The organism is Streptomyces sp. NPDC057697, from assembly GCF_042799335.1.
In the GTDB taxonomy this organism is placed as follows: domain Bacteria; phylum Actinomycetota; class Actinomycetes; order Streptomycetales; family Streptomycetaceae; genus Streptomyces.
In genome coordinates this window covers 57,672-114,928 of record NZ_JBHVJA010000011.1, presented here as the reverse complement: position 1 = coordinate 114,928, position 57,257 = coordinate 57,672, and the positions used below count along the sequence as shown (strand labels likewise).

The following is a 57,257-nucleotide window of genomic DNA, read 5'->3' as shown; positions in this document are numbered from 1 at the left end:
CCTTATCCGGTCGCTGAAGTCGCGCGGGAACATGATCTCGATACGCCCGATGCGCTGAATCACTCTGCCTTCATCCAGTGTCACCAAGAGTTTCCCGCTTACGTACTGAGCCGGGACGTCCTCGCTGTGCACCGTGACCCGCAAGCCAGAGGCGCGCAGTTCCTTGCTCTTGCCTTCGGCAGTGGTGAGCTGGGACCAGCGCTCACCGTAGGTCTCGCCGGTGGGTATCTCTTCCCACGTGTCCGGCCGCGTCGGCAGCGCGATCAGTTGTTCCCGCTTCCTGTCCATCCGGCTGTACTCCTCGCGGTACTCCAGCTTTCCGGTCTCGGATGAGTAGATCCCTGCCTCGCGATCCTCTCGGAGTTCCTGCATGGCGCGGGTCACTTCGTTGATGTCGTTGGTGTGGTCGATGCCGGGGCGGAACACCTTGCGGACGATCTCGATGTGTCCGGCTACGCGGAGGAACTCCTCCTCGATCGTGCTCTCCAGCTTCGGAGCACCTATGGACTTGCTATCTGCGCAGAGCAGACCAGTGATCGCCTTGTTCGCGCACCGGTAGTAGCTCCAGCTCCGCCCGGGGTACCGGTACAGGGGCTTGCCGCAGGTGCAGAAAGCGACGCGAAGCAGAGGGGAACCGCCCGTGCGGTTGCCTGCCCTCTTGTTGCTGTTCTCTTCCAGCTTGGCGCTGACCCGCTCCCAGTCCTCTTTGGAGATCAGCGGCTGCGCCCGCTGGAGAGGCAAGCCGTCCTTGTCTCGTACGAGACGGGTGCGCTTCTCCTTACGGCCGTCAGACAGGGTGACTTCCTCTGTCATCTCCACCTGGCCGAGCAAGGTGTGAGAACGCAGCATCTTGATCAGGTTGCCTACTCGCCAAAGCGCACCTTTGGGTTCCTTCCCGCCACGGATTCGCTGCGCATCCAGCGGGGGCGGTGTCTTGTCTCGGTTCTCGTTGAGCCACCGACAGACGCTGTTGGCGGACTGCCCATCGATGATCTTGCGGACGATCTCACGCAGGGTCTCGGCAGTGTTCAAGCCGTACTCATCGGGTACCAGCTTCCATCCGTCGCCGGTCTCCTGCTTCTCCGGCCGGTAGCCGTACGGCACGAAGCCGCCGCGCCAGCGGCCCTCTTTCATCAGGTGGGTGTAAGAGGATTTGGCCCGTGCCTTGATGGCTTCGAGCTCTCCCTCTGCAAAGGAAGCGATGAGCTGAAAGAGGATGCGTCCCATGGGGGACGACAGGTCGATGTCCCCTTCGGCGGTGGCGAGCTGCTTTTCGTTTCGGTCGCACCACTCGGCCAGGACGTTGACGTGGATCACCCGACGAGAGATTCGGTCGAGCTTCCACGCGGCCAGGATGTCGAACTCCGAAGCGCGGGATTCCTCCCATGCGAGACGGTGCTCGATGTCGCTTGCATCCTTACCGATGGTGGACGGCAGCCACTTGCCGAACTCCGGACGCTTCCACGGTTCGATACCGCCGGACACGTCAACATCCTCGACCCAACCGATGACGACGTGACCCTTACTGTCCGCCCATCCTTGTATGGAGGCCCGCTGTCGGACGACCGATGTGCTTTCGTCGCTTGCCCTAGACAGGCGGAGTACTCCGAGGACCCTTGCCACTGTTGCTCGCTTTCTTTCCGCCCGCCCACACATCGGGGGGCGACAGTCGTTCGATTATGACTGGTGTCAAAGTGGCTCCTTCGATGAAGCGCCCGAATTCTCCGTGCGGGCGCTGGACGCGCTGCGCCAGCCGCTGGAGTCGGGCCATGTGGTGGTGGCCCGCAGCGCCGGGGTGGTGCGGCTGCCCGCCAGATTCCTGATGGTGCTGGCCGCCAATCCCTGCCCGTGCGGGAGGCACAGCCTCAGCGGGGCCGGCTGCGAATGCCCGCCCTCCGCGGTCAGGCGCTATCAGGCCCGGCTCTCCGGACCGCTGCTCGACCGGGTGGACCTGAGGGTGCTCGTCGATCCGGTCAGACGTGAGGACCTGATGGGCCGGGGCGGCAGGGGCGAGTCCACCGCCACCGTCGCCGCCCGGGTCCTGGCCGCCAGGGCGCGGGCCGCCGAACGGCTGGCGGGCACCGGCTGGACGACCAACAGCGAGATCCCCGGCCATGAGCTGCGGACCAGACTGGCCGCGGCACCCGGCGCGCTCATGGAGGCCGAACGGGACATGGAACGGGGCATGCTCACCGCACGCGGCCTGGACCGGGTGCTCAGGGTGGCGTGGACGGTCGCCGATCTGCGCGGCGCCGAGCGCCCCGACGCCTCCGACATCGCGGTGGCGCTGGAACTGCGGACCGGGATTCCGCGGGGCGCCCTCACACAGGTGGGCGCCTCGTGAAGCCGGGGGCGGACGACCCGCGGCGCGTGGAAGAGGACCGGCCGGGAGGCGCGGGGCAGCGGGGCGCGGAGCGCGGCGCCGACGAGGCGCCGGGGAGCGCGGTGAGCGGTCAGGAGCGACTGGCGCGCGCCGCCCTGACCCGCATCGTCGAGCCGGGGGACGAGCGCGGTGGCCGCTGGCTGCGCGAGTTGGGTGCCGTCGAGCTGTTGCGGCGGATCACCAGCCGGGACGGTGCCGCGGAGCGGATGGGCGCAATGACCCCGAGGCGGCTCGCCGGATACCGGCTGCGGGCCGAGGGCGTCGACCCCGGGCGGGACCTCTCGGCGGTCGCCGCGCTCGGCGGGCGGTTCGTCTGCCCCGGGGACCGGGAGTGGCCCAGCCAGCTCGACGACCTGGCGGACGCCCGGCCGACCGGACTGTGGGTGCGGGGGCCCCGCGATCTGCGGCTCTGGGCGCTGCGCTCGGTCGCCGTGGTCGGCGCGCGGGCCTGCACACCCTACGGATCGCACATGGCGGCGAGCCTGGGCGCGGGACTCGCCGAGCTGGGGTGGGTGGTCGTGTCGGGAGCCGCCTTCGGGGTCGACGGGGCGGCACACCGCGGCGCGCTCGCCGTCGGCGGGGCGACGATGGCGGTCCTGGCCTGCGGGGTGGACGTGCCCTACCCCCGGGGACACGCCGAGCTGATCGGAAGAATCGCGGAACAGGGGCTCGTCATCGGTGAATTGCCGCCGTCCGACCACCCCAACCGCAGTAGATTCGTCCTCCGGAACCGGGTCATCGCCGCGTTGACGCGCGGGACGGTCGTGGTCGAGGCCGAGTACCGCAGCGGTTCGCTGGTCACCGCGCGGTGCGCCCAGCGCCTGGGCCGCTTCACCATGGGCGTGCCGGGCCCCGCCACCAGCGGGCTGTCCGCAGGGGTCCATGAACTCCTGCGCGGTGAGGGCATCCTGGTGACCGATGCCTCGGAGGTCGCCGAACTGGTGGGGGACATCGGCGAACTCGCCCCGGTCAGACGCGGACCCGTGCACCCCAGGGACCTGCTGGACGCCGCCTCCGCCAGAGTCCTCGACGCGCTGCCGTACCGGGGCTCCGTGGGCGGACGTGAGGTGGCCCGCACCGCCGGAACCAGCGCCGACGAGGCGCTCGGCAGGCTGTACGAACTGCACTCACTGGGGTTCGTCGAACGGGATGGCGAGGGCTGGAGGTTGACGTCGAGACCGCTCCGCAATGGCGACGCGCGGCGAGGCGGTGCTTGACCTGGAGCATTCGGGTGAAAAGGTGATGCCGATGACCTCGGCGGATCCTTCAGTCACGCCTCCGGGGCCGACGCGCACGGCGGCGGCCCCGGTCCTCAGTCATGCAGGATCGGCCGGATGTGCAGAGCGCCGATCCCCTATCCTGCGCGGACCGCGACATCACAGTCACGCTACGCTCACGAGGATTCCGACTCAGACATACGTCCCAGTACTTCACAGCAGAACGGCTCAAGGCACCACATGCCCCAGCACACCTCCGGGTCTGATCGCGCGGCAGTACCACCGGCTGCGCGTGGCACTGTGCGCCCCCCTGCGCCCTCCTCGCTCGACGAGTTGTGGCGCTCGTACAAGTCCACGGGCGACGAGCGGCTGCGGGAGCAGCTGATCCTGCACTACTCGCCGCTGGTGAAGTACGTGGCGGGCCGGGTGAGCGTGGGACTGCCGTCCAACGTCGAGCAGGCGGACTTCGTCTCCTCCGGGGTCTTCGGGCTGATCGACGCGATCGAGAAGTTCGACATCGAGCGCGCGATCAAGTTCGAGACGTACGCGATCACCCGCATCCGGGGCGCGATGATCGACGAACTGCGGGCGCTGGACTGGATCCCGCGCTCGGTGCGCCAGAAGGCACGGGCGGTGGAACGCGCCTACGCCACGCTGGAGGCGCAGCTGCGGCGCACCCCCTCCGAGGCGGAGGTCGCCGCGGAGATGGACATCGCGCTGGAGGAACTGCATGCGATTTTCAGCCAGTTGTCGCTGGCCAACGTGGTCGCCCTGGAGGAGCTGCTGCACGTCGGCGGCGAGGGCGGCGACCGGCTGAGCCTCATGGACACACTGGAGGACACCGCCGCCGACAATCCGGTGGAAGTGGCCGAGGACCGCGAGCTCAGACGGTTGCTCGCCCGTGCCATCAACACGCTCCCGGAGCGTGAGAAGACCGTCGTGACGCTCTACTACTACGAGGGCCTCACGCTCGCCGAGATCGGCAACGTCCTCGGGGTCACCGAGAGCCGGGTCAGCCAGATCCACACCAAATCGGTGCTGCAACTGCGCGCGAAACTGGCCGACGCCGGCCGTTGAGCCCCGCTCGCGCCCGCCGCGGTACATGGCTGCCCCGGCCACGGAATCGGGGCCGTACCCGCCCCCTCGCGCACCGGTCGCCGTAGAGTGGACGCGTGCCCAGGATTCGAGCGGCCTCGGTGGCCGAGCACCGGACCATGCAGCGCGGCGCCCTCCTGGACGCCGCACGCTCCCTGCTGTCCGAGGGCGGTACGGAGGCGTTGACCTTCCCCGCCCTCGCCGAACGCACGGGCCTCGCCCGGTCCTCCGTGTACGAGTACTTCCGCTCCCGCGCGGCCGTCGTCGAAGAGCTCTGCGCCGTCGACTTCCCGGTCTGGGCGGCCGAGGTCGAGAACGCGATGGAGCAGGCCACGACGCCCGAGGGCAAGATCGAGGCCTACGTGCGCAGGCAGCTCGACCTGGTCGGGGACCGCCGCCACCGGGCGGTCGTCGCCATCTCGGCGAGTGAGCTGGACGCCGGGGCGCGCGAGAAGATCAGGGCCGCGCACGGCGGGCTGATCGCCATGATCGTCGAGGCGCTCGGCGACCTCGGCCATGCCCAGCCGAGGCTGGCGGCGATGCTGCTCCAGGGTTCGGTCGACGCCGCCGTGCGACGTATCGAACTGGCCGTGGCCGAGGAGCCGTCCGTGATCGCGGACACCGCTGTCACCATGATCCTCCGAGGCGTGCAGGGCGCACGGGACTGACGCGGGCGCCGCACCGCGGCGGCCGTCAGCAGAACGCCGGGGGCGGCGAGCCCGTCCGCGGTTCCCGAGGAGGCGAGCCCGTCCCCGGTCCCCGAGGAGGCGAGCCCGTCCCCGGCCCCCGAAGAGGCGAGCTCGTCCCCGGTCCCCGAGGAAGCGGGCCCGGATGCCGCTTCCGGCTCGGGTACGCCGAACACCGGAAGCAGCCTGGACGGGCCCCGGCGCAGCAGCGACGGCGGCAGCAGCGACAGCGGATCCAGATAGGTGTCACCGCGCCGCAGCCCCCAGTGCAGACAGCCCGACGCGCAGTGGAAGGGCCCCGTCTCCACGACCGCCACCACCTGCCCGGCCGTCACCTCCTCGCCCTTGGCGACCAGCGCGCGCACCGGTTCGTACGTGGTCCGTAGCGGGGGATCGCCACTGTCGGCCACCTCGATCGCGAGCACCCCGCGCCCCGCGACCCGTCCGGCGAACGAGACCTGTCCCGGGGCGGCGGCGAGCACCGTCGCATCCGGCCCGGCGGCGAGGTCGACGCCGCGGTGGCCCCGGGCGTAGGGGCCGGCCGGGGGCTCCCAACCCCGCAGGACCGAGGGCCGCCCGGCGAGCGGCCAGGACCGGTCCTCCGCCGCCGAGCCCACCGCAGGTACGGAACCGGGCCCGGGTGCCGGTGCCGGCGCTCCGGCCGTGGCGGCCGACGGGCCGCAGATCATCGCCGGCAGGGCGACCCCGGCCGCCAGGAGCAGCGCCAGGAGCACCCTCCGTCCGCGCGGCGCCAGCCGCCCGCGCGGCAAGGCCCCGCGGAGCCCGTTCCGTAAACGGGAAACGGCCGGAGCAACCCGAGCAACCCGAGCAACCCGAGCAACCGGAGAGGCGGGAGCGACCAGGGAGGCGGCAGTGGCCGCGGCCGCGGGAGCGGACGGGGCGGATGGGGCGGACGGGTCGAAGGGGTCGGTCGGGCCGGTCGGTTCAGTGGTGCGTCGCATGCCGGAACCGTCCCGCAACCGGCCGCTCCGCGGGGATCATGGACCGCATCTGTGGACAACCGACCGGTTGTGGACAGCGCCGTCACCCGGCACCCGGGCCGTCCCGTACACTTCCTATGGCGATCCGGGTCACCGGGTCGACTTCGCACGCCCCGCCACCTCCCTCTCCGCGGACGGTGGCCGCGCTCCTCGGTCCCTTGTGGCACGGCGCGTCGGGGCGTCAGGCGCGACAGCAATCCTGCGGTCGCGACAACCGAGCACCTCAAGGAGTACGGCCATGGCCGTCGTCACGATGCGGGAGCTGCTGGAAAGCGGCGTCCACTTCGGTCACCAGACCCGTCGCTGGAACCCGAAGATGAAGCGCTTCATCTTCACCGAGCGCAACGGCATCTACATCATTGACCTGCTCCAGTCGCTGTCGTACATCGACCGCGCCTACGAGTTCGTCAAGGAGACCGTCGCCCACGGCGGCTCCATCATGTTCGTGGGTACGAAGAAGCAGGCCCAGGAGGCCATCGCCGAGCAGGCGACGCGCGTCGGCATGCCGTACGTCAACCAGCGTTGGCTCGGTGGCATGCTCACCAACTTCTCCACCGTCTACAAGCGCCTTCAGCGTCTGAAGGAGCTTGAGCTCATCGACTTCGAGGACGTGGCCGCCTCCGGCCTCACCAAGAAGGAGCTCCTGGTCCTCTCCCGCGAGAAGGCCAAGCTGGAGAAGACCCTCGGTGGTATCCGCGAGATGCAGAAGGTGCCGAGCGCCGTCTGGATCGTCGACACCAAGAAGGAGCACATCGCCGTCGGTGAGGCGCGCAAGCTCCACATCCCGGTCGTCGCGATCCTCGACACCAACTGCGACCCCGACGAGGTCGACTACAAGATTCCGGGCAACGACGACGCGATCCGCTCCGTCACCCTGCTCACCCGCGTGATCGCCGACGCCGTCGCCGAGGGCCTCATCGCCCGTTCCGGTGCCGCCACCGGTGACTCGAAGCCGGGCGAGAAGGCCGCCGGTGAGCCGCTCGCCGAGTGGGAGCGCGACCTCCTCGAGGGCGACAAGAAGGCCGACGCCGAGGTGCAGACCTCCGCCGAGACCGAGAAGGTCGCGGACGCCGAGGCCGCCGAGGCCCCCGCCGCCGAGGCCGCTGCCGAGGCCCCGGCCGCGGACGCCGAGCAGGCCTGACACCCGTCACGGCTGAAGACGGCGGGGGCCGGTGCCACAAGCACCGCCCCCGCCGTTCACCCGTAGATCTTTCAGACTTCGAGAGAGAAACCCAGACTCATGGCGAACTACACCGCCGCTGACGTCAAGAAGCTCCGCGAGCTGACCGGCGCCGGCATGATGGACTGCAAGAAGGCGCTCGACGAGGCCGACGGCAACGTCGACAAGGCCGTCGAGGCGCTCCGTATCAAGGGCCAGAAGGGCGTCGCCAAGCGCGAGGGCCGTTCTGCCGAGAACGGCGCCGTCGTCTCCCTCATCTCCGAGGACCAGACGTCCGGTGTTCTGCTGGAGCTGAAGTGCGAGACGGACTTCGTCGCCAAGGGCGAGAAGTTCCAGAACGTCGCGAACACCCTCGCCGCGCACGTCGCCGCCACCTCCCCGGCCGACATCCAGGCGCTGCTCGCCTCCGAGATCGAGGCCGGCAAGACCGTCCAGGCGTACGTCGACGAGGCCAACGCCAACCTCGGCGAGAAGATCGTCCTGGACCGCTTCGCGCAGTTCTCCGGCGCGTTCGTCTCCGCGTACATGCACCGCACCATGCCCGACCTGCCGCCGCAGATCGGTGTTCTGGTCGAGCTGGACAAGGCCGACGCCGAGCTGGCCAAGGGCATCGCGCAGCACATTGCCGCGTTCGCCCCGAAGTACCTGTCCCGCGAGGACGTCCCGGCCGAGGTCGTCGAGGCCGAGCGCCGCGTCGCCGAGGAGACCACGCGCGCCGAGGGCAAGCCCGAGGCCGCGCTCCCGAAGATCGTCGAGGGTCGCGTCAACGGCTTCTTCAAGGAGGCCACCCTCCTCGGCCAGCCGTACGCGCTGGACAACAAGAAGTCCGTCCAGAAGGTCCTGGACGAGGCCGGCGTCACCCTGAAGCGCTTCTCGCGCATCAAGGTCGGCATCTGAGTCCGTCCGCGAACAACGGTGGACCCCGATAGGGTCTAGTGCAGTCGTCGGCAGCACTCACGCCGTACGACCGCAGATCTGACGAGGAGGCCATTGCCGCTGAGGGACACCAGACCCACCGGCAATGGCCTTCTTCGTATGTGCACGAGGAGAATCTCCATGAACAAGGGCGCGGACGCCGCACAGGGTGACCACAAGCGCGACGACGGCAAGGTGGCAGGACGCTTCATGCTGAAGCTGTCCGGAGAGGCGTTCGCCGGCGGCGGGGGTCTCGGTGTCGACCCCGACGTCGTACACGCCATCGCCCGGGAAATCGCGGCGGTCGTCCGGGACGGCGCGGAAATCGCCGTCGTCATCGGCGGCGGCAACTTCTTCCGCGGCGCCGAGCTCCAGCAGCGCGGCATGGACCGGGCCCGGTCCGACTACATGGGCATGCTCGGCACGGTCATGAACTGCCTGGCACTCCAGGACTTCCTGGAGAAGGAGGGCATCGACTCCCGCGTCCAGACCGCCATCACCATGGGCCAGGTCGCGGAGCCGTACATTCCGCTGCGCGCCGTGCGCCACCTGGAGAAGGGCCGCGTCGTCATCTTCGGCGCCGGTATGGGGATGCCGTACTTCTCCACCGACACCACTGCCGCCCAGCGCGCTCTGGAGATCGACGCAGAGGCCCTCCTGATGGGCAAGAACGGGGTGGACGGGGTCTACGACTCCGACCCGAAGACCAACCCCGACGCGGTGAAGTTCGACGCGCTCGAGTACAGCGAGGTTCTCGCCCGCGATCTCAAAGTCGCCGACGCCACCGCCATCACGCTCTGCCGCGACAACGACCTGCCGATCCTCGTCTTCGAGCTGACCGCCACCGGCAATATCGCCCGCGCGGTCAAGGGTGAGAAGATCGGCACGCTCGTGAGTGACCGGAGCACCCGGGCCTGAGGACCGGGGGACCTTCCCGGATCCGACGGGAGGTCCGGGCCCCCGGGGGAGACCCCGGGCCGGCCCGAAGGATGGACAACGGCCTGCCGGTCGGACACCGTGCAGGTGAGGACGCGACGCAGGACCCGCCGGGCCCCGGCACGCCGGGCCCGCTCAAGACACGCAGGAGCACGTGGTGATCGAAGAAACCCTCCTCGAGGCCGAGGAGAAGATGGAGAAGGCCGTCGTCGTCGCGAAAGAGGACTTCGCCGCGATCCGTACCGGCCGTGCGCACCCGGCGATGTTCAACAAGATCGTCGCCGACTACTACGGCGCGCTGACCCCGATCAACCAGCTCGCCTCGTTCTCGGTGCCCGAGCCGCGCATGGCCGTCGTGACGCCGTTCGACAAGACCGCGCTGCGCAACATCGAGCAGGCCATCCGCGACTCGGACCTCGGCGTCAACCCGAGCAACGACGGCAATATCATCCGGGTGACCTTCCCTGAGCTCACCGAGGAGCGCCGCCGCGACTACATCAAGGTCGCCAAGGGCAAGGCCGAGGACTCCAAGATCTCCATCCGCGCCGTGCGCCGCAAGGCCAAGGAGACCCTCGACAAGCTGGTCAAGGACAAGGAGTCGGGCGAGGACGAGGTGCGTCGCGCGGAGAAGGAGCTCGACGACACCACCGCGAAGTACGTCGCGCAGGTCGACGAGCTGCTCAAGCACAAGGAAGCCGAGCTGCTCGAAGTCTGATGAGCGACTCCTCCTGGGGCGCCCCGCAGGGAGTCGGCCGCTGGGGTGCGCCCGAGATGCGGGCTGCTCCGGCGGGTCCTGCATACGATGTGCATGACGCCCAGCAGACTCGGCCCATGCCCATCGTGCCGGACGTTCCCGACGCAGGTAGAGACGCTGACGACCGTGATGACCGGGACCAGGGGACCGCGCGCCCGAGCGGCGGCCCCCCGATCCGTGACGAGAAGCCGCAGGAGCCCATGTCCACCGCGCCACCGTCCCCGCAGAAGAAGCGTGCGGGCCGTGATCTGCGAGCCGCCATAGGGGTCGGTGTGGGGCTCGGCGCCGTCATCGTCGCCTCGCTCTTCATCGTGAAGGCCGTCTTCGTCGGTGTGATCGTCGTCGCCGTCGTCGTGGGCCTGTGGGAGCTGACCTCCCGGCTTCAGGAGCGCAAGGGCATCAGGGCGCCGCTCGTCCCGCTGGCGGTGGGCGGCGCGGCGATGGTCGTCGCCGGTTACGTGTGGGGTGCCGAGGGCGCCTGGGTGGCGACGGCGCTGACCGCGCTGGCGGTGCTCGTCCAGCGGATGACCGAGCCGCCCGAGGGCTACCTCAAGGACGTCACGGCCGGTGTCTTCGCGACGTTCTACGTGCCGTTCCTCGCCACGTTCGTCGTCATGCTCCTGGCCGCCGACGACGGGCCGTGGCGGGTGCTCACCTTCCTGCTGCTCACCGTGGTGAGCGACACGGGCGCGTACGCCGTCGGCTGGCGCTTCGGGAAGCACAAGCTCGCGCCGCGCATCAGCCCCGGAAAGACCCGGGAGGGCCTGTTCGGGGCCGTCGCCTTCGCGATGGTGGCGGGTGCGCTGTGCATGCAGTTCCTGATCGACGGCGGTTCCTGGTGGCAGGGGCTGCTGCTCGGCCTCGCGGTCGCGGCCAGCGCCACCCTCGGCGACCTGGGCGAATCGATGATCAAGCGGGACCTCGGCATCAAGGACATGGGCACGCTGCTGCCGGGGCACGGCGGCATCATGGACCGGCTGGACTCGCTCCTGCCGACCGCCCCGGTGGTCTGGCTGCTGCTGGTGCTGTTCGTCGGCTCCGGCTGAGACCACGTCCCTGAGCTGGGATTTTACGAGTGAGGGCCCGCTGTCCACAGGACGGCGGGCCCTCACCGTTCCGTCTGCGACACTGGATGAACCATGCCTAAGCCCGGAGAACTCACTTTCGTCGCGCCCCGCGGAGCCAAGAAGCCGCCGCGGCACCTCGCCGACCTCACGCCCGCCGAGCGCAAGGAAGCCGTCGCCGCGATCGGCGAGAAGCCCTTCCGCGCCCAGCAGCTCTCGCAGCACTACTTCGCGCGGTACGCGCACGACCCGGCCGAGTGGACCAACATCCCGGCCGGATCGCGGGACAAGCTCGCCGAGGCGATGTTCCCCGACCTGATGTCCGTGGTCCGCCACATCAGCTGCGACGACGACACCACCCGCAAGACGCTCTGGAAGCTGCACGACGGCACGCTCGTCGAGTCCGTCCTGATGCGTTACCCGGAGCGGGTGACGATGTGCATCTCCTCGCAGGCCGGATGCGGGATGAACTGCCCGTTCTGCGCGACGGGGCAGGCCGGTCTCGACCGCAATCTGTCGACCGCCGAGATCGTCCACCAGATCGTGGACGGGATGCGGGCGCTGCGTGACGGGGAGGTCCCCGGGGGTCCGGCGCGGCTCTCCAACATCGTCTTCATGGGCATGGGCGAGCCGCTCGCCAACTACAACCGCGTGGTCGGCGCGATCCGGCGGCTGACCGACCCGGAGCCGGACGGGCTGGGGCTCTCGCAGCGCGGGATCACCGTCTCCACCGTGGGCCTGGTGCCCGCGATGCTCCGTTTCGCGGACGAGGGCTTCAAGTGCCGCCTCGCCGTCTCGCTGCACGCCCCGGACGACGAGCTGCGTGACACCCTCGTTCCGGTGAACACACGCTGGAAGGTGGCGGAGGTGCTGGACGCCGCGTGGGAGTACGCGGAGAAGTCCGGCCGCCGCATCTCGATCGAGTACGCGCTGATCCGCGACATCAACGACCAGGCGTGGCGCGGCGACCGGCTCGGCCGGCTCCTCAAGGGCAAGCGGGTGCACGTCAACCTGATCCCGCTGAACCCCACGCCCGGTTCCAAGTGGACCGCCTCCCGCCCGGAGGACGAGAAGGCGTTCGTCGAGGCGATCGCGGCCCATGGGGTGCCGGTCACCGTGCGGGACACCCGTGGCCAGGAGATCGACGGAGCCTGCGGGCAGCTGGCGGCGGCCGAGCGCTGAGGCCGCCCCCGGGCGGGCCCCCGTGCCCGTGTAATCTGGGCCTGAAATCAACTTCATATTCCGACAGGGGAGCGCCACAGCGCTGAGAGTGCGGCACCGAGGACAGGTCGGCCGCAGACCCTCTGAACCTCGCCCGGGTCATTCCGGGTAGGAAGTTCGGTCATCAACTCATGCTGTTGCGCCCTGCCCGCTTCCCGCGGGCGGGGCCGCGTCTCTTCCTGGCCAAAACCCAGGAGGAATCCACAATGAGCACCACGCGCAGGACCAGGCAGCTCGCGGCATCGGCCGTCGCCGCCGCGCTCGGCGTCACCGCACTCGCCGGATGCGGGAGCTCCGACGACTCGGCCACCGGCGGTACGAAGGGCTCGGGCTCCAAGACCGTGACCCTCGTCAGCCACGACTCCTTCAACGCCTCCAAGGACGTGCTGAAGGAGTTCACCGAGGAGACCGGCTACACCGTCAAGGTGCTGAAGAGCGGCGACGCGGGTGTCGCGCTCAACCAGGAGATCCTCACCAAGGGCTCGCCGCGCGGCGACGTGTTCTTCGGCGTCGACAACACGCTGCTCTCCCGCGCCCTCGACAGCGGGCTCTTCACGCCGTACGAGGCGAAGGGCCTCGGCCGGGTCGCGGCGGACACCCGGCTCGACGCGGACCAGCACCGGGTCACCCCGGTCGACACCGGCGACATCTGCGTCAACTACGACAAGAAGTACTTCGCCGACAAGAAGCTCGCGCCGCCGCAGTCCTTCGACGACCTGGCGAAGCCCGCGTACAAGAACCTCCTCGTCACGGAGAACGCCGGGACCTCCTCGCCCGGCCTCGGCTTCCTCCTCGGCACCGTCGCCACCTACGGGGAGAAGGGCTACCAGGACTACTGGAAGAAGCTGAAGGACAACGGCGTCAAGGTCGTCGACGGCTGGGAGCAGGCGTACAACGAGGAGTTCTCCGGCTCCGCGGGCGGCAGGAAGGCCAAGGCGGACCGGCCGCTCGTCGTCTCGTACGCCTCCAGCCCGCCCGTCGAGGTGCTGTACGCGAAGCCGCAGCCGAAGACCGCGCCGACCGGGGTGGCCACCGGGACCTGCTTCCGCCAGATCGAGTTCGCGGGCCTGCTCAAGGGCGCGAAGAACGAGGCGGGCGGCAAGGCGCTGCTGGACTTCCTGATCGGCAAGAGCTTCCAGGAGGACATGCCGCTCAACATGTTCGTGAACCCGGTCGCCAAGGACGCGAAGCTGCCGGAGCTCTTCACGAAGTTCGGCGCGACGGTGGACCGGCCGACGACCGTGGCCCCGGACCTCATCGCCAAGAACCGTGAGCAGTGGGTCCAGTCGTGGTCCTCGCTCGTAGTGAAGTAGCGAAGACGCCCGCACGTCGGCCGGACGCGGGCGGGAACGCTCCCCGCGGCCGGTCGGCGCGCTCGGCGCGCGCCGGATCCGCCCGCGCGCGGGCCCGGCGCGGCGCCGCCGTGCGGCTGGGGCTGATGGCCGTGCCCGTCGCGTTCTTCGGGCTGTTCTTCGCCTACCCGGTCGTCGCGATCGTCGGCCGGGGCCTGAAGGTGGACGGCGTCTGGCAGTTCGGCCGGATCGGCGAGGTGCTGGCCCGGCCGGACATCCGCGAGGTCCTCTGGTTCACCTGCTGGCAGGCGCTCGCCTCGACCGCGCTGACCCTGCTGGTCGCGCTGCCCGGCGCCTATGTCTTCGCCCGCTTCGACTTCCCCGGCAAACAACTGCTGCGGGCGGTCGTCACGGTGCCGTTCGTCCTGCCGACCGTGGTCGTCGGGACCGCCTTCCTGGCGCTGCTGGGACGCGGCGGATTCCTCGACGAACTCTGGGGCGTACGGCTCGACACCACCGTCTGGGCGATTCTGCTCGCTCATGTCTTCTTCAACTACGCCGTGGTCGTCCGGACGGTCGGCGGGCTGTGGGCCCAGCTCGACCCCCGGCAGGAGGAGGCCGCCAGGGTGCTCGGCGCCGGACGGTTCGCCGCCTGGCGACGGGTCACCCTGCCGGCCCTGGCACCCGCGCTGGCCGCCGCCGCGCTGATGGTCTTCCTCTTCACCTTCACCTCCTTCGGCGTCGTGCAGATCCTCGGCGGACCCGGGTACTCCACGCTGGAGGTGGAGATCTACCGGCAGACCGCGCAACTGCTCGCCCTGCCGACGGCCGCCGTGCTGACGCTGGTGCAGTTCGCCGCGGTCGGCGCGATCCTCGCCGTGCACGCGTGGACCGTACGGCGCAGGGAGACCGCGCTGAAGCTGGTCGATCCGGAGCGGACCGCCCGCAGGCCGCGCGGCGCCGGTCAGTGGGCGCTGCTGTGCGGGGTGCTGCTGACCGTGCTGCTGTTGATCCTGCTGCCGCTCGGGGTGCTGGTCGAGCGCTCCTTCGACACCGGCGACGGACATGGTCCCGACTTCTACCGCGCGCTGGCGTCCGTGGACGCGGGCGGCGGTACGTTCCTGGTCGCGCCGCTCGAAGCGATCGGGAACTCCCTGCGGTACGCGCTGGTCGCGACGGTCATCGCGCTCGTGATCGGCGCTCTCGCCGCCGCGGCCCTGACCCGGCGGGCGGGCCGGCTGGTGCGCGGCTTCGACGCGCTGCTGATGCTGCCGCTCGGGGTGTCCGCGGTCACCGTCGGCTTCGGCTTCCTGATCACGCTGGACAAGCCCCCGCTGGACCTGCGGACCTCCTGGATCCTGGTGCCGCTCGCCCAGGCGCTGGTCGGGGTGCCCTTCGTCGTACGGACCATGCTGCCCGTGCTGCGCGCGGTGGACGGGCGGCTGCGGGAGGCGGCGGCGGTGCTCGGGGCGTCGCCGCTGCGCGCCTGGCGGGAGGTCGACCTGCCGCTGGTGCGGCGGGCGTTGCTGGTCGCGGCCGGTTTCGCGTTCGCCGTCTCGCTCGGTGAGTTCGGCGCGACGGTGTTCATCGCGCGGCCCGACCGCCCGACGCTGCCGGTCGCCGTGGCCCGGCTGCTGGGGCGGGCCGGGGAGCTCAACTACGGGCAGGCGATGGCCCTCAGCACCATCCTGATGGTGGTCTGCGCCGTCTCGCTGCTGCTGCTCGAACGTATCCGCACGGACCGGTCCGGGGAGTTCTAGAGATGCTGACACTGGAATCGGCCACCGTGCGCTTCGGCGAGCGGGCGGCGCTCGACGCGGTGGACCTGGAGGTCGCCGAGCACGAGACCGTCTGTGTGCTCGGGCCGAGCGGAAGCGGCAAGTCCACCCTGCTGCGGGTGGTCGCCGGGCTGCATCCGCCGGACGGCGGCCGGGTGCTGCTGGACGGCGTGGACCAGGCCGGGGTGCCGGTGCACCGGCGCGGGCTCGGTCTGATGTTCCAGGACCACCAGCTGTTCCCGCACCGGGACGTCGGCGCCAATGTCGCCTTCGGGCTGCGGATGCGCGGGGTGCCGCGCCGCGACCAGGAGCACAGGGTCGGCGAACTCCTCGACCTGGTGGGGCTGCCCGGTGCCGAACGGCGCGCCGTCGCCGCGCTGTCCGGCGGCGAGCAGCAGCGCGTGGCCCTGGCGCGGGCCCTCGCCCCGAGCCCCAAGCTGCTGATGCTGGACGAGCCGCTCGGCCAGCTCGACCGGGGGCTGCGTGAGCGGCTGGTCGTCGAACTGCGCACGCTCTTCGGGCGGTTGGGCACGACGGTGCTCGCCGTCACGCACGACCAGGGCGAGGCGTTCGCCCTGGCCGACCGGGTGGTGGTGATGCGCGACGGGCGGATCGCCCAGGCGGGCACCCCGCTGGAGGTCTGGCGGCGGCCCGCCTCGGCCTTCGTCGCCCGGTTCCTCGGCTTCGACAACGTGGTCGGGGCGACGGTGGCCGGTACGGTCGCCGACACGGCGTGGGGCCGGGTGCCGGTGCCCGAGGGCTCGCCGCAGGGGGCGTGCGACCTGCTGGTGCGGCCGGCCGGGGTCCGGATCGGCGCCCCGGAGGAGGGGCTGCGCTGTGTGGTCGGGACGCGTACGTTCCGGGGCAACCACGTCGCCGTGCGGCTGACGCCGGAGCGCGGTCCGGTCCTGGAGGCGGAGTGCGCGCTGCGCGACGCCCCCGAGGAGGGTGCGGTGGTCGGGGCGGAATTCGACGCGGCGGAGACCGTGGTCCTGCCCGCCCGGCCCTGACCGGGCGACGCGCTTTGCGCCGGGCGCAGGACCGCGGCGGGGGCGTCCGGTGCGGTGGCCCGTGGTGCCGCCGGGGCGTCCGGGCGGGTCCCGCCCCGGGGTGGGCGCCGCGCCCTGTCCGGTTCCTGTGGGGGACGGGTCGAGGGTGGCACGGGTCGCGGGATCGGGGCGGTGGTCGGACGATGGCCTGATGCCCCCCACGTCCACGCGGGCGGCCCGGGGGGCCTGGCAGCGGATCCGGAAGGACGGCGACCATGACCGAGTCAGCACGCGAGGGCATCGACATCACCCGCGTCCTCGACGCCCCGAGGGAGCGGGTCTTCGAGGCCTGGACGACGCCCGAGCACTTCGCGGCCTGGTACGGCGGTGACGCCGAGGTGCCGCTCGACCGGGTGTCGATGGACGTCAGGCCGGGCGGCGCCTGGAGCCTGGTCATCGTGGTGCCGGGCACCGAGATGCCGTTCCACGGGGTCTACCGGGAGGTGGTGGCTCCCGAGCGGCTGGTGTTCACGCTGAAGGACTCCTCCGCGCCCGCCGACATCGAGGGCGAGACCGTCACCGCCACCTTCACCGACCGCGGCGACGGGACCACCGAGCTGGTCTTCCGGCAGCGCGGCGGCAACCTCACGGCCGAACAGTACGCGGCGGCCGAGGACGGCTGGGAGGCGTTCTTCGACGCGCTCGTGGCCCGGCTCGCGTCCTTCTGAACCGGCCCCGCGCCCTACGGTCCCGCCCACAGCCGGGCGAGCGCTCCGGGGGCCTCGTCCACCGTGTCCACCAGCGCGATCCGGGAGTCCATCGCCCGGCCCGCGGCCAGCGCCCGCAGCAACGGCCAGGCGGGCAGCGTACGCGTCCAGTGGGCGCGGCCGACCAGCACCATCGGCGTCGGACCGCCGAGGGAGCCGTAGTAGTTCGGCGTCGTGCTGTCGAAGATCTCCTGTACGGTTCCGGCCGCGCCGGGCAGGAAGATCACGCCCGCCGTGGAGCGGGTCAGGAGCCCGTCCTCGCGCAGCGCGTTGGCGAAGTACTTGGCGATCCGGTCCGCGAACGGGTTCGGCGGCTCGTGCCCGTAGAACCAGGTGGGGATCGAGACCGAGCCGCCACCGCCCGGCCAGCGCCTGCGTACCTCGAAGGCGGCCAGCGCCCAGTCCGTGACCGAGGGGGCGAAGGCGGGGGCCGTGGCCAGCAGCGCGCAGGCCTCGTCCAGCACGGGGCCCGGGTACGGCGCCGTGTACGCCCCGAGGTTGGCCGCCTCCATCGCGCCCGGCCCGCCGCCCGTGGCCACCGTCAGGCCGTCCCGGGCCAGGGTCCGCCCCAGCCGGGCGGCGGCCGTGTACGGGGCGCTGCCCCGGGCGGTCGAGTGGCCGCCCATCACGCCGACCACGCGGGCCCCGGCCAGGAAGTCGCCCAGCGCGTCCGAGACCGCGTCGTCGTGGAGCGCCCGCAGCATCGACGCGAAGGTGTCGCCGCTCGCCCGGGTCCGCTGGAACCAGCGGTACGCGCGGGCGTCGGGCGTCGCCGCGTAGCCGCCCTCGGACAGCCCCGCGTAGAGCGCGTCGGGGGAGTAGAGCAGACCGCGGTACGGGTCGAAGGGCAGTCCGGGAACCGGCGGGAAGACGAACGCTCCGTCCGCCCGCACCTTCGCCGCCGCCCCGGGCCCCATCCGGCAGCCGAGGAAGACGGCGCCGGCCGTGTCGGCGGACCGCAGGGCGGCGCCCCGGCCCGTCAGGTCGAGGGACTGGATCCGGTGCCCCGCCAGCGACCCCGAGGCGACCGCCTCGTCGAACGCGGCGAGCGAGTCGATCTCGGGGCCGGGCGGAGGACCTGTTTCGTCCGGATTGTCCACGCTGTCATGCTACGCAGCGGCCGCCGGGCGGGCCCGGGGCCGCCCGGCGGGCCGTCTCAGGCCGTCAGCGGCAGCGCGGCCAGCTCCGCGATCAGCCAGGTCAGCGGGGCGAAGACGAGCAGCAGTGCGGCGGCGCGCAGGGCCGTCGCGGCGCGCAGGGCCGATGCCGGGGCGCCGAGCCGCAGCAGCGCCTGCGCCGTCTGCGCGCGGGCCTGCCTCGCCTCCAGCGCCGTCGTCAGCAGCGTCGCCGTCGTGCAGCCGAGGACGAGCACCGCGCCCAGCGCCGTGAGCGGACCGAGGGGGTGGGCCCCCGCCCCGTACAGCGCGTAGCCGCCGACCGCCGCGGCGAGCACCGCGCATACCACGCCGAGGGGGCGGCCGATCCGGCGCGACTCGTCCATCAGCACCCGGCCCGCCAGCAGCCGCACGGCGCCGGGCCGCGCCGCCTGGAGCAGCCGCCCGCACAGGTGGGCCAGGCCGGGCCCCGCCAGGGCGAGGCCGACCACCGTCAGCGTCCACCCCGCCAGCACCCCGGCCGGGGTGGCTTCGAGCCGGCCGGGCAGCGGGAGCAGGCTGTGGCCGCCGGGCCGGCTCATGTACGCCTCGACGGCGAGCCCGACCGCTGCCAGCGCCACGCCCCACGGCAGTCCCGCCGGGGCCGCTGCCGGAGGGGGAGCCTCCGGTTCTGTCAGCACCTTCGAGGCGGCGTTGTCCGGGGCCGCGGTCGAGGCCGGCTCGGCGCGCAGCGCGAGGGCGCTCGCGCCCGCCGCGACCACCGGGACCACGGCCAGCAGCACCAGCGCGGCGGCGAGCGGCAGCGGGGCCTCGGCGTCGAGCGGCCCGGCGGCCGCGCCGTCGAACGGCAGCCCGGTCAGATCACCGCGCAGATGCAGGAAGAGCAGCAGCGCCACCGTCGAACCCAGGGTGCAGGAGAGGGCGGTGGAGACCGCGGCGAGCACGGCGAGCCGGACCGGACCGAGGCCGACGGCGGACAGCCCGGAGCGCGGCCGGGTGCTCGGGTCGGTACGGGCCACCGCGACCGCGAACTGCACGGTGGCGGCGAGCGGCACCAGGCACCAGAGCAGACGCAGCACGGCCCCGGTGGAGTGCGCCGGGTGCGCCGACGCGTAGCTCAGGGTGCAGAGCAGCAGGAAACCGACGCCGGCCGAGGCGGCGGCGACCAGCAGCCGCCGCAGCAGCACCAGCGGGTGGGAACCACGGGCTAGACGGAGAGCGAGCACGCCGCGCGGCCCTCCGTGTCGGACCCGGCGGGCAGGGCGACGGTGGCGACGCGGCGGCCGTCCAGCAGCGGGACCGTGCGGTCGGCGAGGGCGGCGATCTCCGCGTCGTGCGTGGCGAACACGATCGTGATGCCGTGCGAACGGGCCGCGCTGGTGAGGGTGCGCAGCACATGCGTCCGGTCGCCGCGGTGCAGGGTCGCGGTCGGCTCGTCGGCGAAGATCACCGTGGGGGAGCCGGCCAGGGCGCGGGCCACGGCGATCCGCTGGCGCTGCCCCTGGAGGAGGGTGTGCGGCCGCTGCCGGGCGCAGGTGCCGATGTCGAGCCGTTCCAGCCACTCCAGGGCGGCCTGCTTCGCCTCCCGGCGCGGGGTGCCGCGCAGCAGGAGCGGGAGGGCCGTGTTCTCCCAGGTGTTCAGCTCGGGCACGAGCTGGGGCTCGGGGGCGATCCAGCCGAACCGGTCGCGGCGCAGCCGCTCGCGCAGCCGCGGGCCCATGGTGTGGACGGGGATGCTGTTGAACCACACCTCGCCCTGCTCGGGCACCAGCTGGCCGGACAGGCAGTGCAGCAGGGTGGTCTTGCCGCAGCCCCGGGGGCCGGTCACGGCGAGGATCTCGCCGTCGCGGACGCCCAGGGAGACGCCGCCGAGCGCGGGTGAGCCGTTGTGGGAGTGGTGCAGGGAACGCGCCCAGATCACGTCGTTGTCCGGCGGGGCCACCATGGCGTACACCTCGGTTCAGATCGTAATTCCCGTCCCCCGTACGGGGGAACGAAGTGGGGGCCGATCGGTCACTCGGCACCGTAGGGATTCGAACCGTGGTGAGCGCACAGCACACGGCCCGGGTGCGCCCCTTCCCACTCGAATGGGCGCATCCGGGCCGTGTGGACCGTATGAGGATGACGGCTGGAAGCCGGTCAAGCCGTGGTCAAGCGATGGTCAAGCCGCCGGGGTCTCCCGGCCGGTCGACCGGCGGCCGGTCCGTGGTCGGCCGGCCGGTCGTCGTACCGGTCAGAGCTTGGTCCACGCCTCCGTGAGGACGGTGCGCAGGATGCCCTCGATCTCGTCGAACGTCGACTGGTCGGAGACCAGCGGCGGCGCGAGCTGGACGACCGGGTCGCCGCGGTCGTCGGCCCGGCAGTACAGGCCGTTGTCGTACAGCGCCTTGGAGAGGAAGCCGTACAGGACGCGCTCGGTCTCCTCGTCGGTGAAGGTCTCCTTGGTGGCCTTGTCCTTCACCAGCTCGATGCCGTAGAAGAAGCCGTTGCCGCGGACGTCGCCGACGATCGGCAGGTCGAGGAGCTTCTGCAGCGTGGTGAAGAAGGCGTTCTCGTTGTCCAGGACGTGCTGGTTGAGGCCCTCGCGCTCGAAGATGTCGAGGTTGGCGAGGCCGACCGCCGCGGAGACCGGGTGGCCACCGAAGGTGTAGCCGTGCAGGAAGGTGTTGTCACCCTCGTAGAACGGCGCGGCGATGCGGTCCGAGACGATGCAGGCACCGATCGGGGAGTAGCCCGAGGTCATGCCCTTGGCGCAGGTGATCATGTCCGGCACGTAGCCGAACTTGTCGCAGGCGAACATCGTGCCGAGGCGGCCGAAGGCGCAGATGACCTCGTCGGAGACGAGCAGCACGTCGTACTTGTCGCAGATCTCGCGGACGCGCTGGAAGTATCCGGGCGGCGGCGGGAAGCAGCCACCGGCGTTCTGCACCGGCTCCAGGAAGACCGCGGCGACGGTCTCCGGGCCCTCGAAGAGGATCTCCTGCTCGATCTGGTCGGCGGCCCAGCGGCCGAAGGCCTCGGGGTCGTCGCCGTGGATCGGGGCGCGGTAGATGTTGGTGTTCGGCACCTTGTGCGCGCCGGGGACCAGCGGCTCGAAGGGGGCCTTCAGGGCCGGCAGGCCGGTGATGGACAGGGCGCCCTGCGGGGTGCCGTGGTAGGCGACCGCGCGCGAGATGACCTTGTACTTGGTCGGCTTGCCCTGGAGCTTGAAGTACTGCTTGGCCAGCTTCCAGGCGGTCTCCACGGCCTCGCCGCCACCGGTGGTGAAGAAGACCTTGTTGAGGTCGCCCGGGGCGTAGTCGGCCAGGCGCTCGGCCAGCTCGACGGCCTTCGGGTGGGCGTAGGACCAGACCGGGAAGAAGCCCAGTTCCTGGCCCTGCTTGTACGCCGCCTCGGCGAGCTCGTGACGGCCGTGGCCGGCGTTGACCACGAACAGGCCGGAGAGGCCGTCCAGGTAACGCTTGCCCTGGTCGTCGAAGATGTAGGTGCCCTCGCCACGCACGATGGTGGGAACGGGCGCGTTCTCGTAGTCCGACATGCGGGTGAAGTGCATCCACAGGTGGTCGTACGCGGTTCGGCTGAGGTCCTTGCTCACGGCTATCGGGTTCCCCACATATAGGTCTGCTTCTTGAGCTTCAGGTACACGAAGCTCTCGGTGGAGCGCACGCCGGGGAGGGCCCGGATGCGTTTGTTGATCGTTTCCAGCAGGTGGTCGTCGTCCTCGCAGACGATCTCCACCATCAGGTCGAAGGAGCCCGCGGTCATCACCACGTACTCGCACTCGGCCATGGCCGACAGCGCCTCGGCGACGGGGTCGAGGTCTCCCTCGACGTTGATGCCGACCATCGCCTGCCGCCGGAACCCCACGGTGAGGGGATCGGTGACGGCGACGATCTGCATCACGCCCTGATCGAGCAGCTTCTGGACGCGCTGCCGCACGGCCGCCTCGGAGAGGCCCACGGCCTTGCCGATCGCGGCGTACGGACGGCGTCCGTCCTCCTGGAGCTGCTCGATGATTGCGAGGGAGACGGCATCGACCGCTGGTGACGATCCGTTCCCGGTCCTGGAGTCTGCGCTGCGACTGGCCACGCATCCACTGTGCACCGGGACTCGACTGTCTGGCAACCCCAGATCGATGAAATTCGTTGTTTGAGGGTCCAGATCTCACCGAATCCGAAGTTCACGGCGCTCAGGCATGTCGAAAGCGACACCCGAACGACTACTCTGGGCATCTCATCCATTGGACGTGTCGACAGGAGGGGTGGTTGTGACCACCGAGGTGCGCCGTCTGCGCAACTACATCAACGGAGAGTTCCGGGACGCCGCTGACGGGCGGACCATCGACGTGGTCAACCCGGTGACGGAAGAGGTCTACGCGACCTCGCCGCTCTCCGGACAGGCCGATGTCGATGCCGCGATGGACGCCGCCGCGGCCGCTTTCCCCGCCTGGCGCGACGCCACGCCCGCCGAGCGCCAGAGGGCCCTGCTGAAGATCGCGGACGCCTTCGAGGAGCGCGCCGAGGACCTCATCGCCGCCGAGTCGGAGAACACCGGCAAGCCGCTCGAAATGACCCGCACCGAAGAGGTCCCCCCGATGGTGGACCAGATCCGCTTCTTCGCGGGTGCGGCGCGGCTGCTCGAAGGCCGTTCCGCCGGTGAGTACATGGAGGGCCTCACCTCCATCGTCCGGCGCGAGCCGGTCGGCGTCTGCGCGCAGGTCGCGCCGTGGAACTACCCGATGATGATGGCCGTCTGGAAGTTCGCCCCGGCGCTGGCCGCGGGCAACACCGTCGTCATCAAGCCGTCCGACACCACCCCGGCGTCGACCGTGCTGATCGCCGAGATCATCGGCCGGATCCTGCCCAAGGGCGTCTTCAACGTCATCTGCGGCGACCGGGACACCGGCCGCGCGATGGTCGAGCACCCGACCCCGGCGATGGCCTCCATCACCGGCTCGGTGCGGGCCGGCATGCAGGTCGCCGAGTCCGCCGCCAAGGACGTCAAGCGGGTCCACCTGGAGCTCGGCGGCAAGGCGCCGGTCGTCGTGTTCGAGGACACCGACATCGCCAAGGCCGTCGAGGGCATCTCCGTCGCGGGCTACTTCAACGCCGGCCAGGACTGCACGGCCGCGACCCGTGTCCTGGTCCACGAGTCCATCCACGACGAGTTCGTCACCGCGCTCGCCAAGGCCGCCGCCGACACCAAGACGGGGCAGCCGGACGACGAGGACGTGCTGTACGGGCCGCTCAACAACGCCAACCAGCTCAAGCAGGTCAGCGGCTTCATCGAGCGGCTCCCCGCCCACGCCAAGGTCGAGGCGGGCGGTCACCGGGTCGGTGACAAGGGCTACTTCTACGCCCCGACCGTCGTCTCCGGCCTCAAGCAGGACGACGAGATCATCCAGAACGAGGTCTTCGGCCCGGTCATCACCGTCCAGAAGTTCACCGACGAGGCCCAGGCCGTGGAGTACGCCAACGGCGTCGAGTACGCCCTGGCCTCCTCGGTGTGGACCAAGGACCACGCCCGCGCCATGCGGATGTCCAAGAACCTCGACTTCGGCTGCGTGTGGATCAACACCCACATCCCGCTGGTCGCCGAGATGCCGCACGGCGGCTTCAAGAAGTCCGGCTACGGCAAGGACCTCTCCGCCTACGGCTTCGAGGACTACACCCGCATCAAGCACGTCATGACCTCGCTCGACGACTGATCCTCCCGTCGGCAGACAGGCAGACAGGCAGACAGGCAGACAGGCAGACAGGCAGACAGGCAGATAGGTCACGGCCCCGGGCCCCCGCCCGGGGCCGTTCCCCGTCCCGGAGCCGTCTCCCTTCCCCGCTCCGTTCCCCTTCCGCGGGCCGTCCGGCCGCCGTTCCCCCGGCGCCGTCCCGTTCCCGGGCATCGACAGGGTGTGCGGAGGGAGCACGTGCCGCTGGACGGTTGGTCCATTGCCCGCGCCGTCGGCCGACCGGCATCCTGCGCAGGTGCGAGCAACCCCGAAGAACCCCATGTCCCGCCGGTCCCTGCTGCGCGCCCTCGGAGCCACCACGGCCGGTGCCGCGCTGGCCGGCTGCGGAGTGCCCGCCGCCTATGTGAAGCCCGGTGACCGCGCCGGACGCGACACCTCGGCGAGCGACCACAGCCTGCACTTCGCGAACTGGCCCCTCTACATCGACACCGACGACAAGAACGCGTCGAAGCGGCCCACCCTCGACGGGTTCAGCAGGCGGACCGGGATCTCCGTGACGTACACCGAGGAGATCAACGACAACGACGAGTTCTTCGGGAAGATCAGCCCGGCGCTGATGAACCACCAGCAGACCGGCCGCGATCTGATCGTCATCAGCGACTGGATGGCCGCCCGGTTCGTACGGCTGGGCTGGGTGCAGGAGATGGACCGGGCGAAGCAGCCGAACGTCGCCAAGTACCTGGACCCGCAACTGCGTTCGCCCGCCTTCGACAAGGGCCGCATGCACAGCGTCCCCTGGCAGTCCGGGATCACCGGCATCGCGTACAACCGCAAGAAGCTCGGCCGCGAGATCAAGCACCTGAGCGACCTGTGGGCGGACGACCTGCGGGGCAAGGTCACGCTGTTGTCCGGGCTCGACGAGTCCTTCGCCCTGCTGATGCAGGGGAACGGCGTCGACATCACCCGCTGGCGGCGGGACGACTTCTACCAGGTGTGCGATCAGGTCGAGAAGCTGGTCAGGAAGCGGCACATCCGCCGCTTCACCGGCAACGACTACATCAAGGACCTGTCGACCGGCGATGTGCTCGCCTGCCAGGCCTACTCCGGAGACGTCATCCAGCTCCAGGCCGACAACCCGGAGATCGAGTTCGTGGTGCCCGAGGAGGGCGCCGAGCTCTGGTCGGAGTCGCTCATGATCCCCAACCTCGCGCACCACAAGCGCAACGCGGAGAAGCTCATCGACTACTACTACGAGCCGGAGATCGCCGCCGAACTGGCGACCTGGGTCAACTACGTCTGCCCCGTCCCGGCCGCCCGCGAGGTGCTGGCCTCCGCCAAGGACGAGGAGACCGCCGCACTCGCCGAGGACCCGCTGATCTTCCCCGACGACGCGATGCGCAAGCGGCTCGTGATCGCCCGCGACGTCACGTCGGAGGAGCGCACCGAGTTCGCGAAGAAGTGGAACTCCGTCGTCGGGTTGTGAGCGGTACCAGGGGTGGCGTAAAGGACCTGTAAACACCGGCGTACGCTGCGGACATGAGCGAGCGAAGAGCCCTTTTGAGGCGCGTACGCGTGTGGTTGGCCTTCTTTGTCGTCTGTCTGGTCCTGAGCGGGCTGACCGCCTTCCCGCTCGTCCACGAACTCCACTGGGCCGAGGATCTGCTGAGGTCCTCGGCCTCTCCCGTACCGGAGCACTTCCCGGCCCTGATGGAGTGGATCACCAAGGTCCGCACCGGCCTCGACGAGGCCGACGCGAAGTACCCCTTCGTGCTGTACGGCACCGACTGGCTGGCCTTCGCCCATCTCGTCATCGCGGTCGCCTTCTACGGCCCCTACCGCGACCCGGTCCGCAATATCTGGGTCATCGAATTCGGCATGATCGCCTGCGCCGGGATCATCCCGCTCGCACTGATCTGCGGGCCCATCCGTGACATCCCCTTCTGGTGGTCCGTCATCGACATGTCGTTCGGGGTCTTCGGGGTGATCCCACTGCTCGTCGTCCGCCGCATGATCAAGCGGCTGGAGACGCTGGAGCGGATCCCGCTGCCCGAGACCTCGGCGGCCGCCCCCGAGTCCGCCTCGGCGGGCTGAGTCACCCGGCCGAAGGGGCCCCGAACGCGGCCACCGCTATTTTCATCGCCGTGGCGTTCGTGCCTTCCCCCTTCGCATCCGTCGAGTTGACGCTGTAGACGAGGACCCGGGAGAGATCACGGGTGGCCGCGACCGCCGAGTTGTAGCCCCAGCGGCCGCCCGTCTTGCCCCAGACCTCGCGCCCGCCCAGCCGCATCATCGAGAGTCCCGCGCTGTACGCGGCGGGCTTGCCCGTGCCGTACTCGCGGACCGAGGCGTCCGGCAGCGTGAACATCGCCTGGAGCAGCGGCCCTCGCACCACCCGGCCGCCGAACAGCGCCCGGGTGAAACGCTCCAGGTCGGCGGTGGTCGAGATCAGGTCCCCCGCCGCCCAGGCGTCCGTGGCACCCCACACCGTCACGTCGCGCAACTCGCCGGCCGGGCCGAAGAGCTGGTAACCGTGGTTGTGCGGCCCGCGGATCGTCGGGTCGGCACCGGGGACACGGGTGTCCTTCAGGCGCAGGGGCTCCAGGACGCGGCGGGAGAGCTGCGAGGCGTAGGTGTCGCCCGTGACCCGCTCGATCAGCAGGCCCGCCACGGTGTAGCCGATGTTTCCGTAGTGCTGCTGGGTGCCGGGCGCGAAGTCCGGCTCCAGGGCGGTCGCTTCGCGTACGGCCCGCACCGGGTCGTGCAGATCGAAGCGGTGCGCGTACCAGTCGTCCAGGTCGCCGCCGGAGCCGGTGGACGGGATGCCGCTGGTGTGGTTCAGCAACTGGCGCACCGTGACGTCCTCGTACGCCGCCGGGATCAGATCCGGCAGATAGCGCCGGACCGGCCGGTCCAGGCCGATCCGGCCCTCTCCGGCCAGTTGCAGCACGACGGCGGCCGTGAAGACCTTGGTGACCGAACCGGCCCGGAAGCGGCCGTCCGGGTCCGCCGGCCGACCGGAGGCCAGGTCGTGGACGCCGGCGCTGCCCCGCCAGCCGCCGTCGGTGCCCGAGACCCGCACCAGCGCGGCCGTGGCGTCGCCTGCGGGGAGACCTCGGATCGCGGCCCGCAGCGCCCCGGCGTCCGGCGCCTCCCGTGAGTGTTCGCCCGGCACGGCACGGGCCGGAGCGGCGGTGGTGCCGGTGCCGGTGCCGGTCTCGGACCGGGCCGCCGCGGCGGGGCCCGCCGCGATGCCGAGGACCAGTGCTGTCGCGATGACGGTACGGAACGTGCGGGCGTTCATGTCCAGTGCCTCCCGGGCGTGGAATCCCTCAACTGCTGACGGAATCCATCCTGTTGATCAGCGCGCCCCGTCGGATCCCCCGAGCGGGGGTTTCCCGGGGGGAGACCTTCTCCCCTGTGCGGGGGAGGAGGGATCCGGACCTCCCTCCGGAGAGGGAGTGACGACACCGCACTCGTACGCACAGATCACCGCCTGGATCCGGTCGCGCAGCCCCAGCTTGGACAGCACGTGGCCGACATGGGTCTTCACCGTGTGCTCGCTGACGATCAGCGCGGCCGCGATCTCCGCGTTCGACAGCCCGCGGGCCAGGTGCAGCAGGGTCTCGCGCTCCCGGGCGGTCAGCACGTCCAGGCGCGCCGAGGGCGCCACGGCCGCGGCGGGCGGGCGCGAGGTGTACTCCGCGACCAGCCGACGCGCCACCGAGGGGGCCAGCAACGAGTCCCCGGCCGCCACCACCCGTACCGCGTGCACCAGGTCGTCGCGGCGGACGTCCTTGAGCAGGAATCCGCTCGCGCCCGCGTGCAGCGCCTCGTAGACGTACTCGTCGGAGTCGAAGGTGGTCAGCATGATCGTCCGGCAGCCGGTCCCGGCGCTGATGGCGCGACAGGCCTCGATGCCGTCCGTGCCCGGCATCCGGATGTCCAGCAACGCGACCTCGGGCGCCAGCCGCCGCACGGCTTCGACCGCCGCCCGGCCGTCGCCCGCCTCGGCCACCACCTCGATGTCCGGCTGCGCGTCCAGGATCATCGCGAAGCCGCTGCGCACCAGCTCCTGGTCGTCGGCCACCACCACACGGATCGTCAACTCTCCGCCCCTGTCCTTTGCTCCGTCACGGTCTTCGTCCCCGGCTCCTGCCGCGGTTCCCGCTCGTGCCGTGTTCGCGGAATCGTCACCCGGACCCGGAACCCCCGGCCGTTCGGACCGGCGCCGGTGCGAGCCGTGCCTCCGTGCGCGGCGGCACGTTCCCGGATGCCGACCAGCCCCAGCCCGGCGCCGCCGCCGGGGCCCCGTCCGTCGTCGGTGACGGTGAGGGTCAGCGCCTCGGGCCCGTGGTCCAGCAGGATCCGGACCGTCGTCGCGTCCGCGTGCCTGACGACGTTCGTCAGGGCCTCCTGCACGATCCGGTAGACGGTCGTCTCGACCGCCGGGCCCGGCGGCCGGGGGTGGCCCGTGACCTCGTACGAGACGGCCGGACCGCTGCCGCGCACCCGCTCCACGAGGCCGGGCAGCCCGGCCAGCGCGGGCTGGGGCTCTCGCGGCGCCTCGGGCGGGCCCTCGTTCTCGCGCAGCACGCCGAGTATCCGGCGCAGCTGGACCATCGCGTCCCGGCCCGTCTCCGAGATCGCGTCGAAGGCCGCCTCGGCACGCTCCGGCGCCGTGCGGACCGCCACCGGACCGGCCTCCGCCTGCACGATCATCAGGCTCACCGCATGGGACAGGATGTCGTGCATCTCCCGGGCGATCCGGGCCCGTTCGCGGGCCGCGGCCTGTTCGGCCTCGATCCGGTTGGTCAGCTCCAGCTGACGGGCCCGGTCCTCCACCGCGCGCAGACAGGCCCTGCGCGTCACCGTGAACCGGCCGAAGGCGTAGGCCGCCGCGAACGCGAACAGCGAGAAGAACAGCTCCCTCAGCTCGTCGCTGCCGAGCCCGACCGAGAACAGCACCGCCACCGCCGTGAGCAGCGCGCTCCCCAGCCGCTTCGGCGGCGAGGAGAGCTCGGCCACCGTGTAGAACGCCACCAGGCCGGTGTACGGGAGCGGCTGGCCCGGCCCGTCGACGGTGAACACGTACAGGGCACCGGCCGTCAGCACCGCGAGGAAGACCGCCACCGGCGCCCGGCTGCGGACCACCAGCGGCAGCACCATCAGACTGGTCAGCCCGTACGCCGTCCACGTCGCGTCCGGCAGCTCCGGGGCGCGCGGCACGACGAACGGCATGGTCATGGCGGCCTGGACCAGCAGAGAGACGAGCAGGTCGCCGCCGAGGAGGCCGGTCCGCGGGGTGTGACCCGGCGCTCCCGTCAGGACGTCTCGTATCCGCATCGATCGGTGCTCTCAGCGCTTCCGCGTCACCCCGCCGCCCGCCCCGGGGACGCACGGTCCACCGGGTGGGTGCCCGTGCCGTCGAGCCGGGGATTCCGGACCCGCGAACGGGGCGCGACCTCGGAACGGGGCCGGCCGGGAACCGGGGTGGTGCGGGGATCGGTCACGGCGCTGCTCCTCCTGCTCCGGGCCCGGCATCAAGGGAGACGGGGCAGGCCCATGATGCCGGACCGGCCAGGAGGTCCAGGGCCTGCCTTCGAAGTGCCGCCTGCCGTGCGGTGTCCGGCACGCGCGCCGCGAGGGGGCGAGAGGGCGGCCCAGGGTGCCGGACCGCTCAGGGAGTGGTGGCCGCCGCGGTGTCGGTGAGGACGCGGCGCAGGGCGTCGACCCGGTTGGTGGTGATCGAGTCGACGCCGTGCCGGACGAGACGGCGCATGGTCCGGCGGGTGTCCGCCGTCCACGTGGAGACCAGCAGACCGTCCCGGTGCAGCCGGTCCGTCAGTTCCCGGTCCACCAGCCCGAAGCGGTAGTTCAGCCAGCGCGGCCGCACCGCGTCGAGAAGCACGGCGCGCGGCGGTGCGGGGGTCGTCCAGGTCATGGCGATCTCCGCGTGCGGGTCGGCGGCCCGCACCCGGAGCATCGCGCCGGGGCCGGCGCAGTAGTACACCCGCTCGCCCGCGCCGCACTCGTGCACCGCACCGACGGTCCTGCGGACGGAGCCGTCGGTGGAGCCCGGCAGATCGATCATGAGGCGGTGCGCCCCGGCGGCCGACAGCGCCTCGCGCAGGGTGGGCACGCCGCCCCGGGTCAGCTCGGTCAGCTCCTCGTGGGTCAGCCGGTCCAGCCGCACGTCATGGCCCCACAGCCGCTTCAGCGTGGCGTCGTGCAGCAGGACCGGTACGCCGTCGCGGGTGACCCGTACATCGATCTCGACCGCGTCCGCCCCCCGGGCGAGGGCGGAGCGGATCGAGGGGAGGGTGTTCTCGCGGACCCGGTAGGGATCGCCGCGGTGGGCCACGGCGAGGACTGAGGTGACCATGGGGCCATTGTGGCCACCGGGGGTCACCCGCCCGCGCGCTCCAGCCAGTCCGTCGTGTATGTGTCGATCTCGGCGGCCAGCCTCCGCTTGCCCGCCGCGTCCAGGTACGACGCCTCGACGGCGTTCTTCGCCAGTGACGCGAGACCCCGCTCGTCCAGATCGAGCAGACGGGCGGCGACCCCGTACTCGTTGTTGAGGTCCGTGCCGAACATCGGCGGGTCGTCGCTGTTGATGGTGACGAGGACGCCCGCGGCCACCATCTCCTTGACCGGGTGCTCCTCGATGTCCGCCACCGCGCGGGTCGCGATGTTCGAGGTCGGGCAGACCTCCAGCGCGATGCGGTGCTCGGCGAGATGGGCCAGCAGCTTCGGGTCCTGGACGGCGCTGGTGCCGTGGCCGATGCGCTCGGCGCGCAGATGGGTCAGGGCGTCCCAGATGGTCTGCGGTCCGGTCGTCTCCCCGGCGTGCGGCACCGAGTGCAGGCCCGCGGCGATCGCCCGGTCGAAGTACGGCTTGAACTGCGGGCGACCCACCCCGATCTCCGGGCCGCCGAGACCGAACGAGACGAGCCCCTCGGGCCGCAGGTCGACCGCGAGCCGGGCGGTCTCCTCGGCGGATTCGAGCCCGGCCTCGCCGGGGATGTCGAAGCACCAGCGCAGCACGACGCCGAGCTCGGCCTCGGCCGCCTTGCGGGCGTCCTCTATGGCCTCCATGAACGCCTGCTCCGGAATGCCGCGCCGGGTCGAGGAGTACGGGGTCACGGTCAGCTCCGCGTAGCGGATGTTCTGCCGCGCCATGTCCCGGGCGACCTCGAAGGTCAGCAGGCGGACGTCCTCCGGGGTGCGGATCAGGTCCACGACGGAGAGGTACACGTCGATGAAGTGCGCGAAGTCCGTGAAGGTGAAGTAGTCGGCGAGCGCCTCGGGGTCGGTGGGCACCTTGGAGTCGGGGTGGTGCGCGGCCAGTTCGGCGACGATGCGGGGCGAGGCGGAACCGACATGGTGGACATGCAGCTCCGCTTTGGGCAGCCCCGCGATGAAGGGGTGCAGATCGGTCATCGGACTCTCCGCGGCGTGGAACGGTTCGGTGCCGGGCACGGTGGGCCGGGCAGGGGACGGGGATCATCGTAGGCCGGGGCCACCGGCGGGCAGCGGGGCCGTAGCATGACGGGATCACGATGGGGGAGGCCCATGTCAGACAACACAGAGCAGCCCGAGGGCGGGGCCGCGCCGCGCGATCCGTGGGCTCCGCCGGACAACAAGGTGCCGTTGGAGAAGCAGGCCGGTGATCCTCGGCCGCCCTCGGTGCACAGCCAGCCCACGGTCGCCTCGGTGCCGGGGGCCGGGGAGGACCCCGCACCGGCCGACGCACCGCCGGGATTCGGTTCGCCGACGCAGCCCGGACCGGTGCCCGGAGCCGGTTTCGGACCCGGTGAGGTACCGCCGCCGCCCGTCGGACCGAACGGGCCCGGCCAGCAGATTCCGCAGGCCCCGCCGGTCGCCGGACCGTACGGCTATCCGGCCGCGCCCGCCCCGCAGTACGGCGGCTACCCCGGCTACCCGGGTTACCCCCAGGCGCCCTGGGGCGGTCCGCCGCCCGCCAACGGCATGGGCACCGCGGCCATGGTGCTCGGCATCCTGGCCATCTGCATGTTCTGCATCTACGGGATACCCAGCCTGATCCTGGGCGCACTGGCCCTGATCTTCGGGATCCTCGGCCGCAAGCGGGCACAGCGCGGTGAGGCGACCAACAGCGGTCAGGCGCTCGCCGGGATCATCATGGGCTCCATCGGCATCGTCTTCGGCGTGGCGATCATCAGCTTCTTCATCTGGCTGTTCGTCGCCCACGGCGATGAATTCGAGGACAGCGGCTACAACGACGACCCCTACTCCACGTCGCTGGTCGTCGAGGTCACTCGCTAGGGCCTGTCTTCACACTGCGGTCGTCCGGCCGGAGGTCGGGCCGTGCGGCGTCCGTGCCGTGCGGTGCACGGCACGCACACCAGCTCGCCGCTTCGCGGGGCCGCCCCGGTACGCCCGGTACCGGGGCTGTCCTCGGCCCGGCGATCGCACGCGCCGGACACCGCCGACCCCGCACTCCGGCCGGGACCCGGCCTGCCCTCCGGCGCGCCCTCCGGCCCGGACCCCGGATGGACGACGTCACTTCCGGCACACGCCTCGGGCCCTTCGCCGGGCCGTGCCGGACCCCGCGCGCCCGGCCCGAACCGAACGAGAGGCCCGGCGGCCCGGCCCCGCCAGGCACCCGGGCACCCCGGGCCACCGGCCCCACAAGGCACCCGGGCCACCGGCCCCACAAGGCACCCCGGGCACCCGGCCCCACAAGGCACCCCGGGCACCCGGCCCCACAAGGCACCCGGGCCCCCAGGCACCCGGCCCACCGCCCCCTCAAGCGGCGCGCAGCTCCGTCCGCGCCTCCATCAGCGCGAACCCCAGCAGATTCAGCCCCCGCCAGCTCGCCGGACTCGCCGCCCGCTCGTCGTCCGCCGCCAGGCCTATGCCCCAGATCCGGTCCATCGGGCTCGCCTCGACCAGCACCCGGTTCCCGGTGTTCAGCAGGAACTCGCGCAGCTCCGGATCGCTGCCGAACTTGTGCACACTGCCGGCCACCACCAGGGCGAACCGCTCCCGCTGCCACACCGCGTCGTCGAAACCGCGGACCAGCCGCCCCACCTTCTTCGCCGCCGCCGGGCTCTTCGCCGCCACCGCCGCCGCCTCCGACTCGGCATCGCCGAACAGACGGGCCTTGGCGGCCATCATCCAGTGCTCGGCCGAGGCGTAGCGCACGCCCTCGACCGTGAAGGGCGACGGCCACCACTGGCTGAGGCAGCTCGCGCCGATGCGGCCGTCGGGCCGTGGACGGTGCCCCCAGAAGTGCAGGTACTTCACCTTCTCGCCGCGCGCGGTCCGTGCCAGGAGATCGTCCATGTGTTCCATGACATGCGATTCTGGCATTCGCCACTGACACTCCGTACGGGGATTTCCGTACCGACGCGACACATGGTCGACAGATTCCGTCGCGTAACCAAAAGGCAACAACGGAATCACTTGTTGGGGTTGTCCCCCTCTGCCAGGATCGGCACTCAAATCGAGCAGAGGCTACGCCGCCCCCGCATTCCGGGGTGCGCGGCGGAGGAGATCGTCATGGCCAACGGCATCCAGGTGCGGGACCGCTTCGCGGACGGCGCACAGTACATCGGCGGAAAGCTGCGGCCCGGAACATCGGGACGTCACCACGACGTGGTGAATCCGGCCACGGGCGAGACCGTCCTCACCTACGAGCTGGCGGGCACCGCCGACGTGGACGCCGCCGTGGCGGCCGCCCGTGAGGCGTTCCCGGGCTGGTCGGGCGCGACGCCCGCCGAGCGGGCCGAGGCGATGCACCGCTTCGCCGCCGTCCTCGCCGAGCAGGCCGACGACTTCGCGCAGGTGGAGTCCCTCCAGTGCGGCAAGCCGATCAAGCTCGCCACCGAGTTCGACGTGCCCGGAACCATCGACAACACCTCCTTCTTCGCCGGTGCCGCCCGCCATCTGGAGGGCAAGTCGGCCGCCGAGTACGACGGCGACCACACCTCGTACGTACGCCGTGAGGCGATCGGTGTCATCGGCTCCATCGCGCCCTGGAACTACCCGCTCCAGATGGCCGCCTGGAAGGTCCTCCCGGCCATCGCCGCGGGCAACACCATCGTGCTGAAGCCCGCCGAGATCACCCCGCTGACCTCGCTGATGTTCGCCCAGGCGGCCACCGAGGCGGGCATCCCGGACGGTGTGGTCAACATCGTCACCGGCGCGGGCAAGGACGCCGGCGAGCACCTCGTCGGCCACCCGGACGTCGTCATGACCTCCTTCACCGGCTCCACCGCCGTCGGCAAGCGGGTCGCGGAGATCGCCACCTCCACCGTCAAGCGCCTCCACCTCGAACTCGGCGGCAAGGCCCCCTTCGTGGTCTTCGACGACGCCGACCTCGACGCCGCGGTCAACGGCGCGGTCGCCGGAGCGCTCATCAACACCGGCCAGGACTGCACCGCCGCCACCCGCGCCTACGTCCAGCGCCCGCTGTACGACGCCTTCGTCCAGGGCGTCGCGGCGCTCATGGAGACCGTCCGGCTCGGCGACCCCTCCGACCCGGCGACCGACCTCGGCCCGCTGATCAGCCACGCCCAGCGGGACCGGGTCGCCGCGTTCGTCGAGCGCGCCCGCGCCCACGCCACCGTCGTCACCGGCGGCGAGGCCCCCGGCGGCGCACTGGCGGCCGGCGCGTACTACCGGCCGACGCTGGTCGCCGGAGCCGCCCAGGACAGCGAGATCGTCCAGTCGGAGATCTTCGGCCCGGTCCTGGTCGTGCTGCCCTTCGACACCGACGACGAGGGCATCCGCCTCGCCAACGACACCCCGTACGGACTCGCCGCCTCCGCCTGGAGCCGCGACCTCTACCGCGCCAACCGCGCCACCCGCGAGATCAAGGCGGGCTGCGTCTGGGTCAACGACCACATTCCGATCATCAGCGAGATGCCGCACGGCGGATACAAGGCCAGCGGCTTCGGCAAGGACATGTCGTCGTACTCCTTCGAGGAGTACACACAGGTCAAGCACGTCATGTACGACAACACCGCGGTCGCCCGCAAGGACTGGCACCGCACGATCTTCGGGGACCGATAACCCGGCCGACCCCCGGCCACCCACACCCGAAAGGGCACAGCGCATGGAGCAGTACGAGCCGGAGCGCCTCTCCGCGGCCCAACTCGCCGCGATGCGACGCAGCCTCACCAGCGGCCGGGGCGCCCTGACCCGCCGATCGCTACTCCGCGCCTCCGGCATGGGGGCGCTGGCGATCGGCGGGCTGGGCACACTGAGCGCCTGCGGCATCCCGCCCGCCAAGCGGGAGGGCGACGCCGCCGCGGCCTCCGACGACCACTCGGCGAAGGAGAAGCAGATCAACTTCTCCAACTGGACCGAGTACATGGACGTCACCGACGACGGCAAGCACCGGCCCACCCTGGAGGCGTTCACCGCACGCACCGGGATCGAGGTCAAGTACACCGAGGACATCAACGACAACGTCGAGTTCTTCGGCAAGATCAAGCCGCAGCTCGCGGCCGGACAGGACACCGGGCGCGACATCATCTGCGTCACCGACTGGCTGGCCGCCCGCGTCGTCCGGCTCGGCTGGGCGCAGAAGCTCGACGCCTCGAACCTGCCGCACGCCTACGCCAACCTCTCGGCCCAGTTCCGCTCCCCGGACTGGGACCCGGGCCGTGCCTACTCGTACCCCTGGGCGGGCATCCCGGCCGTCATCGCCTACAACTCCAAGGCGACCGGGGGCCGCAAGGTCGACTCCGTCAGCCAGCTCCTCGACGACCCGAAGCTCAAGGGCCGGGTCAGCTTCCTCTCGGAGATGCGCGACACGATCGGCATGACCCTGCTCGACCTGGGCAAGGACCCCGGCACGTTCACCGACGCCGACTACGACGCCGCGATCGGCCGGCTCCAGAAGGGCGTCGACAAGAACCAGATCCGCCGCTTCACCGGCAACGACTACACCGCCGACCTCGACAAGGGCGACATCGCCGCCTGCGTCGGCTGGGCCGGCGACATCATCCAGCTCCAGGCCGGGAACCCGGACATCAAGTACGCGATCCCGGCCGCCGGCTACGTCATATCCAGCGACAACCTGCTGGTCCCGGTGAAGGCCCGGCACAAGACCAACGCCGAGAAGCTCATCGACTACTACTACGAGCCGAAGGTCGCGGCGAAGCTCGCCGCGTACATCAACTTCGTCTGCCCGGTCGACGGGGTCCGCGACGAGCTGGCGAAGATCGATCAGGCGATGGCCGACAACGTCCTGATCCTCCCGGACCGGGAGATGGCGTCCCGGTCGCACGCCTTCCGCTCGCTGACCAGCAAGGAAGAGACGGCGTACGAGGAGAAGTTCGCCAAGCTGATCGGCGCCTGACCGCCGCGCCCGCCCCACCCGATCTCCCGTTCCCCCGATCTTCCCCGATCTCCCTCTGACACCACCGGGACCGCGATCCATGACACAGCAGCAGACCGGCGGCGACGTCCGCCTCACCGGGATCAGCAAGACCTACGGCTCCTTCGCAGCCGTCAAGCCGCTCGATCTCACCGTCCCGCAGGGCACCTTCTTCGCGCTGCTCGGCGCGTCCGGATGCGGCAAGACCACCACCCTGCGCATGATCGCGGGCCTGGAGGAGGCCACCACCGGCACGGTCTCGCTCGGCGGCCGGGACATCACCGGGCTCCCCCCGTACAAACGCCCGGTCAACACGGTCTTCCAGAGCTACGCGCTCTTCCCGCACCTCGACATCACCGAGAACGTCGCCTTCGGTCTGCGCAGGCGCGGCATCAAGTCGGTGAAGAAGCAGGTCGACGAGATGCTGGAGCTCGTCCAGCTCGGCGACTTCGCCAAGCGCAAGCCCCACCAGCTCTCCGGCGGCCAGCAGCAGCGCGTCGCCGTCGCCCGCGCCCTGATCAACCACCCGCAGGTCCTGCTGCTCGACGAACCGCTCGGCGCCCTCGACCTCAAGCTGCGCCGCCAGATGCAGCTCGAACTCAAGCGCATCCAGACCGAGGTCGGCATCACCTTCATCCACGTCACCCACGACCAGGAGGAGGCCATGACCATGGCCGACACCGTCGCGGTGATGAACGGCGGCCGGGTCGAACAGCTCGGCGCCCCCGCCGATCTGTACGAGAACCCGAGGACGACCTTCGTCGCCAACTTCCTCGGCACCTCCAACCTCATCGAGGGCGAGGTCGTCTCCACGGGCACCGACCTCGTGGTGGCCGCGGGCGGCGGCAGGCTCCGACTGCCCGCCGACCGGTGTACGGCCCCGACCGGCAGCGGCGGCAAGCTGCTCCTCGGCGTCCGCCCGGAGAAGATCTCGCTCGCGCACGCCGACGACGCGGACACGATCGCCGACGGCCGCAACCGGGTCACCGGCCGGATCGTCGACTCCAGCTTCATCGGCGTCTCCACCCAGTACGTGGTGGAGAGCCCGGCGGGCAAGGCGCTCCATGTGTACGAGCAGAACGTCGAGAGGCGCGCGGGACTCGTGGTCGGCGCCGAGGTCGTCCTGCACTGGAACCCGGCGCACACCTTCGGCCTGGACGCCGCACAGGACATCGACGCCGGTGTGGAGACGGTGGAGGACGCGGCGTGACCGTCACCCAGGAGGCACCACCGGCGCCCGCCACCGCGCAGCCGGAGACACGCAAGCCCTCCACCCGCAAGCGCCTCGTCCCCTACTGGCTGCTGCTGCCCGGCATCCTGTGGCTGATCGTCTTCTTCGCGCTGCCGCTGGTCTACCAGGCCTCGACCTCCGTACAGACCGGCTCCCTGGAGAAGGGCTTCGAGGTCACCTGGCACTTCCAGACCTACTGGGACGCGCTGACCGACTACTACCCGCAGTTCATCCGGTCCCTGCTCTACGCCGGCACCGCCACCCTGCTCTGCCTGCTGCTCGGCTATCCGCTCGCGTACCTCATCGCGTTCAAGGCGGGCCGCTGGCGCAATGTCGTCCTGGTGCTGGTCATCGCGCCGTTCTTCACCAGCTTCCTGATCCGCACGCTCGCCTGGAAGACGATCCTCGCGGACGGCGGCGCGGTCGTGGACGTACTGAACACCCTGCACGTCCTGGACGTCACCAGCTGGCTCGGCTGGACCGAGTCCAACCGGGTGCTGGCCACGCCGATGGCGGTGGTCTGCGGGCTCACGTACAACTTCCTGCCGTTCATGATCCTTCCGCTCTACACCTCGCTGGAGCGGATCGACGGCAGGCTGCACGAGGCGGCCGGCGATCTGTACGCCACCCCCGCCACCACCTTCCGCAAGGTGACCTTCCCGCTCTCCATGCCGGGTGTCGTCTCCGGAACCCTGCTCACCTTCATCCCGGCCAGCGGCGACTACGTCAACGCGGAACTGCTGGGCTCCACCGACACGAAGATGGTCGGCAGCGTCATCCAGACCCAGTTCCTGCGGGTCCTGGACTATCCGACGGCGGCCGCGCTCTCCTTCATCCTCATGGCGGTCGTCCTGATCATGGTCACCGTCTACATCCGCCGCTCCGGGACGGAGGACCTGGTCTGATGCCCGTACTGCGCTGGATTCGCCGCAATCTGATCGTCATCGCGGGTCTGCTGACCCTCGCGTACATGATCCTGCCCAACGTCGTCGTCATGGTGTTCTCGTTCAACAAGCCGAACGGGCGCTTCAACTACGCCTGGCAGCGCTTCTCCCTGGACGCCTGGAAGGACCCCTGCGGCGTCGCCGACATGTGCGGCTCGCTCTCGCTCTCCCTCCAGATCGCCGTCTGGGCCACCGTCGGCGCGACCGTCCTCGGCACGATGATCTCCTTCGCGCTGGTCCGCTACCGCTTCCGGGCGCGCGGCGCGATCAACTCGCTGATCTTCCTGCCGATGGCGATGCCCGAGGTCGTCATGGCCGCCTCGCTGCTCACGCTCTTCCTCAACATGGGCGCGCAGCTGGGCTTCTGGACGATCCTGATCGCGCACATCATGTTCTGCCTGAGCTTCGTCGTGACGGCCGTGAAGGCGCGCGTGATGTCGATGGACCCGAGGCTGGAGGAGGCGGCCCGCGACCTGTACGCCGGGCCCGTGCAGACCTTCCTGCGGGTGACGCTGCCGATCGCCGCCCCCGGGATCGCGGCGGGAGCGCTGCTGGCCTTCGCGCTCTCCTTCGACGATTTCATCATCACCAATTTCAACGCGGGCTCCACCGTGACCTTCCCCATGTTCGTCTGGGGATCGGCACAGCGCGGCACGCCCGTGCAGATCAACGTCATCGGCACGGCGATGTTCATCATCGCTGTCATGGTGGTGGTCGTCGGCCAGCTGATCGCGAACCGGCGCAAGAACAGCGCACGATAGAAAGTCCTGAAGGAGTTGGAAACCATGGCCCCAGCTGCCATGCGCACTGCTGCACGATCACTCTCCGACGCGAAGCCCGTCTCGTTCTGGCTGGACGACCCCGGCAGGCCCGAGGCGCTGCCCGCGCTCACCGGTGACGAGCACTGCGACCTGCTCGTCGTCGGCGGCGGCTACAGCGGACTGTGGACCGCGCTGCTCGCCAAGGAACGCGACCCGGAACGGGACGTCGTCCTGATCGAGGGCCACGAGGTGGGCTGGGCCGCCTCGGGCCGCAACGGCGGATTCTGCGCCGCCTCCCTCACCCACGGCCTGCCCAACGGCCTGGAGCGCTGGCCGGAGGAGATCCACAAGCTGGAGGAGCTGGGGGAGCGCAACCTCGACGCCATCGAGGCCGCCGTCGCCCGGTACGCGATCGACTGCGAATTCGAGCGCACCGGCGAGATCGACGTCGCCACCGAACCCCACCAGCTCGAAGAGCTCCACACCTGGCACCAGGAGGCCGAGAAGCTCGGCTTCACCGGCTCGGAGTTCCTGGACGGGGACGCGCTGCGGGCCGAGGTCGACTCGCCGACCTTCCTGGGCGGCCTCTGGGACCGGCGCGGCGTCGCCATGCTGCACCCCGCCAAGCTGGCCTGGGGCCTGAAGCGGGCCTGCCTCGACCTCGGCGTGCGGATGTACGAGCACACCCGGGGCCTCGAACTCGCCAGGTCCACCACGGGAATGGCCGTCCGCACCCCCTACGGAAGGGTCTTCGCACGCCGGGTCGCACTCGGCACGAACATCTTCCCGTCGCTGGTCAAGCGGGTGCGGCCGTTCACCGTGCCGGTCTACGACTACGCGCTGATGACCGAGCCGCTCACCGCCGACCAGCTCGCCGCCATCGGCTGGCGGAACCGGCAGGGGCTGGGCGACAGCGCCAACCAGTTCCACTACTTCCGGCTGTCGGCCGACAACCGCATCCTGTGGGGCGGCTATGACGCGATCTATCCGTACGGCGGCCGACTGAGCGCCGATCTCGACCAGCGTCCGGAGACTTTCCTGAAGCTCGCCGGTCAGTTCTTCGAATGTTTTCCGCAACTGTCGGGGATTCGTTTCAGCCATGCCTGGGGCGGGGCGATCGATACCTGTTCGCGCTTTTCCGCGTTCTTCGGCACGGCCCATCAGGGCCGGGTCTCCTATGCCGCCGGATTCACCGGTCTCGGCGTCGGCGCCACCCGTTTCGGGGCCGATGTGATGCTCGATCTGCTGGCGGGTGAGCAGAACGAGAGGACCGCGCTGGAGATGGTCCGCAGCAAGCCGATGCCGTTCCCGCCCGAGCCCTTCGCCTGGGCCGGGATCGAGCTCACCAAGAGGTCCCTGGCCAGGGCGGACAGCAATGGCGGCCACCGCAACCTCTGGCTGCGGACGATGGACCGGCTGGGGCTCGGCTTCGACAGCTGAGCCCGGCGGCCCGGTCACCCCTGCGGGTGACCGGGCCGTTTTCTTTTCCATTCGCCGCCCGAACCCGCGTAATCGATCGGCGTCATCCCGCTCTCCTTCGTGAAAGCACCGGTCGCACGAGGCCGGTGCATACGGACGGGAGACGAATGATGGCCGGCGCGGGGGTCGCAGCAGCAGTCGAATGGCTCGTATCGGTGGCGCCGGATCCGGACGCCTGCCGAGAGGAATGGGAACGCAATCCACGCGGGGTGGTGCTCCTTCCCGCCGGGCGGCGCTGGGACGCGCTGATTCTCCCCGGGGAGCTGGGCCGTCCCACCCTCGACGTACTGACCCGGCTCATCGACAGGCCCGGCCCCGTTCTCTCCGACTTCGGCGACGCCCGGATGGGCTTCTTCGTGGAGCCCGGCACCGCCTCCCGCTGGCTCGGCACCGGCGTGCGGGGCGCGGGGCAGGGCACCTGGATCGTCGTGCCCCACCCGGGCCGGGCGTCCAACGGCGGGGTGCGGTGGCTGATCCCGCCCGACGGCGCGGGGACCCTCACCGACACGACCCTCCTGGAACTCGCGATGCACGAGGCGGCCGCAGGCCCGGCCCGGGGAGGCGGCGACTGACGGCGACCGGCCGCGGGCGGGAACGGCACGGGCGGCCGGGCGGCCGGGGTACGGGGGCACCGGGCGACAGGGCGGTCGGGATGCCCGGATACCGGGCGGCCCGGGCGGTCCGGAACTGTCAGAGGTCTTGACAACCTGATTGGTCTGGACCATGTTGTGGCGGCCGCACTCAATTCCCCCATGCACGGAGGCCGTTGTGGAACGCACGGGACCCCCCGCCCGCTCGACCGGAGTCGTGGCCGCCTTCGCGGCGGCCCTGCTCGCCGCCGGTGGCCTGACCGCCCTGGCCCCGTCCGCCGCCGCCGCCGACGCCGACCAGGCGCGCAACGGCGGCTTCGAGTCCGGCCTGGACGGCTGGAGCTGTACCGGCGGCAGCGGAGCCGTCGTCAGCACCCCGGCCCACAGCGGCACCTCGGCGCTGAAGGCGACCCCGGCCGGCAGCGACAACGCCAAGTGCTCCCAGAAGGTGACGGTCCAGCCGGACTCCACCTACACGCTGAGCGCCTGGGTGCAGGGCTCCTACGTCTACCTGGGCGCGGAGGGCACCGGCACCACCGACGTGTCCACCTGGACCCAGTCGTCGACCGACTGGAAGCAGCTCACCACCACGTTCAGGACGGGACCGTCCACCACCAGCGTGAGCGTCTACACCCACGGCTGGTTCGGCACCCCCGCCTACTACGCCGACGACCTCACCCTGGTCGGGCCGGGCGGCGCCCCGGTCGAGCTCCCGGCCGCCCCCACCGGGCTCAAGGCCGGCACGGCCACCTCCTCCTCGGTCGCCCTCTCCTGGACCGGTTCCGCCGGGGCCACCGGCTACAACGTCTACCGGGACGGCACGAAGGTCGCCTCGGTCACCGGCACCTCCACCACCGTGACCGGCCTCGCCGCCTCGACCGCCTACAGCTTCCAGGTCGCCGCGACCAACTCCGCCGGGGAGTCGGCCAAGTCCGCCGCCGTCGCGGCCACCACCACCGCGGGCGGCGGCGGGAGCACCGGCGGCCTGCCCGCCCACGCGCTCGTCGGCTATCTGCACTCCAGCTTCGCCAACGGCTCCGGCTACACGCGGATGGCGGACGTGCCCGACTCCTGGGACGTCATCGACCTCGCCTTCGGCGAACCGACCTCGGTCACCTCGGGCGACATCCGCTTCTCGCTCTGCCCGGTCACCGAGTGCCCGAACGTGGAGTCCGCCGCCGAGTTCAAGGCGGCCATCAAGGCCAAGCAGGCCGCCGGGAAGAAGGTGCTGATCTCCATCGGCGGCCAGAACGGCCAGGTGCAGCTCACCACCACCGCCGCCCGCGACACCTTCGTCTCCTCGGTCAGCAAGATCATCGACGAGTACGGCCTGGACGGCCTCGACATCGACTTCGAGGGCCACTCGCTCTCGCTGAACACCGGGGACACCGACTTCCGCAACCCGACCACCCCGGTCGTGGTCAACCTGATCTCCGCGGTGAAGACCCTCAAGGCCAAGTACGGCGACAAGTTCGTCCTGACGATGGCCCCCGAGACCTTCTTCGTCCAGCTCGGCTACCAGTACTACGGCTCGGGCCCCTGGGGCGGCCAGGACCCCCGGGCGGGCGCCTACCTCCCGGTCATCCACGCCCTGCGCGACGACCTCACCCTGCTCCACGTCCAGGACTACAACTCGGGCTCCATCATGGGCCTGGACAACCAGTACCACTCGATGGGTGGCGCGGACTTCCACATCGCCATGACCGACATGCTGCTCACCGGCTTCCCGGTGGCGGGCGACCAGACCAAGGTCTTCCCGCCGCTGCGCCCCGAGCAGGTCGCCATCGGCCTGCCGGCCTCCACCCAGGCGGGCAACGGCCACACCTCGCCCGCAGAGGTCACCAAGGCGCTGAACTGCCTGACGAAGAAGACCGACTGCGGCTCCTACGCCACCCACGGGACCTGGCCCGCGCTGCGCGGGCTGATGACCTGGTCGATCAACTGGGACCGGTTCAACAACGGGGAGTTCTCGAAGAACTTCGACGCCTACTTCGGCAGCTGAGCCCCAGCGGCAGGAGCAGGATCCCGCACAGGAACCAACTGCCCAGCACGTCCAGCGGCCAGTGGTAGCCGCGCAGCACCAGACCGATGCCCGTCGCCGTGGTCAGCAGGACAGCGGCGACGGGCATCATCCACGACCACGGCCGCCGCGCGTACGGCGCGAGCAGCAGCGCCGCCGCCCCGTACGCCACCATGGACGTCGCGGCGTGGCCCGAGGGGTAGTAGCCGGTGGCCTCCGTCAGCGGCCCCGGACGGGCGATCCAGTCCTTCAGCGCGACGACCAGCAGGGGCACCGCGCCCATGGTGAGCGCCGCGCACAGCGGCGCACGGCGCGCGCCGCGCACCAGCGCGAGGACGAGCGCGCAGCCCAGCACGGGGAGAGCGACCTGCATGTTGCCCAGATCGGCGAGGAATTCGGTCACTCCGGCGGGCCCGTGTCCGACGACCGCCCGGCCCGTCCGCTCGTCGAGCGCGCGCAGCGGGCCACCGGACGCGATCTGCCAGGTGGTCAGCGCGAGGAGCGCCAGGAGCGGCAGCACCGGGAAGAGGAGAAGAGCCGGCCGCCCGGGAACAGGGGGGGTGGTTCCGGGGCGGCCGGTCGGACCGGTTTGCCGCGCGCCCCGGGGGGTCTGGGGCGAGCGGCCATCCGATCGGTGAGGAGTTCCGGAGCCGGAGGCTCCAGCGGTGTGCGCGAAGGCACGGCCAGGACGGCGCTGGGGAAGCTCCGGCCCGGCATCGCCCGCAGTCCCCTGCGGGCGGGGTGTTTCTCTCATCTGCAGAAACCGTACGGCAGCCGATGGGGGACCGACAGCGGGAAACGTATCCCGCCATCGGCCCCCCACACGTTCTTCACAGGCCCTCACGCGGGCCCCTCGGATCCCCTGCGGAACCGTGTTCCGGAGCCGTCGGGGATCGCACACCTCAGATCTGGCCGAACGCCTGCTCGATGACGTCGAGCGCCTCGTTCAGCAGGTCCTCGCCGATCACCAGCGGCGGGAGGAAGCGCAGCACATTGCCGTACGTGCCGCAGGTGAGGACCAGTACGCCCTCCGCGTGGCAGGCCTTGGCGAGCTTCGCGGCGGCCTCCGGGTTCGGGTCCTTCGTGCCGGACTTCACCAGCTCGATCGCGATCATCGCGCCGCGGCCGCGGATGTCACCGATGAGGTCGCCGTTGCCCAGCTTCGACTGCATCTCGGCCAGCCGGCCCTTCATGACCTCCTCGATGCGCTTCGCCTTCCCGTTCAGGTCCAGCTCGCGCATCGTCTCGATCGCGCCGAGCGCACCCGCGCAGGCGACCGGGTTGCCCCCGTAGGTGCCGCCGAGGCCGCCGGAGTGGGCGGAGTCCATGATCTCGGCGCGGCCGGTCACGGCGGAGAGCGGGAGACCGCCCGCGATGCCCTTGGCGGTGGTGATCAGGTCCGGGACGATGCCCTCGTCCTCGCAGGCGAACCACTGGCCGGTGCGGCAGAAGCCGGACTGGATCTCGTCGGCGACGAAGACGATGCCGTTGTCCTTGGCGAACTGGGCGATCGCCGGGAGGAAGCCCTTGGCCGGCTCGATGAAGCCGCCCTCACCGAGCACCGGCTCGATGATGATCGCGGCGACGTTCTCCGCGCCGATCTGCTTGTTGATCTGGTCGATGGCCTGGGCGGACGCCTCGGCACCGGCGTTCTCCGCACCGGTCGGCCAGCGGTAGCCGTACGCCACCGGCACCCGGTAGACCTCGGGCGCGAACGGACCGAAGCCCTGCTTGTACGGCATGTTCTTGGCGGTCAGCGCCATCGTGAGGTTGGTGCGGCCGTGGTAGCCGTGGTCGAAGACGACGACCGCGGTGCGCTTGGTGTGGATGCGGGCGATCTTCACCGCGTTCTCGACGGCCTCGGCGCCCGAGTTGAACAGCGCGGACTTCTTGGCGTGGTCGCCCGGCGTCAGCTCGGCGAGCTGCTCGCAGACCTCGACGTACCCCTCGTACGGCGTGACCATGAAACAGGTGTGGGTGAAGTCGGCGAGCTGCGCGGAGGCGCGGCGCACGACGGCCTCGGCGGAGGCGCCGACCGACGTCACGGCGATGCCGGAGCCCAGGTCGATCAGCCGGTTGCCGTCCACGTCCTCGATGATCCCGCCACCGGCGCGGGCGGTGAACACCGGCAGGGTGGAGCCCACACCTGCGGCCACCGTCTCCAGACGGCGGGCCTGCAGCTCCACCGACTTCGGGCCGGGAATGGCAGTGACGACGCGGCGCTCCTGCGGGATTGCGGTCATGAGGGGCTCCTGTGGGGGTGTTTCGGACGCTTCTTCGTGCAGGCTATGGGCGGGGCCCCGGGTCCGGCATGTTCCGTTCGGGAGTAGTGCCCGCGCGCCGTTGTCCGCCGCGGACATAGCGAGGGGGTACGGGCCCCGGGGAAGGGGCGAAGACATCCCGCGGACGGCGTCCGGCCGAGTGGTACGGGGCACTAGATTGTGGCTCCGGGCGCCCACGCCCGGAGTAACCGGTAGGCGCTGGTCAGGGGACGAGGGACAGCACATGGACACCGAGGGCACACACGACTCGCGCGACACCCGCTCCGGGCGTCCGGTGCCGCGTCCGGCCGGCCCTCCCCCTCCCAAACTGCCGCCGAGACCGGCGCACGCCCCGGCCGCGGGCCCCTCGCTGGGCGACTGGCTGCGCACCCCGCGCGCCGCGGCCGAGCCCGGCCTGTGGCGGTTCGGACACACGCCCCGGCCCGAGGCCGACCCCGACCGGGTGGCCGACCGGGCGCTGATCGGCGGCGCGGTCGTGGCGCTGCTCGCCGCCATGCTGGTCTGGTCGCTGTGGCGCAACGGATACGTGCCGCACAGCCGGATCCTCCTCGAAGTGGTCACCCCCTCCGACTGGTGGGGGCTCGAACGCCCCGCGGCGGCCCTGACCGCCCTCGCCGTCTACAACAGCCTGGTCGCCGCCCTGGTGCTCTGGGGCTTCGGACGGCTGGGCAACTGGCGCGAGGTGTTCCACCGGTACGCCGCCGACCACCCCCAGCCGCGCCGGGCCCTGGGCACCGCGCTGACCGGGGCCCTCCTGGTCTGGTGCTTCGTGAACGCCGACGAACTGCTGCCCTTCGACGACCTGGCCCTCGGCCTGACCCCGTACTCCTGGCTGTACGGCGGCACGGCCGTGGAGACCCGGGACCACGTGGAGACCTTCAAGAACGTCTACCACCTGGTCGGCGCCGCCGCGATCCTCCTGCCGATCGCCCGCGCCGGCGGCTGGTTCACCTTCGTACGGGAGCCGCGCGGCCGGGCCGGGAGCGCGCCGGAACCGCCGAAGGCCCCCGGCGCGGACCCCGCCGACTGGCCGCAGCTGCGCGCGGCGGGCCGGGACGCGGCCGCCGACCGGCTGGTGGCGGACGAGCGGGCCGGGCGGATGAACGACGTCGACTGCGTACGCATCCGGCGCGCCTGGCGCTCCGTGGAGGCCGACTCCTCGCGCATCGGCCCGTTCACCGAAGCGGTGCTCGGCCAGGGCGCACGGGCCTGCCCGCACCCGTCGGGCGACCGGGACCTCCCGGCCCGTGCCGCCACCCACGACCTGCTCACCTCGCAGGTGCGGCTCGGCCGGTACACCGACTCCGAGCGCAACCCGGTGGCCCGGCGGGGCGCGGGGGCCGCCGTCGACCCGGCGTCGCTGGGCTCCTCGCTGCTGGCCGTCGGGCCCTTCGGCTCGGGCAAGACCAGGCACCTGGTGCGGCCCGTCGTGGAGTCGCTCGCCCTCCAGGCCCTCGCCGGGAAGGCCGTGGTCGTGGCCGTCTGCGCGGCGGGCACCCCGCTCGGGGCCGACGAGGGCTACGACGTGGTGATCCGGCCGGGCGACCCGTCCTGCGCCCACGACCTCGACCTGTACAGCGGGACCGACGACGCCGACGAGGCCGCCGCCCTGCTCGCCGAGGCGCTCGCCGGGGACCTGGCCGAGATCGACGCACGGCGGGCCACGACCGCGCTCGCCCAGTTGCTCGGCCCGTACCGGGCGGTCCACGGCCGCTTCCCGTCCGTCCCCGTGCTGCGCGAACTGCTCGACGGCGCCCCCGACGCCCTCGCCGCGCTCCGGGCCCTGCTCGACGGCGAGGAACACCGCTCCTACCTCCGCGAACTCGACGCCAGGGCACGGCAGGCAGGCGCTCCCGGCGACCCGGGAGTCCTGCTGGCCGACCGGCTCGCCGCCCTGGACCGGCCCGCCTTCGCCGGGTTCTTCGACACCACCGGCACGAGCCGGCCCTTCGCGGTGCGCACCCTCGAACACCCGCTGCGGGTCCGCATCGACCTGCCCGAACGCGCCCACCCCGAGGCCGCGCGCCTGATCGCCCGGTTGGTGCTCGCCCAGTTCACCGCCGGAGCCGCCGCCCGCGCGGACCGCTCGCTCTTCGCCTTCCTCGCCCTGGACGACGCCACGCACACCGTCACCACGGAGTCCGTGCGGGCCGTGCAGCGACTGCGGAACTGCAACGCCGGGGTCCTGCTCGCCCTGCGCGGGCTGGACGACGTCCCGGAGGCCCTGCACACCGCGCTGCTCGGCTCGGTCGGCTGCCACATGACGTTCTCCGGCGTCACGACCTGGGACGGGCGGCTCTTCGCCCAGGCGTGGGGCACCGAATGGGTGGAGACCACCGAGGTCGCCAAGCACACCGTCTTCGCCGACCAGCCGCTCACCCGGGCCGTGCACGCCCTGCGCAAACTCGTCACCGGCAAGGCGGTCACCACCGACGCGGTGACCGTGCGCCAGGTCGAGCGGGAACGCTGGTCGGCCTCGGAGCTGGCCCACCGGGTGCCGGCCGGACACGCGGTCCTCTCCCTGACGACCGTCCGGGGCGAGCACGCGCCGCCGCTGCTCGTGGATCTGAACGGCTGAGCGGCGCGGGGGACCGGAAGGGCCGAGCGGCGCGGGTACGGCCCGCGCCCTTGGTCGTGGTCATGCCGGACCAGGCCAGCCTGGCAGAATTGGCAGCAGCCGTTCATACGGGACGGCGAAAACCGACTCCCCGAGGTCCAGCGGTCCCCATGCCCCTCACTCTCGCCTCGCTCGTCCAGCGTTCGGCGCTCAGGCTCACCGTGCGCGCGGGCGCGGACCGGCTCGACGCGCCCGTGCGCTGGGCGCACGCCAGCGAGCTGGCCGACCCCGTTCCGTACATGGAGGGCGGCGAATTCCTGCTCGTCACCGCCACCAACCTCGACGCCGAGGACCCCGAGGCGATGCGGCGGTACGTGCGACGGCTGGCCGGGGCCGGAGTCGTCGGCCTGGGCTTCGCCGTCGGCGTGCACTACGACGAGCTGCCGCAGGCGCTGATCGACGCGGCCGAGGAAGCGGGGCTGCCGCTCCTCGAAGTGCCCCGCCGCACCCCCTTCATCGCGATCGCCAAGGCCGTCTCCTCGGCGATCGCCGAGGACCAGTACCGGGCCGTCACGGCCGGGTTCGAGGTCCAGCGGGAACTGACCAGGGCCGCGCTCTCCGGCGACGGCCCCGGTGAGCTCCTCTCCCGGCTCGCCGCCCACCTCGACGGCTGGGCCGCGCTCTACGACGCGGCCGGCCAGGTCGTCGTCGCCGCCCCCGAGTGGGCCGCCCGCCGCGCCGCCCGGCTCACCCCCGACGTGGAGCGGCTGCGGGACCGCCCGGCCCCGGCCAGCGTCGTCGTCGGCGACACCGACGACCGGGTCGAGCTCCAGTCCCTGGGCACCGGCCGCCGGGTCAGGGGAGCGCTGGCCGTCGGCACCGGCGCGGCACTCGGCACCGCCGAGCGGTACGCCGTGCACTCCGCCGTCGCCCTGCTGACCCTGACCACGGCACGCTCCCGGTCCCTCCAGGGCGCCGAGCAGCGCCTCGGCGCGGCGGTGCTGCGCATGCTGCTGGCCGGCCAGCCGGACCACGCCAGGGCCGTCGCCGGAGACCTGTACGGAGGGCTGCTCGACGCCCCGTTCCGGCTGCTCATCGCGGAGGCGTCCGAACCCGCCACCCCCGCCGCGCTCGGCGAGGCCATGGAGGCGGCGGCCCTGCGGACCGGCGAGACCCTGCTGAGCGTCCCCGAGGGCGACCGGCTCGTCGTCCTCGCCGCGGACGGCGGCGCGGCGGTCGCCGCCTGCGCGGCCTACGCACAGGCCCAGGAGGCGCGGACGCCCGCCGAAGGGACGAAGACCGAGGAGGGCCAGGTGGTCGTGGGGCTCTCCGCCCCGGCGGGCCCGATCGCCGTCTCCGCCGCGTACAAGCAGGCCGAACAGGCCCTGTCGGTGGCCCGCCGCCGGGGCAGGGCGCTGGTCGAGCACGAGGAGCTGGCGGCCGGTTCGGTGCTCCCGCTGCTCGCGGACGACGCGGTACGGGCCTTCGCCGACGGAATGCTGCGCGCCCTGCACGAGCACGACGCCAAGGGCCGCGGCGACCTCGTGGCCTCGCTGCGGGCCTGGCTCGCCCACCACGGGCAGTGGGACGCGGCCGCGGCGGACCTGGGCGTGCACCGCCACACCCTGCGGTACCGGATGCGCCGGGTGGAGGAGATCCTGGGCCGCTCGCTGGACGATCCGGACGTCCGGATGGAGCTGTGGCTGGCCCTGAAGGCGACGAGCGCTCCGCCGCCGCCGGAGCCGTAGGGCCGGGCGGACCGTCGCAACGGCTCCGCCGTCGCCGGAGCCGTAGGGCCGGGCGGACCATCGCGACGGCTCCGCCGTCGCCGAAGCCGTGGGGACGGTCCGCCCGAACGCCCCCGGGGCCGGGCCGCAGGCCCGCTCTGCGGCCCGTGCTCCTTGGCCCGTGCTCCTTGGCCCGTGGCCCGTGCCCTTCGGTCCGTGACCTGTGCCCTTCGGCCTGTGCTCCTTGACCCTTTCCTTCGGCTCGTGGCCCCGGCTCGTGCCCCCCGGTCCGTAGCCTGTGCCCTGTGTCCTTCGGTCCGTGCTCCGTGGGCCCGTGGCCCGTGCCCTTCGGCCCGCGTCCCCGATCCGCGGCCTCCGCCCCAGATCCGCCCCGGCGTGTCCGCCTCTCCCGGCCGCATCCGACAAAGCGGAGCGTCCCCGTCGCGCACTGCTCCACCCCGGACAAACGCCAGGGCGGCCGCGCGGCCCTACGGTGGGGGCAGGAAACCCCCACCGCTCCGAAGGGCCGGAACCTCCATGACTTCCACCCACGCCTTCTGGCTCGCCGGCCGCCAGGCCACCGGCGAGGACAGCTTCGACGTCACCAACCCCTGGGACGGCCGTCTCGTCGGCACCGTCAGCGTGCCGACCGACGCCCAGATCGAGGAGGCCGTCGCGGCCGCGCACGCCGTGCGCGAGGAGTTCGCCGCGACCCCGGCGCACGTCCGGGTCGCCGCACTCGACCACGTCGTACGGCGTCTGGTGGAGCGCACCGAGGAGATCGCCCAGCTGATCTCCGCCGAGAACGGCAAGCCCATCAAGTGGGCCCGCGGCGAGGTCGGCCGCGCCGTCTCCGTCTTCCGGTTCGCCGCGGAGGAGGCCCGCCGCTTCAACGGCGGCGACGCCCAGCGCCTGGACACCGACGCCGGCGGCACCGGCCGCCTCGGCCTGACCCGGCGCTTCCCGCGCGGCGCGGTCCTCGGCATCGCGCCGTTCAACTTCCCGCTGAACCTGAGCGCCCACAAGGTCGCCCCGGCCATCGCCGTCGGCGCCCCGATCATCCTGAAGCCCGCCCCGGCCACCCCGATCTCCTCGCTGATCCTGGGCGAGCTGCTGGCCGAGACCGACCTGCCGGCCGGCTCGTGGTCCGTGCTGACGGTCCCCAACGACCGGATGCCCGCCCTGGTCCAGGACGAGCGCCTGCCCGTGATCTCCTTCACCGGCTCCGGCCCGGTCGGCTACTCGATCATGGAGTCGGTGCCGCGCAAGCACTGCACCCTGGAGCTCGGCGGCAACGGCGCGGCGGTCGTCCTCGGCGACTACGCCTCCGACCAGGACCTGGACTGGGCCGCGACCCGCATCGCGACCTTCTCCAACTACCAGGGCGGCCAGTCCTGCATCTCCGTGCAGCGGGTCATCGCGGACGCCTCGGTCTACGACCGGCTGCTCCCGAAGATCGTCGCGGCCGTCGAGGCCCAGGTCACCGGCGACCCGTCGGACCCCACCACCGACGTCGGCCCGCTGGTCGACGAGAACGCCGCCAAGCGCGTCGAGTCCTGGGTGGACGAGGCCGTGCAGGCCGGCGCCCAGCTCCTCACCGGCGGCAAGCGGGACGGCGCCACCTACGCGCCGACCGTCCTCGCGGAGCTTCCGGACGGCGTCACCCTCTCCTGCGAGGAGGTCTTCGGACCGGTGCTGTCCGTGCAGAAGGTGGACGGCGAGGCCGAGGCGTTCGCGGTCGTCAACTCCTCCAAGTACGGCCTCCAGGCAGGCGTGTTCACGCACGACCTGCAGACCGCCTTCCGCGCCCACCGCGCCCTTGAGGTCGGCGGCGTGATCATCGGCGACGTCCCCTCCTACCGTGCGGACCAGATGCCGTACGGCGGCGCCAAGCAGTCCGGCGTCGGCCGCGAGGGCGTCCGCTACGCCATGGACGACTACACCTACGAGCGCGTGCTGGTCCTCACCGGCCTCGCCCTGTAGTCCGCGAGCAGGATCGATCCGATCCACCGGCGTCGCCCGTGTTCCGCCTGGACAGCATGACGGCGGGCGACAACGGAATGGCCTGAACCCACTGTGCGGGGGTTCAGGCCATTTCCGTCCTTCCGACCTTCCGCCGGACCGCCACACGGACGGGTCAGTGGAGTGGCCGCCGACCCGATCGGCGTCCGGGCGATGGTGGGCGTGCCGGGAATCGGGTACATACGGACGAGTAGAGCCGGTTGGTACCGATGGGCGCGGCCCACGCGGACCAGCCGCGTCCCCCACCCACGAACGCGGCGAGGTGAGCTCCTCATGTCCGCACCATCCGCACCGAAGAACACGCCCCGGGTCACCGAGCGCGAAGCGCGCCAGGTGGCCGAGGCCGCGCGCGAACAGGACTGGCACAAGCCGAGCTTCGCCAAGGAACTCTTCCTCGGGCGCTTCCGGCTCGACCTGATCCATCCGCATCCGCTGCCGCCCGCCGACGACGTCCGGCGCGGCGAGGCGTTCCTCGCCCGGCTCCGCGAGTTCTGCGAGACGCGGATCGACGGCGCCCTGATCGAGCGCGAGGCGAGGATCCCCGACGAAGTGATCCGCGGCCTCAAGGAGCTCGGCGCCCTCGGGATGAAGATCGACCCCAAGTACGGCGGCCTCGGCCTGACCCAGGTCTACTACAACAAGGCCCTCTCGCTGGTCGGCTCCGTGAGCCCGGCCATCGGTGCGCTGCTCTCCGCCCACCAGTCCATCGGGGTGCCGCAGCCGCTGAAGCTCTTCGGCAGCCAGGAGCAGAAGGACACCTTCCTGCCCCGGCTGGCCCGTACCGACATCTCGGCGTTCCTGCTCACCGAACCGGACGTGGGCTCCGACCCGGCCCGGCTCGCCACCTCCGCGGTCCCGGACGGCCCGGACTACGTCCTCGACGGGGTGAAGCTCTGGACGACCAACGGCGTCGTCGCCGACCTGCTCGTCGTGATGGCCCGGGTGCCGAGGTCGGAGGGCCACAAGGGCGGCATCACGGCCTTCGTCGTCGAGGCGGACTCCCCGGGCATCACCGTCGAGCACCGCAACGCCTTCATGGGCCTGCGCGGCCTGGAGAACGGCGTCACCCGCTTCCACCGGGTGCGGGTCCCGGCCGCGAACCGCATCGGCCCCGAGGGCGCCGGGCTCAAGATCGCCCTCACCACGCTCAACACCGGACGCCTCTCGCTGCCCGCCATGTGCGTCGGCGCCGGGAAGTGGTGCCTGAAGATCGCCCGCGAGTGGTCCGCGGCCCGTGAGCAGTGGGGCAGGCCGGTCGCCCGGCACGAGGCCGTCGGCGCCAAGATCTCCTTCATCGCCGCGACCACCTTCGCCCTCGAAGCGGTGGTCGACCTCTCCTCGCAGATGGCGGACGAGAGCCGCAACGACATCCGCATCGAGGCCGCCCTAGCCAAGCTGTACGGCTCCGAGATGGGCTGTCTGATGGCCGATGAACTCGTCCAGATCCGGGGCGGACGCGGCTTCGAGACCGCCGAGTCGCTCGCCGCCCGCGGCGAGCGGGCCGTCGCCGCCGAACAGCTCCTGCGCGATCTGCGGATCAACCGGATCTTCGAGGGCTCGACCGAGATCATGCACCTGATGATCGCCCGGGAGGCCGTCGACGCCCATCTGAAGGTCGCGGGCGACATCATCGACCCCGACAAACCCCTCTCCGCCAAGGCCAAGGCAGGTGCCAACGCGGCCGGTTTCTACGCCCGCTGGCTGCCCCGGCTCGTCACCGGACCGGGCCAGCTCCCGCGCACCTACGCCGAGTTCCACCCGCCCGGCCACCCCGATCTCTCCGCCCATCTGCGCTATGTCGAGCGGTCCTCGCGCAGGCTCGCGCGCTCCACCTTCTACGCCATGTCCCGCTGGCAGGGCCGGATGGAGACCAAGCAGGGCTTCCTGGGACGGATCGTCGACATCGGCGCGGAACTCTTCGCGATGAGCGCCGCCTGTGTCCGCGCCGAGCTGCTGCGCTCCTCGGACGAGCACGGACGCGAGGCGTACCGGCTCGCCGACGTGTTCTGCCACCAGTCCCGGATCCGCGTCGAGGAGCTCTTCACCCGTCTGTGGTCCAACACCGACGACCTGGACCGGCGTCTGGTCGACGGCATCCTGTCCGGCGCGTACGGCTGGCTGGAGGAGGGCGTCATCGACCCGAGCGGCGACGGGCCGTGGATCGCCGACGCCACCCCGGGGCCGTCCGCCCGGGAGAACGTCCACCGGACCATCGGCTGAACCGCCGGCCACCGGGCGGGGCACGTCCACCCACGGACGCGCCCCGCCCCCGCCTCCGGCCGGGCTCCGGTCCACCCCGTGCACGGGACGCGCTGTCCGCGCACACAGGCGATGCGGCAACAATGGGGGGCATGAGCGACAGCCCTGCCCCCCTCGCCGACCCGCACCTCGTCTTCGACGCAGCGGAAGGCCGCCGGGATCTCGTCATCCTCGGCTCCACCGGATCCATCGGCACCCAGGCCATCGACCTGGTGCTGCGCAACCCCGACCGCTTCCGCGTCACGGCGCTCTCCGCCGCGGGCGGACGGGTCGCCCTCCTCGCCGAGCAGGCACACCGCCTGCGGGTGCGCACCGTGGCCGTCGCCGCACCGGACGCCGTACCGGCCCTGCGCGAGGCGCTGCGCGAGCAGTACGGGACGGGCGAGCCGCTCCCCGAGATCCTGGCAGGGCCCGAGGCCGCCGCGCAGCTGGCGGCGAGCGACTGCCACACCGTGCTCAACGGGATCACCGGCTCGATCGGACTCGCCCCGACGCTCGCCGCGCTGGAAGCCGGCCGTACGCTCGCGCTGGCCAACAAGGAGTCGCTGATCGTCGGCGGCCCGCTGGTCAAGGCGCTGGCGAAGCCCGGCCAGATCATCCCGGTCGACTCCGAACACGCCGCGCTCTTCCAGGCGCTGGGCGCCGGCACCCGCGCCGATGTGCGCAAGCTGGTCGTCACCGCCTCCGGCGGCCCCTTCCGGGGACGGACCAGGAGCGAGCTGGCGGACGTCACCCGCGAGCAGGCCCTCGCCCACCCGACCTGGGCCATGGGACCGGTCATCACGATCAACTCCGCCACCCTGGTCAACAAGGGGCTGGAGGTCATCGAGGCCCATCTCCTCTACGACATCCCGTTCGACCGCATCGAGGTCGTCGTCCACCCCCAGTCGTACGTCCACTCCATGGTGGAGTTCACCGACGGCTCCACCCTCGCCCAGGCCACGCCCCCGGACATGCGGGGACCGATCGCCATCGGCATCGGCTGGCCCGCCCGGGTCCCGGACGCCGCCCCCGCCTTCGACTGGTCGAGGGCCTCCAGCTGGGAGTTCTTCCCCCTCGACGACGAGGCCTTCCCGTCCGTGGGCCTGGCCAGGCACGTCGGCACGCTCGGTGCCACCGCCCCGGCCGTCTTCAACGCCGCCAACGAGGAATGTGTCGACGCATTCCTCGCCGGACGGCTGCCGTTCAACGGAATCATGGATACGGTCACGGCGGTGGTGGCCGAACACGGCACCCCCGCCACGGGAACTTCGCTCACGGTCGCAGACGTCCTGGAAGCGGAGACCTGGGCACGCACCCGGGCCCGTGAACTCTCGGCGAAAGCGACAGCGGAGGCGCGCGCATGAGTATTACGACGGTCCTGTTGACGATTCTGGGCATCGTCGTCTTCGTCATCGGTCTGCTGTTCTCGATCGCCTGGCACGAGCTCGGGCACCTGTCGACGGCCAAGCTCTTCGGCATCCGCGTCCCCCAGTACATGGTCGGGTTCGGGCCGACGGTCTGGTCGCGGAAGAAGGGCGACACCGAGTACGGGATCAAGGCCATCCCGGCCGGCGGCTACATCCGCATGATCGGCATGTTCCCCCCGGGCGAGGACGGCCGCGTGGAGGCGCGGTCCACCTCCCCGTGGCGCGGCATGATCGAGGACGCCAGGTCCGCCGCCTTCGAAGAGCTCGAACCGGGTGACGACAAGCGCCTCTTCTACACGCGCAAGCCGTGGAAGCGCGTCATCGTGATGTTCGCCGGACCGTTCATGAACCTGGTCCTCGCCGTCGCGATCTTCATCGGTGTGGCGATGACCTTCGGCTTCCAGACCCAGACCACCGAGGTCGCCGGTGTCCAGAAGTGCGTGATCGACCAGAGCCAGAACCGCGACACGTGCAAGAAGTCCGACCCGGTCTCGCCCGCGACGGAGGCCGGGCTCAAGAAGGGCGACCGGATCGTCGCCTTCGACGGCCAGAAGGTCGACGACTGGGACACGCTCTCCGAGAAGATCCGCGACACCATCGGCCCCGCCACCCTCACCATCCAGCGCGACGGCCAGGAGAAGACCCTCCACGCCGTGCTCCAGAAGAACTCGGTGGCGAAGAAGGACTCCAAGGGCGAGGTCGTGCCCGGCAAGTTCGTGGACGCCGGCTATCTCGGCTTCGCCGCCCGGACGGAGATCGTCCCGCTCTCCTTCGGTGACTCGGTCGTCCGCATGGGAGACATGGTCGAGAACGGCGTCGACTCGATCATCGCCCTCCCGTCCAAGATCCCGGGCCTGTGGGACGCCGCCTTCGGCGACGGCGAGCGCGCGGCCGACTCCCCGGTCGGAGTCGTCGGCGCGGCCAGGATCGGCGGCGAGGTGATGACGCTGGACGTACCGGCGCAGAACCAGATCGCGATGATGCTGTTCCTGCTGGCGGGCTTCAACCTCTCGCTGTTCCTCTTCAACATGCTGCCCCTGCTGCCGCTCGACGGCGGGCACATCGCCGGAGCGCTCTGGGAAGCCCTGCGCCGCAATGTCGCCCGGGTCTTCAAGCGCCCCGACCCGGGCCCCTTCGACGTGGCCAAGCTGATGCCCGTCGCCTATGTCGTCGCCGGAGTCTTCATCTGCTTCACCCTGCTGGTGCTCGTCGCCGACATCGTGAATCCGGTCAAGATCTCCTGACCCACCAGCCATCCCGTGCACCACGGGTGACGGCCCGGCACACAGTGTGTGTCCGGGCCGTCGCATTTGTGCGGCGGTCCCGGACGGGGTGTGCTCCGGTCCGCCGCGGGTGCCGTAACCTCGAAGGCCGGAGCCCGCCGATCTCGGGACCTTGATCCACACCTTGGGGATGCTCAGCGCATGACTGCGATTTCTCTCGGAATTCCGTCCGTTCCGACCAAGCTCGCCGACCGGAGGGTCAGCCGCAAGATCCAGGTCGGGTCGGTTGCGGTGGGCGGGGACG

46 protein-coding genes, 2 pseudogenes and 1 riboswitch (2 of these 49 cut by a window edge) are annotated in these 57,257 nt (G+C 71.3%); of the genes and pseudogenes, 33 read left to right on the top strand and 15 right to left on the bottom strand.

Annotated features, from left to right (window positions below; genetic code table 11):
- Nucleotides 1-1,485 carry the 5' portion of a recombinase family protein gene (locus ACFVFH_RS26080; protein WP_383772895.1) on the bottom strand. It extends 24 nt beyond the left edge of the window, so 1,485 of the gene's 1,509 nt are visible here — the first part of the coding sequence; it begins with the start codon at nucleotides 1,483-1,485; the stop codon falls past the left edge of the window.
- 220 nt (nucleotides 1,486-1,705) lie between these two features.
- Between ACFVFH_RS26080 and ACFVFH_RS26075 the strand changes: the two are divergent.
- The 4 genes and pseudogenes from ACFVFH_RS26075 to ACFVFH_RS26060 all read left to right on the top strand — a co-directional run.
- Nucleotides 1,706-2,344, top strand: a pseudogene (locus ACFVFH_RS26075) (ATP-binding protein); the annotation flags it as partial.
- Nucleotides 2,345-2,445: 101 nt separating this feature from the next.
- A complete protein-coding gene (gene dprA, locus ACFVFH_RS26070) occupies nucleotides 2,446-3,600 on the top strand; it encodes a DNA-processing protein DprA (protein WP_383773191.1) in 1,155 nt (384 codons plus the stop codon).
- Nucleotides 3,601-3,840: 240 nt separating this feature from the next.
- A complete protein-coding gene (gene whiG / locus ACFVFH_RS26065; protein WP_383772893.1) occupies nucleotides 3,841-4,677 on the top strand; it encodes an RNA polymerase sigma factor WhiG in 837 nt (278 codons plus the stop codon).
- 119 nt (nucleotides 4,678-4,796) lie between these two features.
- The gene (locus ACFVFH_RS26060) at nucleotides 4,797-5,363 is read left to right on the top strand and encodes a TetR/AcrR family transcriptional regulator (RefSeq protein WP_383773189.1); all 567 of its coding nucleotides are present in this window, start codon (nucleotides 4,797-4,799) and stop codon (nucleotides 5,361-5,363) included.
- A 308-nt stretch (nucleotides 5,364-5,671) separates the two neighbouring features.
- Here ACFVFH_RS26060 and ACFVFH_RS26055 read toward each other — a convergent pair.
- Nucleotides 5,672-6,070: pseudogene (locus tag ACFVFH_RS26055) on the bottom strand (peptidoglycan DD-metalloendopeptidase family protein); the annotation flags it as partial.
- Nucleotides 6,071-6,620: 550 nt separating this feature from the next.
- Between ACFVFH_RS26055 and rpsB the strand changes: the two are divergent.
- The 10 genes from rpsB (at nucleotide 6,621) to ACFVFH_RS26005 (ending at nucleotide 17,239) form a co-directional block, all read left to right on the top strand.
- Nucleotides 6,621-7,523 (top strand): 30S ribosomal protein S2, encoded by a 903-nt coding sequence (rpsB, locus tag ACFVFH_RS26050; RefSeq protein WP_383772891.1) that lies wholly within the window; start codon nucleotides 6,621-6,623, stop codon nucleotides 7,521-7,523.
- 99 nt (nucleotides 7,524-7,622) lie between these two features.
- On the top strand, nucleotides 7,623-8,459 hold the full coding sequence (tsf, locus tag ACFVFH_RS26045) for a translation elongation factor Ts (protein WP_383772889.1): 837 nt from the start codon (nucleotides 7,623-7,625) through the stop codon (nucleotides 8,457-8,459).
- A 159-nt stretch (nucleotides 8,460-8,618) separates the two neighbouring features.
- Entirely contained in the window at nucleotides 8,619-9,395 is a 777-nt protein-coding gene (pyrH, locus tag ACFVFH_RS26040) for a UMP kinase (RefSeq protein ID WP_383772887.1), read from the top strand.
- Nucleotides 9,396-9,570: 175 nt separating this feature from the next.
- Complete coding sequence (gene frr, locus ACFVFH_RS26035; protein WP_072487217.1) at nucleotides 9,571-10,128, top strand: ribosome recycling factor; 558 nt, start codon at nucleotides 9,571-9,573, stop codon at nucleotides 10,126-10,128.
- The gene (locus ACFVFH_RS26030) at nucleotides 10,128-11,213 is read left to right on the top strand and encodes a phosphatidate cytidylyltransferase (RefSeq protein WP_383772885.1); all 1,086 of its coding nucleotides are present in this window, start codon (nucleotides 10,128-10,130) and stop codon (nucleotides 11,211-11,213) included. The genes frr and ACFVFH_RS26030 overlap by 1 nt, the downstream gene beginning before the upstream one ends.
- Nucleotides 11,214-11,306: 93 nt before the next feature.
- A complete protein-coding gene (gene rlmN, locus ACFVFH_RS26025; RefSeq protein ID WP_093545005.1) occupies nucleotides 11,307-12,413 on the top strand; it encodes a 23S rRNA (adenine(2503)-C(2))-methyltransferase RlmN in 1,107 nt (368 codons plus the stop codon).
- A 55-nt stretch (nucleotides 12,414-12,468) separates the two neighbouring features.
- Nucleotides 12,469-12,585: riboswitch (TPP riboswitch) on the top strand.
- Nucleotides 12,586-12,658: 73 nt separating this feature from the next.
- Complete coding sequence (locus tag ACFVFH_RS26020; protein ID WP_383772883.1) at nucleotides 12,659-13,765, top strand: thiamine ABC transporter substrate binding subunit; 1,107 nt, start codon at nucleotides 12,659-12,661, stop codon at nucleotides 13,763-13,765.
- A gap of 125 nt (nucleotides 13,766-13,890) precedes the next feature.
- Nucleotides 13,891-15,504: an ABC transporter permease gene (locus ACFVFH_RS26015; protein WP_383772881.1), complete on the top strand. Its 1,614-nt coding sequence runs from the start codon at nucleotides 13,891-13,893 to the stop codon at nucleotides 15,502-15,504.
- Nucleotides 15,505-15,506: 2 nt separating this feature from the next.
- On the top strand, nucleotides 15,507-16,532 hold the full coding sequence (locus tag ACFVFH_RS26010; protein ID WP_383772879.1) for an ABC transporter ATP-binding protein: 1,026 nt from the start codon (nucleotides 15,507-15,509) through the stop codon (nucleotides 16,530-16,532).
- 254 nt (nucleotides 16,533-16,786) lie between these two features.
- The gene (locus tag ACFVFH_RS26005; RefSeq protein ID WP_383772877.1) at nucleotides 16,787-17,239 is read left to right on the top strand and encodes an SRPBCC domain-containing protein; all 453 of its coding nucleotides are present in this window, start codon (nucleotides 16,787-16,789) and stop codon (nucleotides 17,237-17,239) included.
- A gap of 14 nt (nucleotides 17,240-17,253) precedes the next feature.
- Here the strand turns inward: ACFVFH_RS26005 and ACFVFH_RS26000 are convergent, their stop codons facing one another.
- From ACFVFH_RS26000 to ACFVFH_RS25980, 5 genes are all read right to left on the bottom strand, one after another.
- The gene (locus ACFVFH_RS26000) at nucleotides 17,254-18,378 is read right to left on the bottom strand and encodes an LOG family protein (protein WP_383772875.1); all 1,125 of its coding nucleotides are present in this window, start codon (nucleotides 18,376-18,378) and stop codon (nucleotides 17,254-17,256) included.
- Between the two features lie 56 nt (nucleotides 18,379-18,434).
- Nucleotides 18,435-19,619, bottom strand: a complete 1,185-nt coding sequence (locus tag ACFVFH_RS25995; protein ID WP_383772873.1) for a hypothetical protein — start codon at nucleotides 19,617-19,619, stop codon at nucleotides 18,435-18,437.
- Entirely contained in the window at nucleotides 19,601-20,338 is a 738-nt protein-coding gene (locus tag ACFVFH_RS25990) for an ABC transporter ATP-binding protein (RefSeq protein ID WP_383772871.1), read from the bottom strand. The genes ACFVFH_RS25995 and ACFVFH_RS25990 overlap by 19 nt, the downstream gene beginning before the upstream one ends.
- 288 nt (nucleotides 20,339-20,626) lie before the next feature.
- Nucleotides 20,627-22,006 carry an aspartate aminotransferase family protein gene (locus tag ACFVFH_RS25985; RefSeq protein WP_072487209.1) on the bottom strand — a complete coding sequence of 460 codons (1,380 nt, stop codon included), beginning with the start codon at nucleotides 22,004-22,006 and terminating at the stop codon, nucleotides 20,627-20,629.
- Complete coding sequence (locus ACFVFH_RS25980; RefSeq protein ID WP_176729251.1) at nucleotides 21,991-22,482, bottom strand: Lrp/AsnC family transcriptional regulator; 492 nt, start codon at nucleotides 22,480-22,482, stop codon at nucleotides 21,991-21,993. Before ACFVFH_RS25980 ends, ACFVFH_RS25985 begins: the two co-directional genes overlap by 16 nt.
- A 178-nt stretch (nucleotides 22,483-22,660) precedes the next feature.
- Between ACFVFH_RS25980 and ACFVFH_RS25975 the strand changes: the two genes are divergently transcribed.
- The 3 genes from ACFVFH_RS25975 to ACFVFH_RS25965 all read left to right on the top strand — a co-directional run bounded on the left by ACFVFH_RS25975 (nucleotide 22,661) and on the right by ACFVFH_RS25965 (nucleotide 26,170).
- The gene (locus ACFVFH_RS25975) at nucleotides 22,661-24,100 is read left to right on the top strand and encodes a gamma-aminobutyraldehyde dehydrogenase (protein ID WP_383772869.1); all 1,440 of its coding nucleotides are present in this window, start codon (nucleotides 22,661-22,663) and stop codon (nucleotides 24,098-24,100) included.
- Nucleotides 24,101-24,398: 298 nt separating this feature from the next.
- Nucleotides 24,399-25,562: a spermidine/putrescine ABC transporter substrate-binding protein gene (locus tag ACFVFH_RS25970; protein ID WP_383773187.1), complete on the top strand. Its 1,164-nt coding sequence runs from the start codon at nucleotides 24,399-24,401 to the stop codon at nucleotides 25,560-25,562.
- Between the two features lie 53 nt (nucleotides 25,563-25,615).
- Nucleotides 25,616-26,170: a hypothetical protein gene (locus ACFVFH_RS25965; RefSeq protein ID WP_383772867.1), complete on the top strand. Its 555-nt coding sequence runs from the start codon at nucleotides 25,616-25,618 to the stop codon at nucleotides 26,168-26,170.
- Nucleotide 26,171: 1 nt separating this feature from the next.
- Here ACFVFH_RS25965 and ACFVFH_RS25960 read toward each other — a convergent pair whose 3' ends face one another.
- From ACFVFH_RS25960 to ACFVFH_RS25940, 5 genes are all read right to left on the bottom strand, one after another.
- Complete coding sequence (locus ACFVFH_RS25960; RefSeq protein WP_383772865.1) at nucleotides 26,172-27,380, bottom strand: serine hydrolase domain-containing protein; 1,209 nt, start codon at nucleotides 27,378-27,380, stop codon at nucleotides 26,172-26,174.
- Nucleotides 27,381-27,437: 57 nt separating this feature from the next.
- Complete coding sequence (locus ACFVFH_RS25955; RefSeq protein WP_383772863.1) at nucleotides 27,438-28,184, bottom strand: response regulator; 747 nt, start codon at nucleotides 28,182-28,184, stop codon at nucleotides 27,438-27,440.
- Nucleotides 28,181-29,323, bottom strand: coding sequence for a sensor histidine kinase (locus ACFVFH_RS25950; protein ID WP_383773185.1), 1,143 nt, complete (start codon nucleotides 29,321-29,323; stop codon nucleotides 28,181-28,183). The genes ACFVFH_RS25955 and ACFVFH_RS25950 overlap by 4 nt, the downstream gene beginning before the upstream one ends.
- Nucleotides 29,324-29,756: 433 nt before the next feature.
- Nucleotides 29,757-30,461 (bottom strand): glycerophosphodiester phosphodiesterase, encoded by a 705-nt coding sequence (locus ACFVFH_RS25945; protein WP_383772861.1) that lies wholly within the window; start codon nucleotides 30,459-30,461, stop codon nucleotides 29,757-29,759.
- A 23-nt stretch (nucleotides 30,462-30,484) separates the two neighbouring features.
- Nucleotides 30,485-31,519, bottom strand: coding sequence for an adenosine deaminase (locus tag ACFVFH_RS25940; RefSeq protein ID WP_383772859.1), 1,035 nt, complete (start codon nucleotides 31,517-31,519; stop codon nucleotides 30,485-30,487).
- A 132-nt stretch (nucleotides 31,520-31,651) separates the two neighbouring features.
- On the opposite strand from ACFVFH_RS25940, the gene ACFVFH_RS25935 reads away from it, so the two are divergent.
- On the top strand, nucleotides 31,652-32,383 hold the full coding sequence (locus tag ACFVFH_RS25935; protein ID WP_383772857.1) for a DUF4190 domain-containing protein: 732 nt from the start codon (nucleotides 31,652-31,654) through the stop codon (nucleotides 32,381-32,383).
- A 483-nt stretch (nucleotides 32,384-32,866) separates the two neighbouring features.
- On the opposite strand, the gene ACFVFH_RS25930 is transcribed toward ACFVFH_RS25935, so the two are convergent.
- Entirely contained in the window at nucleotides 32,867-33,406 is a 540-nt protein-coding gene (locus ACFVFH_RS25930; protein ID WP_383773183.1) for an NADAR family protein, read from the bottom strand.
- A 216-nt stretch (nucleotides 33,407-33,622) separates the two neighbouring features.
- Here ACFVFH_RS25930 and ACFVFH_RS25925 point away from each other — a divergent pair, with 216 nt between their 5' ends.
- From ACFVFH_RS25925 to ACFVFH_RS25890, 8 genes are all read left to right on the top strand, one after another.
- Nucleotides 33,623-35,137, top strand: a complete 1,515-nt coding sequence (locus ACFVFH_RS25925) for a gamma-aminobutyraldehyde dehydrogenase (protein ID WP_383772855.1) — start codon at nucleotides 33,623-33,625, stop codon at nucleotides 35,135-35,137.
- A 43-nt stretch (nucleotides 35,138-35,180) separates the two neighbouring features.
- On the top strand, nucleotides 35,181-36,431 hold the full coding sequence (locus tag ACFVFH_RS25920) for a PotD/PotF family extracellular solute-binding protein (protein WP_383772853.1): 1,251 nt from the start codon (nucleotides 35,181-35,183) through the stop codon (nucleotides 36,429-36,431).
- 79 nt (nucleotides 36,432-36,510) lie between these two features.
- Nucleotides 36,511-37,659: an ABC transporter ATP-binding protein gene (locus tag ACFVFH_RS25915; protein WP_383772851.1), complete on the top strand. Its 1,149-nt coding sequence runs from the start codon at nucleotides 36,511-36,513 to the stop codon at nucleotides 37,657-37,659.
- Complete coding sequence (locus ACFVFH_RS25910; protein WP_383772849.1) at nucleotides 37,656-38,585, top strand: ABC transporter permease; 930 nt, start codon at nucleotides 37,656-37,658, stop codon at nucleotides 38,583-38,585. The genes ACFVFH_RS25915 and ACFVFH_RS25910 overlap by 4 nt, the downstream gene beginning before the upstream one ends.
- On the top strand, nucleotides 38,585-39,385 hold the full coding sequence (locus ACFVFH_RS25905) for an ABC transporter permease (protein WP_093540672.1): 801 nt from the start codon (nucleotides 38,585-38,587) through the stop codon (nucleotides 39,383-39,385). Before ACFVFH_RS25910 ends, ACFVFH_RS25905 begins: the two co-directional genes overlap by 1 nt.
- Nucleotides 39,386-39,409: 24 nt before the next feature.
- The gene (locus ACFVFH_RS25900) at nucleotides 39,410-40,825 is read left to right on the top strand and encodes an NAD(P)/FAD-dependent oxidoreductase (RefSeq protein WP_383772847.1); all 1,416 of its coding nucleotides are present in this window, start codon (nucleotides 39,410-39,412) and stop codon (nucleotides 40,823-40,825) included.
- A gap of 149 nt (nucleotides 40,826-40,974) precedes the next feature.
- Nucleotides 40,975-41,436, top strand: a complete 462-nt coding sequence (locus ACFVFH_RS25895; protein ID WP_383772845.1) for a hypothetical protein — start codon at nucleotides 40,975-40,977, stop codon at nucleotides 41,434-41,436.
- Between the two features lie 196 nt (nucleotides 41,437-41,632).
- Complete coding sequence (locus ACFVFH_RS25890) at nucleotides 41,633-43,456, top strand: chitinase (RefSeq protein WP_383772843.1); 1,824 nt, start codon at nucleotides 41,633-41,635, stop codon at nucleotides 43,454-43,456.
- On the opposite strand, the gene ACFVFH_RS25885 is transcribed toward ACFVFH_RS25890, so the two are convergent.
- Together ACFVFH_RS25885 and gabT are read right to left on the bottom strand one after the other, a co-directional pair.
- Nucleotides 43,407-44,228: a phosphatase PAP2 family protein gene (locus ACFVFH_RS25885; protein WP_383772841.1), complete on the bottom strand. Its 822-nt coding sequence runs from the start codon at nucleotides 44,226-44,228 to the stop codon at nucleotides 43,407-43,409. The two genes, ACFVFH_RS25890 and ACFVFH_RS25885, sit on opposite strands and share 50 nt — an antisense overlap.
- 148 nt (nucleotides 44,229-44,376) lie before the next feature.
- Complete coding sequence (gene gabT, locus ACFVFH_RS25880; protein ID WP_383772839.1) at nucleotides 44,377-45,717, bottom strand: 4-aminobutyrate--2-oxoglutarate transaminase; 1,341 nt, start codon at nucleotides 45,715-45,717, stop codon at nucleotides 44,377-44,379.
- Between the two features lie 262 nt (nucleotides 45,718-45,979).
- On the opposite strand from gabT, the gene ACFVFH_RS25875 reads away from it, so the two are divergent.
- From ACFVFH_RS25875 to ispG, 7 genes are all read left to right on the top strand, one after another.
- A complete protein-coding gene (locus ACFVFH_RS25875; protein ID WP_383772837.1) occupies nucleotides 45,980-48,334 on the top strand; it encodes an ATP/GTP-binding protein in 2,355 nt (784 codons plus the stop codon).
- Nucleotides 48,335-48,483: 149 nt separating this feature from the next.
- Entirely contained in the window at nucleotides 48,484-50,061 is a 1,578-nt protein-coding gene (locus ACFVFH_RS25870; RefSeq protein WP_383772835.1) for a PucR family transcriptional regulator, read from the top strand.
- A gap of 516 nt (nucleotides 50,062-50,577) precedes the next feature.
- Nucleotides 50,578-52,023, top strand: a complete 1,446-nt coding sequence (locus ACFVFH_RS25865; RefSeq protein ID WP_383772833.1) for an aldehyde dehydrogenase family protein — start codon at nucleotides 50,578-50,580, stop codon at nucleotides 52,021-52,023.
- A gap of 312 nt (nucleotides 52,024-52,335) precedes the next feature.
- Complete coding sequence (locus ACFVFH_RS25860; RefSeq protein ID WP_383772831.1) at nucleotides 52,336-54,282, top strand: acyl-CoA dehydrogenase family protein; 1,947 nt, start codon at nucleotides 52,336-52,338, stop codon at nucleotides 54,280-54,282.
- A 131-nt stretch (nucleotides 54,283-54,413) separates the two neighbouring features.
- Complete coding sequence (dxr, locus tag ACFVFH_RS25855) at nucleotides 54,414-55,667, top strand: 1-deoxy-D-xylulose-5-phosphate reductoisomerase (protein ID WP_383772829.1); 1,254 nt, start codon at nucleotides 54,414-54,416, stop codon at nucleotides 55,665-55,667.
- Entirely contained in the window at nucleotides 55,664-56,974 is a 1,311-nt protein-coding gene (locus tag ACFVFH_RS25850; protein WP_383772827.1) for a M50 family metallopeptidase, read from the top strand. Before dxr ends, ACFVFH_RS25850 begins: the two co-directional genes overlap by 4 nt.
- Nucleotides 56,975-57,154: 180 nt before the next feature.
- Nucleotides 57,155-57,257 carry the 5' portion of a flavodoxin-dependent (E)-4-hydroxy-3-methylbut-2-enyl-diphosphate synthase gene (gene ispG, locus ACFVFH_RS25845; RefSeq protein ID WP_383772825.1) on the top strand. Its footprint extends 1,052 nt past the window's final position, so only the first 103 of its 1,155 coding nucleotides appear in the window; its start codon is at nucleotides 57,155-57,157; the stop codon falls past the right edge of the window.

Excerpts from the sequence above, each read along its gene's own strand:
- whiG (WP_383772893.1), top strand. The coding sequence starts at position 3,841 with ATGCCCCAGCACACCTCCGGGTCTGATCGCGCGGCAGTACCACCGGCT.
- rpsB (WP_383772891.1), top strand. The coding sequence starts at position 6,621 with ATGGCCGTCGTCACGATGCGGGAGCTGCTGGAAAGCGGCGTCCACTTC.
- tsf (WP_383772889.1), top strand. The coding sequence starts at position 7,623 with ATGGCGAACTACACCGCCGCTGACGTCAAGAAGCTCCGCGAGCTGACC.
- pyrH (WP_383772887.1), top strand. The coding sequence starts at position 8,619 with ATGAACAAGGGCGCGGACGCCGCACAGGGTGACCACAAGCGCGACGAC.
- ACFVFH_RS26030 (WP_383772885.1), top strand. The coding sequence starts at position 10,128 with ATGAGCGACTCCTCCTGGGGCGCCCCGCAGGGAGTCGGCCGCTGGGGT.
- rlmN (WP_093545005.1), top strand. The coding sequence starts at position 11,307 with ATGCCTAAGCCCGGAGAACTCACTTTCGTCGCGCCCCGCGGAGCCAAG.
- ACFVFH_RS26020 (WP_383772883.1), top strand. The coding sequence starts at position 12,659 with ATGAGCACCACGCGCAGGACCAGGCAGCTCGCGGCATCGGCCGTCGCC.
- ACFVFH_RS26015 (WP_383772881.1), top strand. The coding sequence starts at position 13,891 with ATGGCCGTGCCCGTCGCGTTCTTCGGGCTGTTCTTCGCCTACCCGGTC.
- ACFVFH_RS26010 (WP_383772879.1), top strand. The coding sequence starts at position 15,507 with ATGCTGACACTGGAATCGGCCACCGTGCGCTTCGGCGAGCGGGCGGCG.
- ACFVFH_RS26005 (WP_383772877.1), top strand. The coding sequence starts at position 16,787 with ATGACCGAGTCAGCACGCGAGGGCATCGACATCACCCGCGTCCTCGAC.
- ACFVFH_RS25990 (WP_383772871.1), bottom strand. The coding sequence starts at position 20,338 with ATGGTGGCCCCGCCGGACAACGACGTGATCTGGGCGCGTTCCCTGCAC.
- ACFVFH_RS25970 (WP_383773187.1), top strand. The coding sequence starts at position 24,399 with ATGTCCCGCCGGTCCCTGCTGCGCGCCCTCGGAGCCACCACGGCCGGT.
- ACFVFH_RS25965 (WP_383772867.1), top strand. The coding sequence starts at position 25,616 with ATGAGCGAGCGAAGAGCCCTTTTGAGGCGCGTACGCGTGTGGTTGGCC.
- ACFVFH_RS25960 (WP_383772865.1), bottom strand. The coding sequence starts at position 27,380 with ATGAACGCCCGCACGTTCCGTACCGTCATCGCGACAGCACTGGTCCTC.
- ACFVFH_RS25950 (WP_383773185.1), bottom strand. The coding sequence starts at position 29,323 with ATGACCATGCCGTTCGTCGTGCCGCGCGCCCCGGAGCTGCCGGACGCG.
- ACFVFH_RS25945 (WP_383772861.1), bottom strand. The coding sequence starts at position 30,461 with ATGGTCACCTCAGTCCTCGCCGTGGCCCACCGCGGCGATCCCTACCGG.
- ACFVFH_RS25940 (WP_383772859.1), bottom strand. The coding sequence starts at position 31,519 with ATGACCGATCTGCACCCCTTCATCGCGGGGCTGCCCAAAGCGGAGCTG.
- ACFVFH_RS25935 (WP_383772857.1), top strand. The coding sequence starts at position 31,652 with ATGTCAGACAACACAGAGCAGCCCGAGGGCGGGGCCGCGCCGCGCGAT.
- ACFVFH_RS25930 (WP_383773183.1), bottom strand. The coding sequence starts at position 33,406 with ATGGACGATCTCCTGGCACGGACCGCGCGCGGCGAGAAGGTGAAGTAC.
- ACFVFH_RS25925 (WP_383772855.1), top strand. The coding sequence starts at position 33,623 with ATGGCCAACGGCATCCAGGTGCGGGACCGCTTCGCGGACGGCGCACAG.
- ACFVFH_RS25920 (WP_383772853.1), top strand. The coding sequence starts at position 35,181 with ATGGAGCAGTACGAGCCGGAGCGCCTCTCCGCGGCCCAACTCGCCGCG.
- ACFVFH_RS25915 (WP_383772851.1), top strand. The coding sequence starts at position 36,511 with ATGACACAGCAGCAGACCGGCGGCGACGTCCGCCTCACCGGGATCAGC.
- ACFVFH_RS25905 (WP_093540672.1), top strand. The coding sequence starts at position 38,585 with ATGCCCGTACTGCGCTGGATTCGCCGCAATCTGATCGTCATCGCGGGT.
- ACFVFH_RS25900 (WP_383772847.1), top strand. The coding sequence starts at position 39,410 with ATGGCCCCAGCTGCCATGCGCACTGCTGCACGATCACTCTCCGACGCG.
- ACFVFH_RS25895 (WP_383772845.1), top strand. The coding sequence starts at position 40,975 with ATGGCCGGCGCGGGGGTCGCAGCAGCAGTCGAATGGCTCGTATCGGTG.
- ACFVFH_RS25885 (WP_383772841.1), bottom strand. The coding sequence starts at position 44,228 with ATGAGAGAAACACCCCGCCCGCAGGGGACTGCGGGCGATGCCGGGCCG.
- gabT (WP_383772839.1), bottom strand. The coding sequence starts at position 45,717 with ATGACCGCAATCCCGCAGGAGCGCCGCGTCGTCACTGCCATTCCCGGC.
- ACFVFH_RS25875 (WP_383772837.1), top strand. The coding sequence starts at position 45,980 with ATGGACACCGAGGGCACACACGACTCGCGCGACACCCGCTCCGGGCGT.
- ACFVFH_RS25870 (WP_383772835.1), top strand. The coding sequence starts at position 48,484 with ATGCCCCTCACTCTCGCCTCGCTCGTCCAGCGTTCGGCGCTCAGGCTC.
- ACFVFH_RS25865 (WP_383772833.1), top strand. The coding sequence starts at position 50,578 with ATGACTTCCACCCACGCCTTCTGGCTCGCCGGCCGCCAGGCCACCGGC.
- ACFVFH_RS25860 (WP_383772831.1), top strand. The coding sequence starts at position 52,336 with ATGTCCGCACCATCCGCACCGAAGAACACGCCCCGGGTCACCGAGCGC.
- dxr (WP_383772829.1), top strand. The coding sequence starts at position 54,414 with ATGAGCGACAGCCCTGCCCCCCTCGCCGACCCGCACCTCGTCTTCGAC.
- ACFVFH_RS25850 (WP_383772827.1), top strand. The coding sequence starts at position 55,664 with ATGAGTATTACGACGGTCCTGTTGACGATTCTGGGCATCGTCGTCTTC.